Source organism: Paenibacillus ottowii (assembly GCF_006874425.1).
Lineage (GTDB): Bacteria > Bacillota > Bacilli > Paenibacillales > Paenibacillaceae > Paenibacillus > Paenibacillus ottowii.
In genome coordinates this window covers 57,672-115,342 of sequence record NZ_VIJZ01000011.1, presented here as the reverse complement: position 1 = coordinate 115,342, position 57,671 = coordinate 57,672, and the positions used below count along the sequence as shown (strand labels likewise).

The window sequence follows — 57,671 nt, the reverse complement described above, 5'->3', positions numbered from 1 at the left end:
AACGATGAGCGAAAAAGTATTTATTAGTCCGGGTAAATATGTGCAAGGGAAAAATGTGATTGATAAAACAGGTCAATATGTTAAGCCTTTAGGTCATACGGCCTTGGTTATTGCGGACAAACTGGTTTGGGAGATCGCAGCCGATCGGGTAGTCAAAAGTCTGGAACAGGCCGATATTACTACGATAAAGGTTGAATTTCAAGGGGAAGCATCCAAAAATGAAGTGAACCGTATTGCTGATGAGGGGCGAAGCAACAAGGTCGATATTGTCATTGGTGTAGGTGGTGGTAAAACGCTGGATACCGCCAAAGCCGTTAATGAATTACTGGGTTCCTCGGTTGTGATTGTTCCAACGACCGCTTCTACAGATGCACCCACCAGTGCCCTTTCTGTTTTGTACACCGATGAGGGTGCATTTGATACGTATTCCTTTTTCAGTAAAAATCCGAGCTTAATCTTGGTCGATACGAAAGTCATATCTCAAGCGCCGCCTTTGTTCCTCTCCTCAGGCATTGCGGATGCCATGGCAACGTGGGTTGAAGCTCGCGCAGTCATTGAAGCACGTGCTACAACTATGGCAGGCGGCTTGCCAACCCTGGCGGCAGAAGCCATTGCGTCCAAGTGCGAGGAAGTTCTTTTCGATTACGGACTACAAGCTTATGAATCTGTGAAACGCAAAGTCGTTACACCGGCGCTTGAAGCGGTGGTGGAAGCCAATACGCTACTAAGCGGTCTGGGCTTTGAAAGCGGGGGCTTGGCAGGCGCACATGCCATTCACAACGGTTTTACCGTGCTGGAGGGAGATATTCATCACCTGACACATGGGCAAAAAGTAGCCTTTGGCACCTTAGTACAGCTTGCGTTGGAAAAGAGACCTTTAACTGAAGTGGAGCGGTATATTGATTTTTACTTAAAACTGGATCTGCCTGTTACGCTGGAAGACATTAAGCTGAAGGAAGCCTCCCGAGAGGATTTGTACCGGGTAGCTCAGGCTGCTACCAAAGAAGGCGAAACAGCTCACAATTTACCATTTGCTGTTACAGCAGATGATGTGCTTGATGCAATCTTAGCGGCTGACCAGTATTCCGTTGCCTACAAGGCTAAAATTGGTCATAGAAACTAACCCCATACTAATAAAGTAGATTCAGAGGCCGCTAATAAGCGGCTTTTTTCCATTATTTAACTTGCAGCTTATGGTATGATTTTCATGGTACATAATTAGGAAATGCCGGGAGTATATTTACGCCTCCCCTAAAATTTGCGAGGAGTTTAGCGATGGCAAAATGGAACGTAGAAGATCAAGGTACTCAATATACGATTGAGTACAAGCGTGGCTTTAATGGTGGAAAAATTATTGTGAATGGTAGCGAGCAGAAGGTGAAAAGCCAGAACGTATTTTTAAACTTGATTGATTTTCCAATAAGATTGAAGGAGAAAGCTGTGAATGTTGTAGTCATTGGCAACAAAGCAGATTTAGCTGTGGACGGTATATATCTTGGGTCCAACCAACCTTATGTTCCAGTAAGTAAGACTCCGGGCTGGAGTTGGGCTTTTGTCGTGGTCAGCTTGGTTATAGGGTGGTTATTTGCAGGCGTCCTTGGTCTGTGTTTAGGGATATTAGGTAGTATGTTCTATGTGAAATCATCTTTATCCTTACATCAAACCATTAATCGAAGAGTTGTAAGCTGCTTTATTGTTTTTTTCATCATCAGCGTAGTCCAAATTGTATTTGGACTTGCAGCGAATTACTGGATTAGTACGTTGTAAAAATAGTTTTAATACATCCTAAAGAATCAAGCAAGAAGGCTCTCCCGCATGAAGCGGCGAGAGCCTTTTTGCCATGTTAAATCGCCCAATTTCCTTTGCGGAAGATCGGTTCCTCAGTATTGTCCTCAGTAACGCCGTTGATGTCCATTTCACCTGAACCAATCATAAAGTCGACGTGAGTCAGACTGGAGTTCAGACCATTGGCAGCCAACTGCTCTTGAGTCATATCCTTACCACCTTTAAGGTTAAATGCATAAGCATTACCGATAGCCAGATGGTTCGAGGCATTTTCATCAAACAATGTATTGTAGAATAAAATATTTTTATCAGAGATCGGTGACTTGTGAGGCACGAGAGCAACCTCGCCCAGGTAATGTGAACCTTCGTCCATCTCTACGAGATGCTGGAGAGTCTCCAAGCCGGTTTCAGCCTGTACATCGACAATACGTCCATTTTCAAAGGTCAGTGAAAAGTTGTCGATGATATTGCCACTGTAGCTGAGAGGCTTGGTGCTGCTGACTTTACCGTTTACCCCCGTTTTAAGTGGAGCTGTAAATACTTCCTCAGTAGGCATGTTAGCTACAAAAGTATGTCCCTGTTGGTTGACGCTTTCGGCTGCTACCCACAGATGGTCTTTTGCAAGTTCGATGGTGAGGTCTGTGCCTGGGGCCAGATAATGCAGCTTTTTATAGCGTTTGGAGTTTAAGATATCAGCTTTGCTGGAGAGGGTTTTCAGATGCTCATTCCATGCCTCCACAGGGTTGTCCAGATCCACACGTACAGTGCTAAAAATGGCTTCCCACAGCTTATCCATTTGTTCGGAAGCTGGCAGATCAGGGAATACTTTAGCTGCCCATTCTGCTGAAGGATAAGCAATCAGAGACCAGCTGAACTTGTCAGCCATTTGGTATTCACGGTATTGCCGCAACTCATGTGATCGCACGCGCTGGGCAGCCGTAATTCTGCTGGACGGAATCCCTTGAAGCAAATCCGGATTCTCTGCAAGAACATGAAGGATAGCAGCGCCATTTTCGACTTCTTCAGTCATTTCAGCTGCGTACCATTTGGGAGCAATATTAAATGTTTCATCAGGAGCTAGTTCATACTGTAATCGGGTAACCGTCTCATCACTCCATTTTACTTTAACCAGTTTGGCTCCGACAGTATACGCTGATTTAACGATTAGTCGCACGAGATCGACAGACAAGATTGGCGCATGAACGATAAGTGTCTGCCCAGGTTGGACATTAGCGCCCACACGAACAGCTAATTCCGCATATTTCTGCAATTTTTGTTGAAAATCTGACATGTAACTTTCCTCCATTTCACGAAAAAGCCTCAAATAAGAATAGGGTAACTTGCATAGTTTTTTTGCAAATTCCACACATAGCTTATATATTGTACAATGTAACGAAAAGGTTCACAAATTAGTTTTGGTACTTTTTAGTGAAAATGAAAGGGCGGATAAATAAATGACAGAGCAAAATTCTTCTGAGGAATTGATAGAAGTACATATTCAGCAGGCACAAATGACAAGAGATGAGAATGGTGTATATTTAGGCCAAGTAGTATTTGGAGTGGACGGACAGAGCTCTATTTATGAAATTACCTTCCACAGTAAAAAGGGAAAAGAGTGGGATTATAGTCTTCATTTTGCGGGAGAGCCACGCCTGGAGGAAGAGATGCTACAAATGGATAGCTGGATTGAAGAGAACGATGATCTTTTCGACTATTTGCTGGATGCCGCATGGAGTAAATTACCCGAGTAATGTAAACATGGTCTATTTTCGTGACAAGCGGATTATATTTAGCAGTGTCCGCATAATCTGCTGACATGGGGGAAGCCTAAAGGTCGAGTATAACAGGAAATTCCATGTGAATAGGAGGGTGAAGCTTTGGCAAATCATCTGTTCACCGAAGGAATGACGGCAAATGAAGAGGCTGCTCCCGATCTCCTGAGCTTACGGACGCTGTTTGTAAATGTGTGTTTTATCGGAGAACCGGGAAGCCGATCCTGGGTGCTGGTGGATACGGGGATGGCAGGATTCACAGACTCGATTATACGCCTGGCTGAGGAACGGTTTACGGGGCCTCCGGTTGCTATTGTGCTTACTCACGGTCATTTCGACCATGTAGGGTCGGTTATTGAGTTGGTACAGCATTGGGGTACACCTGTGTACGCACACCCTTTGGAATTACCTTATTTAACAGGAATGAAAGATTATCAAAAACCTGACCCCAGTGTGGGGGGAGGTTTGATGTCAGGCATTTCCTTTTTGTACCCCAATGATGCTATAGATCTCGATGATCGTATCACTTCGCTGCCCCAAGATGGCAGTGTCCCTGGCGCCCCTGGTTGGAAGTGGCTTCATACACCAGGACATACGCCTGGCCATGTATCGCTTTTTCATGAGCGGAGACGCTTAATGGTCGCCGGTGACGCTTTTATCACGGTAAAGCAGGAATCAGCACTGGCTGTGCTTTTACAGGAAAAAGAAATCCACGGGCCGCCTGCGTATTTTACAACAGATTGGCAAGCTGCACAGCGGTCAGTGAAGATGCTGGCCGGTTTAAATCCTGCAATTGCAGTTACAGGGCATGGACATTACATGCATGGCACTGAGCTGACAGATCAGTTGGAGCGACTAGCTAGAGATTTTGAACACATGGCAGTACCCAAGCAGGGACGCTATGTGTAGTCATGTGTGTGAAGGACGATGCCTTGCGGGGCATCGTTTTTTTGTATTGTCGTGGAATTTTTTTGCTGGACATGGTATAGTCAAGCCAAAAGCTAAACGCTTTCATTAAACATCGTCATTTCATCAAGGAGGACTTTTGATGACACAACAGCATACTGCAATTGGTGATCTTTATTATGGAATACCGGCGATTCGTCTTAAATTTGGGCGATATGAAGCGGTTGCCCTGCCAGGAAACGGTGCAAATCTGATTTCTTTTCGTGACAATGAGACGGGATATTCTTTTCTGCGTGAGCCGGATGCTGAGAGCATAGAGGCTTTTAAACAAAGCCCATCCGTCTACGGAATTCCGTTTTTGTTCCCTCCGAATCGTTATGAGGACGGAAAATTCCTGTGGAATGGGGTTACATATGAGCTGCCAATTAATGAAGAGGCGACCCATAACCATTTGCATGGATTTTTGCACACCGTTCGGTGGGAAGTTGAGGACTATGGTTCCGGGGAGCAAGGTAGTTATGTGGTAATGAATCAGCATGTAAGGGAAGGGCATCCTATGTTCCGTTATCTACCCTTCACCTTTACAATTAAGCTGACGTACAGTATTGACGAATTTGGCCTGCATCAGCGTTATGTGATTCATAACGAAGGAGATCAACCGATTCCCAACTTGTTTGCCTTTCACACAGCCATTCGGGTTCCGTTTGTACCCGACAGCTCGCCTGAGGATTACAAGATTAAGGTTACGATCGGTGAACGGCGCGAGCTAACAGATCGATTACTGGCCACGGGACAGTTCCAACCGTTATCACCAGAAGAGGAGCTGATGAAGACAACAGGAGTTAGTCCTTATTTTGCCTCTATGGATAATCATTATACGGCGGCTCCGCAAGATGGGCGTAACTACATGGAACTCACACACAGCAAGACAGGTGCTACCCTTGTATACGATGTAGGCACTGCTTATAAGCATTGGATGATCTGGAATAACAAAGCGAACAAGGAATTCATCTGTCCTGAACCGCAAATGAACATGATTAATGCACCAAATCGACCAGACTTGCCTGCGGAAGACATCGGGTTAATTGCATTGGCGCCGGGGCATATTTTCGAAACAACCAGCCGTCTGTATTGTGTTACTCCTAATAAAACGAAATCTTAATATTTCTTTATCCTACTAAGCTTGCATCGTGATGGACGGTGCAGGCTTTTTCGGATGGTATGGCCTCATTTTAAAAAATGATGGGGAAAGAAAGATAAAAAGGTTGCAGGAGAGCAATGCGACATAGTATGATACAAAACAGGAGATGATCAGATGAATTACGAAATGGTGCCTTTTCAAGCCATCAAACGCAAGCAAATTGCCGATGAAGTAGCTGAGCAGCTGCAACGAAAAATTGCTGCTGGTGAATGGAACGTGGGCACTAAGATTCCAACCGAGCCCGAGCTTATGAAGCTTTTTGGAGTCGGACGATCTACCGTTCGGGAGGCGGTTAGCGTGCTGGTGCATGCCGGTCTACTAGAGAAAAAGCAGGGACACGGAACCTTTGTCTGCCAACCGACGACTTCTCAAGAACCATTGGATTACCGACTAAGTCGTGCTGAAATTATTGAGGTGTATGAAGTGCGGAGCGTCCTGGAACTGGAGATTGCCAGATTAGCTGCGTTACGTCGTAATGACGAAGATTTACGCTTAATGCGGGAAGCGCTGGACCGCCGAGCTGCGACATTGGCCGCTGGAGATATGAAAGGGTACTTGGATGCGGATATCACTTTTCACTTGGCTGTTGCAGCAGCTACAGGCAATAAGGTGCTTACGGACGTCTATCGTAGCTTTGTCGAGGCTATTCGCAAGGCGCTGAACAATCTTATCACGGATCCGGCGATGCAAAATCATTTTACACTTCAGCATGAAAAAATTTATGAAGCGATCTTAGATCAGGATGGCAAGGCTGCTGAGCTATATAGTATTCAGCATTTGGATGGCACCAAGCTTGAATTGCAAAAGCAAATGGGAAGTTCTTAATTTTTTTTAATTCTAAACATCAGATGATCAGATGAATAAAATGATGTAAAAACCTTCTATCAACGAGCATCTCCTAAAATCAAACCAAAGGTGGTATCTGTATGCGCAAAATATGGGTGTTGGACACAACGTTAAGAGATGGAGAACAATCACCAGGGGTTAGCTTAACCAGCACAGAAAAGGTGGAAATCGCTCTTCAGCTTCAGAAATTAGGCGTAGATCGGATTGAGACTGGCTTTCCAGCAACCTCACCTGGTGAGATCATCAGCATGCAGGAAATTGCCAAACAGGTCACCCAAGCAACACTGGTTGGTTTTGCACGCTCGAAAGAGCAGGATATTGATGCAGTCAGAGAAGCTCTACGGGGAGCAGAGGACGCTTGTCTTCATTTGTTCCTGGCTACCTCGCCAATTCATCGCCAGCACAAGCTGCGAATGGATAAAGCGAAAGTATTAGAGACTGCTGCCGCTGCTATTCGTTATGGGCGCAAGTATTTTAGCAAGGTAGAATTTTCGGCAGAGGATGCCAGTCGTACCGAACTGGACTTCATTTGTGAAGTTGTAGATATGGCAATTCGTGCTGGGGCTACAGTCGTCAATTTACCCGACACCGTGGGATATGCCTCGCCAGATCAGTTTGGAGAAATGTTTAGAGTTGTAAAACAACAAGTACCTGGTATCGAAAAAATACAGCTGAGCACACACTGTCACGATGATCTCGGCATGGCAACAGCTAATACGCTGGCAGCTATACGTAATGGGGTGGATCAATTTGAGGGTACCATCAACGGCATCGGTGAGCGAGCTGGGAATACACCAATTGAAGAGGTTGCGCTGGCCCTTGACACGAGAACCGAGCTGTATGGTGCACAAACGAGTCTGGTTTTGGAGGAACTGTATGCCACCAGTCGATTGGTAAGCAAACGTACGGGAATGTCGGTACCTGGAAACAAGGCCATTGTTGGGGCCAATGCATTTGCACACGAGTCCGGTATACACCAGGACGGCATGCTAAAGGAGCGTACAACGTATGAGATTGTGTCCCCTGAGCGGATTGGTCTCAAGACAAGTAAACTGGTATTAGGCAAGCATTCAGGACGTCATGCGTTTAAGGAAAAGCTGGCGGACATGGGCTTTGACATGTTGTCAGAGGAACAGCTTCAGGAGGCATTCCGCAAATTTAAAGCCTTGGCGGATAAGAAAAAACAGGTGCTGGATGAAGATTTGCTCGTTCTGATGGATGAGAGCCGCAATGCCGCTCCTCAAATTTACACATTAAATTCTATTCAGGTGTCTTATGGTAATCAGTCGGTCCCGGTCGCCTCCATACGGTTGAATAAGCAAGATGGTACATCGATTGATGAAGTAGCGATGGGGAATGGTTCTGTTGATGCGATTTTCAATGCGATAGACAAGGCCAGTGGTGAAATGGTGGAGCTGGAGGATTACTCCATCCAGTCTGTGACCTATGGCAAAGATGCGTTGGGGGAGGTACACGCTATTTTGAGACAAGGTGAATATACAGCACTGGGAAGAGGCACAAGTACAGATATTTTGGAAGCTAGCGCGAAAGCTTATATCGATGCCCTAAACAAGCTGCTGGGCAGAAAAGAAGTTCATGCCAAAAGCAATATCACGATTAGCTAAGGTTAGTAATCAAGCTCATAGTTGAATTTTTGAATTTTCCTTCTGTCTCCTCTGGCCTTATCGTAAAAAAGCGCTTGCAAAATATATGATAACATTTGAAATTTAATGTATAATAGGCAAGGAAGATCACCATATTTTGTCTGAATTACATAGGCCAAGAGGAGGAAATGAGTTGAACTACCGCATTGAGAAGGATACGTTGGGCGAAATCAAAGTACCGGCAGACCGTTTGTGGGGAGCGCAAACACAGCGCAGTAAGGAAAATTTCCCGATTGGCTCGGAGAAAATGCCGTTAGAGGTCATTCAGGCGTTTGCGGTGCTCAAAAAGAGTGCGGCGATCAGCAACTATAAGTTGGGTAGGCTATCTCAGGAGAAGCAGGACGCCATTATTTATGCAGCGGACGAAATTCTAGCTGGACGCGTCGATGACCATTTCCCATTGGTTGTATGGCAGACAGGGAGCGGTACGCAGTCCAATATGAATGTCAATGAAGTGATTGCTCATCTGGGCAGCCAATGGTTACAAGAACAAGGAAAAGATGCGAAGCTGCATCCGAATGACGATGTGAATATGTCGCAAAGCTCCAATGATACGTTTCCTACAGCGCTTCATGTTGCGGGTGTTATTGCCGTTGAGGACCGTTTGTTGCCTGCCATTGATAAGCTGAAAGAAACTTTTCAACAGAAGTCAGAACAATTCAAGGATATCATCAAAATTGGCCGAACCCATTTACAGGATGCGACACCACTTACACTGGGTCAGGAAATCAGCGGCTGGTATGCCATGCTGGATAAAAGCAAGCGAATGATCGTCGATACGGTTCAATATATGAAGGAACTGGCGATTGGCGGAACAGCAGTAGGCACAGGAATTAATGCTCATCCAGAGTTTGGCTCACGAACCTCTGCAGAAATTTCCGGCTTCACTGGCAAAACGTTCACTTCCGCACCCAATAAATTCCATGCTCTGACCAGTCACGATGAAGTGGTGGCTGTACATGGAGCAATCAAAGCACTAGCTGCGGATTTGATGAAAATCGCCAATGATGTTCGCTGGTTGGCGAGTGGTCCGCGGAGCGGTTTGGGGGAAATCACGATTCCAGCTAACGAGCCGGGGAGCTCCATTATGCCTGGTAAGGTGAATCCAACCCAGAGTGAAGCACTGACGATGGTCGTTACGCAAGTCATGGGTAATGACGCGGCTATTGGTTTTGCAGCAAGTCAAGGCAATTTTGAATTGAATGTTTTCAAGCCAGTAATCATATACAATTTTTTGCAATCTGTTCATCTGCTGGCCGATTCCATCATTGCTTTTAATGACAACTGTGCTGTTGGCATCGAGCCCGATCTTGCTAAAATTGAGCACAATTTGAATAATTCACTGATGTTGGTGACAGCATTAAATCCACATATCGGATATGAAAATGCTGCTAAAATCGCCAAACTTGCACATGCAGAAGGACTGTCTCTAAAGGAAGCGGCACTTCGTAGTGGACTGCTGACGGAAGAGCAGTTTGACCAATATGTTGTACCTGCGCATATGATTCATCCTAAAGCATAAAGCATGACGATGGTCGTAGCTTAAGACCTACAAAATTTACAAACCAGCTTGTGGAGTGCCGATCCAGCACAGACCATGAGCTGGATTTTTTAATTTTCCCATAATTTTTTTGCTTAAGATTAGTATTCTGTGTGATTTGAGGGTATATAGTTAGAAGGCGAAAAAATGAACATTTATTTTCAAGATAGGAGAAGCCGTATGGAACAGACAACCGTGATTAATTTGATTGTGCTTTTGCTGTCCGGCTTGCTGCTGGTCGGTGTGCTGACTACCAAATTTTCCAGCCGTTTCGGCATGCCTGCGCTTGTTTTGTTTATTGCCGTAGGCATGGTGCTCAGTCAGTTTATTTATTTTGATAATGCCTTTATCACACAGCTGGTGGGCATTCTCGCGCTCATTGTCATTCTGTTTGAAGGTGGGATGCAGACAAAGTTTACTGATATTAAGCCAGTTATTCGACCTGCATTGTCATTATCAACGCTAGGGGTCATCATTACGACTGTAGTCATCGGCGTATGCGCCAAGTTTATTTTAGGCGTAGGCTGGATGGAATCGATGTTGTTCGGCGCTATCGTCGGATCAACGGATGCGGCAGCCGTATTTTCCGTTTTAGGCGGTAAAAATATCAAAAAACGGATTACCTCAACGCTCGAAGCGGAATCCGGCAGTAATGATCCGATGGCTGTATTTCTCACAGTAACATTGATTGAGCTAATACATCACCCTGAACAATCCATCTGGATACATATCTTGCTGTTTTTATGGGAAATGGGTTTTGGTTTAGTTGTTGGTTTTGTTCTTGGACGCCTGGGAGTATACGCGATTAATAAAATGAATTTTGATTCATCTGGTTTGTATCCTGTGATGGCATTAGCTTTTGCAGTCTTGACGTATGCGGCGGCATCGTTATTGGAAGCAAGTGGACTGCTGGCCGTGTATGTCATGGCTATTGTATTAGGAAATTCCGACTTGACCTACAAGCGATCCATTATTCATTTTAACAATGGTTTCGCCTGGATGGTGCAGATCATGATGTTTGTCCTGCTTGGGCTATTGGTTTTTCCCGATCAATTGCTGGGCATTGCGTGGCAAAGCTTGGCGCTCTCCTTCATCCTCATGCTCGTGGCTCGTCCAATAGGCGTGTTCCTAAGCTTGCTATTTTCCAGATACTCTGTCCGCGAGAAGACGTTGTTATCCTGGGCTGGACTGCGGGGAGCGGTACCCATTGTACTAGCAACCTATCCATTACTTGATGAAATGGATGTAGGCCCCGTGTTTTTTAATGTTGTATTTTTCGTAGTGCTCACTTCTGCGATTATTCAAGGTACCACGATTTCGTGGTTAGCAGTGAAGCTTGGCTTGATGGACCCTAACCAGACATCGTCGCCTTCACTGCTAGAATTAGTTTCTCTGGGAAAAACCACTTCGGAAATCAATCACATTCAGGTACAAAAGGGGATGTCGATAGCCGGCAAGGCGATCCAGGATATACAGCTGCCTGAGGACATTTTGTTCACAGCTATTATTCGGAATGAGCAAATTATTGCTCCGAGAGGCACGACTGTAATTGAACCTGGCGATACTTTGTACGTGCTTAGTCCCAAGCTCAAACGACAGCAGATGAAAGAACTGTTCATGCTGCTCGAACCAGAGGCGGCTCCGTAATTGAGTTTTGTTCTTATCTTTGCAGTCCTTCACATTTCATGTGAAGGGCTTTTTGTTATTTTATTTTTCAGAGTGGATGAATCTGTTAAAAAATTGACACTATCATTCTACAAAATTAGTTTATGATATTGTCGTTAGATGTCGCAGCCTATCATTACGGATCATTTGATGGGCAATAGTGATGAAATACGATAGAAGACACCATACAGGAGAGATGATGAATGAAACCGGAAGTCTTGCCACAGCGGGCAGCAACTCGCAGGCAGAAAAATAAGAAAAAGAAACGAAAAGGAAGATTTGGTCGCTTTATGCTGCGACTTTTTATTGTACTCCTTTTAGCCGGAGTTGGGGGTTGCGCATGGTTGTTTTTAACCCCATCTGGCAAGGATATGCGCTATTTGGCTGCGGACACACTAATTACGACTCAGCATCGTCACTGGGCGAAATATTTTATCGGGGAAGAAGAGGCGAAGAAACGCGTGGCTGAATATTCGGCCCGATTCGAGGAGATGGGGGAGGAGAAGGACAGACATACAATCAAGCTGCCTGATCTGGTTCCAACCAAGGTACAACAAACGCCGCTGGTAGAAGTGGAAGAGGTGTCGGGACGCAATTATCATGGCTATGTTATGACTGTGCATGACCCCACTAAAATTAGACTTGGCGTTCCTGCTAAAGTCGGCCGGGGAGAACGAGTATCTAGCATGGTCGAGCGTCTAGGGGCTGTTGCTGGCGTAAATGGCGGTGGATTCGCTGATCCCAACTGGAACGGGAATGGCTTTAAACCGATTGGTGTTGTCATCTCTCAGGGCCAGATATACTACAACGATATGGGTAAAGATGCCTCGGTTCAAATCGTAGGTATTGATAAACAGGGAAAAATGATAGCCGGTCATTATTCGTTGTCCGAGTTGTCCAAAATGAATGTGCAAGAAGCGGTTACTTTTCAACCACGGCTAATCGTAAATGGAAAAGGTCTGATTCGCAATGCGAGCGAGGGATGGGGAATTGCTCCCCGTACTGCAATGGGGCAGAGAGCAGACGGGGCAATTATTTTCGTAACCGTCGACGGTCGCCAGCCTGGGTACAGCATCGGTGCCAACTTGTATGATATGCAAAATATTTTACTTAAACATGGAGCGGTTATCGGTGCTAATCTGGATGGAGGTTCATCCACGGTACTCGTCAAGGACAACACCATTGTCAACAAGCCTTCCTCTGAATACGGAGAGCGATATTTGCCGACTGCGTTTCTCGTATTTGAGCATCCAGAGACCGTCAGTATCCCGAATATATGGGCAGGGATGAAACCCGAAAACATTGACGCAGCGAAAAAGAGATAAAGCCGGGAGGAACAAGTCTATTCAGTGAACGGAGACTAATAATGAAGCTAGATCGAACAGGATTTCAGCGATGGTTTGTCGCCTTGCTCATGTTATCATTATTGTTGACAACAACGCACCAAGGAGAAGCCGAAGCGGCTAAGCAGGCAACCCCGGCACCTCAAGCAACACAGATAACCGATATTGTTATAGCCGGTCAACCCTTAAACAACAAAATCAAACCGCTATTGATCGACGGTAAGCTGATGGTACCGCTCAAACCATACGCTGAAGCTGTGGGTGCAAGCTACCATTGGGACGCTAAACAAAAGCAGATTACGCTGCAAAAGTGGGCAGCACCCTTAATACTTAAAGAGCGATTACGTAAGAACCAGCAGCAACTGATCTTTAAGGTTGTAGGTAAAGATGTATATGTACCTCTTAGAGACGTGTCGCTTGAATTAGGTTATACGTTGGAGAAGACAAACACACAGATTCAGATCGAGCCACCGAGTCACGGTAAACTAAAAGAACAATTGTATGAGGGGGATCTCGTAGCAGCACGCGAAGCGTTCATTCGGCTAGAAAGACATTCTGTTCATCCTTATATAGAAGTTCACCGTCCTAACACTGAGCTTTTGTCTAGTGTCTACATGTTCCCTCAAGGTGAAGCATTACGGTATTTTACAGTGAACGGGGATGTGCTGAGTCTGGTTGAAGTGAAGGACGATTTTCCGATGGTCACCTATCAAGGGTATGTGGGAGCTCCTTTTGATAATACCTTTACGATGGAATACGATCCACTGGAGCTGTTTTTGGCCAATAAAGCCAAAGATCAGTGGGGAACTTATCCGAAACTTAATAAGCCGCTGATCTATGAGTATACTACAGGATGGGGAGACAGCAGCACTACTTTTTATGGGCGTATTACTATGGATAAAAAAGATGAGCTGCTGGGTACGACGGGCGATCCGATAAGTGGACTCCGAGCCGATGCCAAGCAGATCATGAAAACCTTCAAGCTTCCATGGGAATCGAGGACCGATGTTCGATCGACAATGAAATAAGTTGAACAACTACTACAAAAAAGCGTGTATCGTTGAAGTTAATTTAACTTCTCGGTACACGCTTTTTGCAATGAAATAAGTGTTTGACCTTGTAAACTGCTCAAACTTTTATTAGACGTCATGATCTGCTTCGAGAAATACGGCGATCAGAATACGCGCATTGTTTTCTCCTACGTTTTTGGCATAGTGGGGGATGGCTGCTCTCCAGCTAAAGGAATCTCCTGCTTCCAGCGTAGCTGAATCCTCGCCCTGCTCCACATATACCGTACCCTCCAAAATAAAATGAATCTCATCCCCGGCATGTGCATGCTCTTCTTCTGTAGATGAGCCTGGCGGCATGTCCACCAGCATCATTTTGACATTCCCCTGACCACCCAAATGATCGACCTGAAGGTTGTTTTTACCATACAACGTTTTACGGCGCTCATCCTTGCGAATTACTTGCATCCGTTCCTCTTCTTTAAGAAGCAGAAAAGCAAGAGGGACGTTCAGCGCATTAGCGATGCTGTCCAATGTAGCGATGGAAGGGGAGGTTTTATTATTTTCTACTTGACTCATAAACCCTTGAGATAGTCCGGTTCGTTCGCATATTTGCTGGATGGATAAATTTTTACGTTTACGAGCCGCGCGAATGTTGCACCCTATACCCATTGAGCATTCCTCCTTTTTAAAATTATAATCTATACTAATTTATTATTTATCATACCAAATAATTTGTTGACAGACTATACTTTCTTATGCTAAATTCACATTACAAAATAATTATTACTATTACTAATAATTCGAGTTTGATACACACATATGTGCTGCGGTATAGATTCAGACGAGTCTCTTTTTTTAACCAAATTATTAGTGATATAAATTATTTATTCATATACGCTTGTATGAGTGTAATTAAACAAACAGAATGGAGAGATAAACATGAGTTCAGCAAGCAGAAACGTTTCTACAATTATGCGGGTGGCGCTGGGGATTTTGTTCCTGGCACATGGAATAGCTAAATTCCAAATGGGGTTGGGTAATGTAGCAGGCTGGTTTTCCAGTATTGGCGTCCCAGGATTTTTAGGTTATGTGGTTGCGGTAATTGAGTTGGTCGGCGGGATTGCATTGATTCTTGGATTGCTTACTCGTTATGTATCTGGCCTTTTTGTTATTGTATTGATTGGTGCCATTTTCACAGCCAAATTGTCTGGTGGGTTGATGGGAAATGGTCAAGGTGCAGGCTATGAACTGGATATTGCTTTTATTCTGGTAGCTCTTCACCTCGTATTTGCGCCTACTACTCGCTTGTCTTTGGATTCTTTGTTCAGCCGTCGTAAGTCAACAGAGCAATAATTTTGATTTAACCTTAGTCCTCCAATCCATATAGAAAGAGGGAAATCTCATGACAGCACATCTTCATGACAAAACCAAAATCGGGCAGGTTTCATTAAAAGTGAGTAACTTGGAGCGTTCTATTCAATTTTACACTGAGGTCGTTGGTCTACAGCTTCTGCGTCAAGCGGCGGATACCGCTGAATTGACTGTCGACGGAAAACATCCGCTCCTGATCCTTAATTATGTTGAAAATGCAGTGATTCTGCCGCGCCAATCCGTAGCCGGATTATATCACTTTGCTATTCTTCTACCGAATCGTGTAGCTCTCGGCTTGTCTTTACGCAATCTGCTGGCCCATGAGATTGAAATTGGACAGGGAGACCATGATGTAAGTGAGGCACTATACATTCATGATCCCGATAATAACGGGATTGAAATCTATGCGGATCGTCCTCGTGATCAATGGAAGAAGGACGCAAATGGTTATTACATGATGGGAACAGATCCCGTGGATGCAGAAGGTCTGATTGCCATTTCTGAAAATCTACCTTGGCAGGGACTGCCGCAGGGAACGGCAATTGGTCACGTTCATTTCCATGTGTCTAATCTGCTCACAGCACAGCAATTTTATTGTGATGTGCTTGGCTTTGACATTACGTGCCGATATGGAGCTTCAGCCTTGTTCGTTTCTGCAGGTGGTTACCATCACCATATGGGCTTGAACATATGGGCAGGTGAAGGTGCTCCACCAGCTCCTGAGCAGGCGGCAGGATTAAATTATTTTGAATTGGTTGTTCCAGATCAACAAGAATTGGATGCCATTACTGCTCGTTTGGCTGCGGCAGGTTATGAATGGCAAGAACGTGATGGTGCCATATATGTGGCTGACCCGTTCCACATTCAGATCAAATTGGTTCATGATTAAACCATTTAGCAAAGTTTTGGAACGTAACAGAAAAGGGTATTCCTATAAGCCGTACAGGCTGGGAATACCCTTTTTGATATACTAAAACAAGCTCCAATCCATATCCCGAGACATCGTCTCCAGCAAGTGCACCCCCGCTGTACTGTTGCCCATACGATTCAATGAAGGCCCTACTAGCCCGATACCATATCGTCCGGGTACCATTGTCATTATACTTCCAGATACACCGCTTTTGGCAGGGAGTCCGACTTGAATGGCGAATTCACCAGAGGCGTCATACATACCGCATGTTGTCATAAATGTTTTGGCGATCTGTACATAGCGACGGGGAATCAGCGGTATACCTGTGATCGGATCACGGCCGTTGAAGGCTAGTACGAGTCCCATGCGTGCTAAATCTGTACAGTTCAATTTGACAGCGCAATGTCTAAAATAGACGTCAAGCACATCCTCCACATGACCTCTTAAAATTCCCTTTTCCATTAGAAAATAAGCAAGGGAACGATTCAAATGGCCTGTGGCTGATTCTGAATCGTAGACATCCTGATCATATTCCAGTTTGTCATTATGAGTAAGCAGGCGGAAAAATTGAAGAACACGGGCAAATCTCTCTTCTGGACTGTTTCCGCGAATCAAAGAAGAGACTGCAATTGCTCCGGCGTTAATCAGTGGGTTAAATGGAATCCCCGGCTCGACCAGTTCCAGCTTGAGCATGGAATTAAAACGATCCCCGGTAGGCTCCATCCCCACCTTAGAGAAGACAACATCCTCTCCATTATCCATCAAGGCCAGAATGAGCGTAAATACCTTGGAGATGCTTTGCATCGTAAATTGAATTTCCGTATCTCCGGCTACCACGGTCTCACCCGCACCATTCATTACCACAATACCCAGCGCATCGGCCGGGGCTTTGGACAGTTCGGGAATATATGCTGCTACCTTGCCATGGATATACTCATGACGGCTTTGTTCTACCCATTCCGGCAGTTTGGTCTGTAATCTCTGCCACTCCGATGTCATTTCTTTTCCTCCAGTCGAGTAACCAATCTGTGGTATTTTATTGTAGAGCAAGAAGTAGCTATATACTTATTTTAAAGAAATTTTCGGTCAAAAAACAAGCTCTCATGTCATTTCTTTTTCTCCTGTTAAATCCCCAACCTATTGTAATATCTGGATTATGGATGACAGGAGAAGGAGATGAAGTCAAGTATGTTACACGGTATGTTAGCGGATTACCCGTGGGAGAAAACGATTCATCAATTGTTTGAAGAGCAGGTTGAGCGCACACCGGATCACGTAGCGGTCGTATTTAGGGACAAGCACTTGACGTATGCTGATCTGAACACAAAGGCCAATCAATTTGCACATGTTTTGCGGAACAAAGGTGTAGATAAAGATAGGCCCGTCGGAATCATGGGCGATTGCTCATTAGAAATGATCATCGGGATATTCGGAATATTAAAAGCCGGGGGAGCCTATGTGCCGATTGATCCGCAATATCCAGAGGAACGTATACGCTATATGCTAACGGATTCTGGCGCAACTCTCCTGCTGACCCAGCTTCCAATCCCCAACTCAATGGAGCTCGACAATCTTGCACTGGATTTGACAGATAAACGAAACTACGGGAAAGAAACGGGGAATCTCACTACTAGTCAAAGTTCCGATGCGTTAGCATGTATTATGTATACGTCTGGTTCTACCGGCGAGCCTAAGGGAACCTTAACGATGCACTACAACATTACACGTGTTGTTAAAAAGACAGATTACATCCATTTCTCGACAAAAGATCGGATATTGCAAGTGTCCAGTTTTTCGTTTGATGGTTCTACATTTGGTATTTATGGGGCTCTGCTTAATGGGGGTACTCTTGTTTTGAGCACTCAAGATCAAACTGTGAATGCACGGGAGCTATCCAATATACTTCGTACACAACAGATTACAAAATGCTTTGTGACAACGGCTCTTTTTAATGCATTGGTGGATATTGATCCCAGCTGCTTTGCAACCATTGAAACGTTGCTATTCGGTGGTGAGAAGGCGTCGGTCAGCCATGTACGTAAAGCGTTTGCCTGTATGGGTCCGGGTCGTTTAATTCATGTCTACGGACCGACGGAGAGCACAGTATTTGCTACGTATTACCCGATTGATCATTTGGACGATAATGCAAATAGCGTGCCAATCGGCAAACCAATCAGCAACACGAAGGTTTATATCCTGGATCAAGAGCAGCATCCTTTGCCGCAGGGAGTTGAAGGTGAATTGTACATCGCTGGCGACGGATTAGTTAAAGGTTATTTGAATCAACCAGAGTTGACAGCGGAGCGGTTTATTCAGTCTTCATGGGTACCTGGAGGCAGGTTGTATCGTACCGGAGATTGGGTACAAGAGCAAGCAGATGGGAACTTCGAATTTATTAGACGGATCGACGGCCAGGTGAAAATACGAGGGTATCGAATTGAGCTGGGGGAAATAGAGTCGCATCTATTAAAATTAAATGATATACAAGAAGCGGCAGCTGTTGTTCGTGAAAATGAGGCCGGTCATAAGCAGTTGGAAGCGTATTTTACAGCGACCATCAATCTGACAGCAAGTGAAATTAAAACGGCTCTCTCTATCAAGCTGCCGAACTACATGATCCCCTCTTTTTTTATTCAATTAGAGCAAATGCCACTGACATTGAATGGTAAGCTGGATCGTAAAGCACTGTTAGCTCTTGGTGAAAATATACATGCTGGAGCAGAATATGTGTCTCCTGAGCCGGGACTGGAAACGAAGCTGATGGAAATCTGGCAGGATGTATTGGGACTACAGCAGCTTAGTGTTTTAGATAGCTTTGTCGACCTCGGTGGACATTCTATTCATGCGCTTACATTAATGTCAAGAATGGAGTGGGCGGGATATTCCGTCACTTTAACAGACATTTATCACTATAAAACGATTCGGGCCCTCGCTAATTACCTTCTTTCAACACAGAATAGTGCTATAGGGCCCCTAAAGCAGCAGGGCATTATTAAAACAGCACAACAGTTGATGTCTTGGCTTCACCAAGAAACGGGTGGTGTTTTTGAGTGGGTGAAATACCAAGTAAGGGATTTTATTCACGAAGTTAGAGATATTCAGGTACTTTACTCCGACATGGTGGCTGACGTTAACCATATCACGCGGATTATGGACGGAAAAGTAGCTCCAGAGCTACTGCCACATTACATTGTACCACTGGAACTTAAAGCGGAAATGGCTGATCAATACTGGACGATGGATGAAGAGGAATTTTTCCAGCGTTTGGGCTTAAAGAGCATGAATTCAGATCAAGTGGAAAGTTTACGCAAGCAACTGGAAAAGGATTATTTGAAAAAAGATCAGTTTCTTAATAGAGGGGAAGTGGTACAAAAATACCCGCTAAGTGGAATTCAACAAATGCAAATTTCGTTTCAAACACCACCAAGCTTAGGTATATTTAGGCTGGATGAATGTGTGAATTATGATTTTTTGGATCAGGCTTACAATCACTTTGTCCAAAATCAAGGATTACTGAGGAGCGTTGCGACCCAAAGAGATGGATGGACTTATTGGAGGGAATACGTACTGCCTGGTGATACTGTGTCAAAGCTTAACATTATTGACATGTCAGCTCACAATCCATGTGGCTCCTTTATGGAAATGGTAAATGATTATGTTGCAAATACCCGATTCGCCGAAGAGCATATGTTGTTCCACATGTTTGTGCTGAAACGAAACCTGCGTGAACATTATGTTATAACTATTTATCATCATGCGATATGCGACCGGGTGACCTCGGAAGTAGCCGAACGACAGTTGCTTGCCAGCTACAGGAGTCTACTTCAAAATCGCCCCCTTCCTATGGATGAAGTGAAGCCCTATGAGGCGTATGTCAGACAAATCCAAAGTGGACCAAAAGGAATTACGGAAGAAGAATTGATATCAGCTTTTAGTTTGGAAGCGTTCCAAAAAAGCAAACAAAACATCTTACAAACACCAAAGCTGCGAACGAGCACAGAAGCCTACCTGTTTAACGTATGTATCCCCGCTGAGAATCCTTCTTTAGAGCTGGCGCTTTCTGTCTATTCAAGGGGTCTGCAAACTTATTTAGGTATGGATAAGCTGCCATTGTTATTTTTATATGATGGAAGAAGATATGACGAGGAGGCTTATTATAACACGGCCGGTGAATTTATTGATTTTGTGCCTATGCTGTTGGAGCTGAAGCAAAAACCGGATGAAATGATGTTGTCTGTCAGAAGCAGACTGGATGTATTAAAACACCATACGATCAATTTTATGCATCTTCTTACAAGTCCTGATTACAAAGACAAGTGGGAACGAATCAGAACATTTGTACAGTTGGGGAAACAGTATGAGCAACTAGATTTATTCATGTTTAACTATTTAGGAAATAGCACAAAAGCAGGCTCAAAATACAGTGCTTATTATGATGATACTATTGTAAAGCAACCGAATCCGCTGCCGATCCATTCACTGTTCAATTGCATTGCTTCTTCTTACACGGACGGTCTTATTTTTTCTATACGATGCAGTTATGAGATAGAAGTAGAGGAGGTCAGGGCCGCTTTTTATCAAGCTGCCGGTATGGCATCCCGGATAGGGGAGGTACAATAAGTGATAGGGTCGTCCACTACACCTAGTCAGAGTGGGTCTGATAGGTCACAACGTTATTTGCCTTTATTTTCTCACCACAGTAGAAATATCGAAAAACCCACGGGGAATGATCAAGTGCTTTACTGCATTCGTTTGGAGACAAGACAGGTTCAAGCGATTTTAAAATTTGTACAGAATCACCAGATAGGTATGCCTTCCTTTATAACATCCATATGGTCCGTACTGCTATCCCATTACGCCAATCAATATGCTTTGCCTGTTATATATTCTGAGATATCCGACAAAGAAGCCACAGAAAGTTGTCTGGATTATCCGCTACTCATTCATATACAGAGGGAAGATGATCTTTTCTCTTTGATACAAAGGGTTGCAATGGAATGGAACAAACGACGTACCAGCAGCGATTGGAGAGAGGATTCTTCGCAGCAAACTAAAATCGATTCTCGATCAGGAGCAGAGAAGGATTTCTTCAATGTGGGTATCATGGAGATGTGTGATAATTTCTTATCTCCAAATTCCAATATGAAAGCACCGGCTCTCTTACACAGTATAGATCAGCTAGAAATCGCACTCTGCTACCATTATGATGCGGATGTATTGGAGTGCGCAATACAGTATGATGGAAATCGTTTTGGAGAAAGACAAATCGCTAGCTTCGCAGGCCATTTTCAAACATTGCTGGAAAATGTGCTCCTTCTTCCAAAGAAGAAGGTACTATTTCATCCCATGTTGACCACGAAAGAACGCAAACAGATGCAACAATGGAATAATACAGAACGAGCCTATCCTAAGGATAAAACGGTGGTTCAATTGATCGAGGTGCAGGCTGATCGAACACCCCATGCGATTGCCTTGGAGTTTGGTGAGCAGAGGCTGACTTATTATGAGTTAAATCACCGGGCAAATCAAATCAGCCACATGATTAGAGAGTCGTATTTGCTGCAAGGACATGGCTCTCTGTCGACTGGTACGCTGATTGCTATCATTATGGACAGAAGCGCAGATGTGGTCCCCTCAATGCTCGGAGTTATGAAAGCGGGAGCTGCTTATCTTCCGATTGATCCCCAATATCCTGGGGAGCGGCTGCGATTTATTTTAGAAGATGCACGGGCCGAAATGATTGTAACGCACAGTCAATTAGTAAGCAGGATACATCCATATATATCTCAACTGGGTATGAAACCGTATTCGCTGATTTGTGTGGATGAATGCTCGGTGCAGCAGGACTGCAATCCCAACGAAAATTTGCAGATCGGGCTGAAGCAGAATGATCTGGCTTATGTTATCTACACTTCCGGCTCTACCGGAAAACCGAAGGGAACTCTCATTGAACATGCTGGCTTGGTCGCATTGGTCCCTTATCTGGTTGAAAAGTTTGGTATTACCTCTGACTCAAGAGTCATGCAATTCGCCTCCATGAGTTTCGACGCTTCGGTCTACGAATGGATCGGCACGTTATCAGTAGGCGGGACATTGGTTGTTCTATCAGATGATGAACTACCACCTTATGTTGATATTTCAGATATTCTTGCAGAGAAGAACATCCACATTGCCATGCTGACACCATCAGTGCTTCGAACAATGAAACATAGAGAATTGCCGAAATTGCATACACTTATATCTGCTGGAGAACCCTGTACTCCTGACATTGTCGGTTATTGGGGAAGAGGAAGACAATTTGTGAACGCTTACGGACCGACCGAAGTAACGATAATCTGTGCTACTTCTGTCTGCCGGCCAGGAAAAGAAATTACGATCGGTCAACCCGTCTATAACAAACGGTTATTCGTCTTGAACTCATTCGGCAATCCTGTGCCTGTCGGCGTTCCTGGCGAATTATGGGTAGGGGGCATCGGGCTTGCCAGAGGATATTTGAATCGTGAGGAACTGACTCGAGAACGGTTCGTTCATAAAGAGATTGCAATCAGCAGTGAGTATCCGTCGCACAGTGAGCGGTTATATAAAACCGGGGATATTGTGAAATGGACGCCGGATGGAGAACTGGTATTTATACGACGCAGTGATGAACAGATTAAAATCAGAGGGTATCGTATCGAACTGGGTGAAATCGAATATCAGCTACGCCAGCATCCTGACGTCAGTCAATGTGTCGTTCAAGCCTGGAAGGACGGATCATACCATAAACTGGTTGCCTATTATACTGCTGGAGAAGAACTGAAAGAGGCGGAACTGGCGCAGCACTTAAATGCTATGTTACCAGCATATATGATTCCTTCGTATTTTTGTCATCTGGATTCATTTCCAGTAAATACAAACGGAAAAGTCGACCGTGGGGCTCTCCCCGATCCGAAGAGTACCTTATTTCTTCAAGCTGATCAAGCTGTGGAAGCAGACGAGGATGATCTCGAAAAGCGTTTGCTTTGGATTTGGCGACAGATTTTAAAAAGGGGAGATATCGGAGTTAACGACCATTTTTATGCTGTTGGAGGAGATTCAATTCTTGCCATTCAAGTCGTATCTATGGCCAGAGATCACGGTATGATACTTACTCCAAGACAAGTGGCAGAGCATCCAACCATTAAGAAATTAGCTACTGTAGTTGCTTGGACAGACAGTAGTCAAACAGAAGAGCTTATGGTTGATTGGTCAGGCGAATTTGGCTTGACACCAATCCAACACTGGTTTTTCGAGCAACAGTTTGTAGTTCCGCATTATTTCAACCAATCCCAGCTATTTGTGCTCCGTGATTTCGATCCTGTAAGGTTAGAAACTGCCATTAATCAATTGATTCGATTACATCCAGAGCTTTCGATGGAGATTGTGGTCAGGGAACATGTGTATTCGCAGCGCTACCAAACGGATGCCTCCATCCAACTGGCTAGCTATACCCTTCAACAAATTGAATATCCTGACTCCGAAATTTCAAGCATATGTGATGCATGGAGCAGACAATTGAATTATGAGACGGGAAACATGATGTATGCGGGAGTAATCCAAGGTCACCCTGATGGTAAAGCTCGTTTATTTATGACTATACATCATCTGGTCATTGATGGAGTGTCCTGGAGAATATTGGTTCAGGAATTGTATCAATTGTATCAGGGGATCGCGCTGTCTCCCGTTCTGAATCCATACAAAAAGTGGCATTCTGCATTGAAGAGTTATTCTGTACATGAGGATACTTTAAGTCATATTGAACATTGGAAAAAAGTACAGCATCAAGCTGCAGCTTTTGTGCTGCCAGTTGACCATGATCCGGCTCATAAAAAGAGTAGGGAATCTTCGGAATTGGTTACGATGCTTGCTTCAGACGATACGGAGCTGCTTTTGCACCATTGCTCCCAGGCTTACCATACTGAGATCAACGATCTGCTGCTTACAGCTTGGTCCCTAGCGCTCTCCGATTGGTCTGGACAGACAACGATTGCATTTCGCTTAGAAGGTCATGGACGTGAGCACTTTGTATCCGATATAGACCTGACAAGGACTATCGGTTGGTTTACCTCCATGTTTCCGGTTTGCATTCAGATTCCGGAGGGTTGCTCTTTGGGAACGACGATTAAATCTGTCAAAGAGCAATTACGCTATATTCCTCACCGCGGCATGTCATATGGTGCTTTGAGATACTGCCACCCGCGCGAAGAAGTTCGTTTCGAGTTAGCAGCTTCTGAACCTCAGGCTCTTTTCAATTACTTGGGCCAATTTGATCAGGGAATTATGAACGAGTCAAACGAGTGGCTAGAGTTTACACGTGACGCAGCACAGGATTATAGCTCACGGCTTAATCATGGAACAAGCCTATTGGAACTCAATTGTTCCATTGTTCATGGCAAGCTGCATCTGTTTATGAAATATAGCAAATGTCATTATGAAGAAGTAACTATAACTCAATTGCTAGATGCTTTTGTAACACGTCTGCTTGCTATTATCGAGCATTGCAGGCAGGTTGAACACGAAGAATTCACCCCTAGTGATTTTCCATCCGTGTCCCTGGAACAGCAACCGCTCGATCAGATCGTTAAGACATATCAATTGAAACATGGTCTAGATAAAATGCTCTATCTAAGTCCCTTACAGGAAGGACTACTGTTCCATTACTTGGACCATCCCGCCTCCGATCAATATTTCGTGCAGGTTCGTTGGAAATATCATGGCAGGCTAGAGGTGGGCCGTTACCGTGAAGCCTGGAGCAGCGTCATTGCCGAAAATGATAGCTTGCGGACTTGCTACATTTGGGAGGCGCTGGACAAGCCCATACAATGTATTGTCCAAAATGCAGAATGGGAATGGACCTTTTTGGATATTGAAGCGGAGCAACCGGTGCGGCAGCAGGAGTATATCGAACGCTGGATGGCAGCGGATCGTAATCGCCGTTTTGATCTAACTCAGCCTGCGTTTCGCCTAACCTTGATTCAGGTTGCTTCAAACGAATGGACGATGATTTGGAGTTACCATCATATTTTGCTGGACGGTTGGAGCCTGCCGTTGCTGCTGAATCGGGTACATGATCTCTATGCTTGTAGCCTGCAAAATCGGATGCCACAGCGCAGCTTGACCCGTTCTTTTGAATCTTATATTCATTGGTTAGACTCTAAAGATCGCACGGAGGCCGAGACATTCTGGAGGACGTATTTGGCCGAAGTAACGGAGCCAACACGACTGCCTATAGAGAAGGGTACACTTCCCGATGTACATCGACCGATCAAGAACCAGCAGATCGAAACTCTTATTATTGATTCAAGACGAACTAAGCAGATTGCTGATTTTGTACAGCAAGCACAAGTTTCACTAAATACGCTGGTACAGTTCGCATGGGGCAAAGTGCTACAAGTCTATCATGATGCCGATACAACCATTTTTGGCATGGTGGTGTCCGGGAGAGGATCAGATCTTGCAAAAGCGGATCGGATCACAGGTATGCTGATTAATACGCTGCCTTTAGTCATGCACTGGAATGTGGAGCAAACCATCATGGAGTATGTACAACAGCTGCACCAAACCATTCAGAAAATTAACGACCACAGTTATGTGAATCTGAACGAATTGAAGAGCTGGTCTGGTATTCAGGGACATGCCATGTTTTACAGCATTGTGGCATTCGAAAATTATTTGAACGATTATCGGCAGCCTGCGCATGAATTGAAGATGTCAGCTATGGAGGAACGAGAAAAAACGAATTATCTAATGACGATCACCGTGGCCCATGATGGGGAACAGATGATCATCAAGTTTATATATGATGCAGATCGACTGAAAAAAGAAACGGTTAGCCGATTGGCAGAGCATCTGCATAATGCGGTGCAATATGTATTGGAACATCCGGATCATACCCCTGCAGATGTTTGCTTTATGAATAGGGATGAATATGATCGAATCGTCTATGACTGGAACAATATGTATACAGCATATCCCAGAGATCGTTCGATTGTTGACTTATTTCTGGAGCAAGCCAAGCAGCGGTCTTCACAGCCGGCAATAATTGCGCACAATCAGGTTATGTCCTACCACAGCTTGGACCTCATTTCTCTGCATATTGCCAATAAATTAACGGATGATGCTAATGCCAATAGTCGTCATGGAAAGTTTATCGGAGTTTACTTGCCACGTTCTCTTGAATTCATTGTCTCCATCCTGGCGATTATGAAAGCGGGATATGCCTATGTTCCTATTGACCCTGATTTTCCGGCAGAAAGAACCCGTGAATTAATCAAGGACGCTGGACTGGATACCATCCTCACTTCACAGGAAGGAGCAGAACGTATCTCAGAAGTCAGTATAGGAATTCGTTTAATCTTGATTGATACAAAGCATTTTGACCCAGATGGAATTGTACAACAGGAAAAGAAGGGAAATAGGGTTGCTCCCAATGACCTTGCTTATCTGATGTATACGTCCGGATCGACGGGAAAACCGAAAGGCGTTATGGTGGAACATCGCAATGTCATTCGCTTGGTCAAAAACACTTGTTATTTCCCATTTTCCTCTGACATCAGATTACTTTATACGGGTTCGCCTGTTTTTGACGCTTCGACGTTTGAAATTTGGGGAACGTTGCTGAATGGCGGTCAGCTGTTTGTAGTTTCCAAAGATGATCTTCTGAATATCCGCCTGATTGAGCAGCGGATGAAGGAGTGGGGAATTAATACCCTATGGTTAAGTTCCGCACTGTGTAATCAGTGGATTGAAGAAAATGAAAAGCTATTTGCTGGACTTCAATGGTTGATCGTAGGTGGGGAAATTTTGTCGGTTAAGCATATCAATCGTATCCGGCTCGCCCATCCTGAACTTTCGATTCTCAATGTATATGGTCCTACGGAGAACACTACTTTTTCGACGAGTTACCGGATCGAAGAGCCATTTGAGCAGAATATTCCTATCGGTAAGCCCATAAGTAATTCAACTTGTTACATTTTGGACAAACGGGGCCGTGTTCAGCCTGTCGGAGCAGTCGGAGAATTATACGTGGGAGGAGACGGGGTGGCGAGGGGATATTGGCAGCAAAACCAATTGACAGAGCAGGCGTTTATTCCAAATCCACACTGCTCTGCCAAAGATCGTGAAAGAGGTACAAATCTAGTATTATACCGTACGGGTGATCGAGTAAGGTGGCTGCCAGACGGAAATATCGAGTACATCGGACGGGGTGACGATCAGATAAAACTCCGTGGTTATCGAATCGAACTCGGAGAAGTCGAGTTCCGTCTTGGCAGCTATCCTGCGGTAAAAGAATGCCTGGTCCTTGTCCGGGAGGTTCATGGTGATCTCCGGATGTTCGCTTACTATACAGCGGAAGAGGAAGAACGAGAGGAGCAGCTTCATACCTTTATGGCTAATGGCCTTCCATCATATATGCTGCCGTTTCGTTATATTTGGCTAAAATCGTTCCCGTTAACGGTTAACGGGAAAATCGATCGGAAAAGGCTCCCTTTACCTGAAATCCATAGCGAGAAAGAAGCAATTACCGGACCGAAGACTGAATTGGAACAAACCATAGAAGAAGTTTGGAGCACGGTTCTAAAGCTGGATTACATCGGCAAGAATGAAGACTTTCACACATTGGGAGGACATTCACTCCATGCGCTGCGCATAGCCAGCTTGTTGCAAAAAGGCGGATATCCAGTTACGGTCAACCAGATATTTCGTGAACGTACTATCGAACGTTTGGCTATTTCGTTGAGCAATGCATCGACGAATACAGCGCCTGCCCTCTGTCCGAATATGGATAACTCGTATATTCAGTCCATAAGAAAAGCATATCCGGATGACGGATTTCCACTGTCTGCTGTACAAAAACGTTTTTTCCAAAGAAATCTTGTGAATCGCAACATGTTTAATGTTCCTTACCTGGCCCGGCTCAAAAATTACATTCCTACTGAATTACTGAGCACGTCGATTGAACAACTATTGAGTAAACATGCGGCGTTGCGACTATCTTTTGCTCAACTGGAGGATGGAGAATGGTATCAGTTTGAGCAGCAAATAAGTGCAGAACAGGTAGTCTCTTACGTAGATCTTCACATGGTCCCGGGTTCACATGACACCTATATTTCGGATTACTGCTCGAAAATACAGTATGAATTCGATATCAAGGAAGGCCCTTTATGGAAAGTAGTGTGGTTTGACAGCTATTGCGGAAAGAGGGAACAGGTGATATTACTTCTGTTCCATCATTTGATTTTTGACGGAATCTCCATAAACATTTTTTTAGAGGATTTGAGACATCTTCTCTTGCTGGGACAAGGCAGTGAACTGCCGCTACATGCGGAGGAGGAAAGCAGTTATCGGGATTGGTGCATCGCGTTGACCCAATATGCGGCGAAAAACACTTTTTCTAAAGCATTCACTTTCTGGAACAGGGTTGTAGAAGGCGGGCAATCTTTGCAGGTTGACACGGAATCTGAGGTAGAACCTCTTCATCGCCACATGAGAACTATAACGCATGATTTACTTGAAGGAGAAGAGCATCTCCAGCGATTAAAGGCATTGGCTATAAAGCATCAAACGACACCACTGAGCATCCTACTAACGGCATTATCACAGGCTTGTTTTCAATTGAAAAACCAATCGGATTTGCTGCTGCATGTCATGTCCTATCAACGTGAGTCTTTTTTGCCGGGTATTGTGATTGATCGTACTATTGGTTTTTTTGCTGGAGCATATCCTCTTCATATTGAGATCCAGGAAGAAGACCAGTCGGACAATTGGGAAAAGGCACTTGGATCTGTCATACACATGTTGCAGCATCTTCCATCTGAAGGCATGGATTACTTTCTTTTACGATATATGATACAGGATATTTATCCAAATACGAAACCACTGAGAGACGGGACACACATGCTTTTCCATTACCAATCAGAGGAAATGAACGGAATTGCTAATGATTTGTACGAGCCTTTATCGATTTCTTACGGAAATACGAATGCAGCGGACAACCCCTCTGCTTACAAGCTAAATATGACGGCAGATCTTAGACGCGATAGATTAAGTTTAACTTGCTATTATAGTTCACTGCATTATAAGGATCAGACGATCGCTAAGCTAATACGCTGTATATCCGAATATCTGTATCGAAGCATCGGTGTTCGACCCTATACCATGATAATGGAGGGAATCTCAGATTATGAAAATATATGAATTTTGCCCCTTTTTCAATGAAAATCGCATTGCAGAGATAAAAATAAAAGAAAATGCCAGTTGGATCGACGAACTGCATGTGATCGAAGCTAACAAGACATTCAGCTATTTGGATAAGCCACGCAACTTCAATCCAGATTATGTAAGCTACAAGGTCATTCATCATCCATTTCATGCGGATCAAATGTTTCGTGAACCTGAGCAGCATTCGTTGTACTTTGATGTGGATCGCTGCGGCGCGGATCACTTTGACCACTGGTACTGGCGTCTGCTCAGTCATAACAGTGCGTTTTATAATGAGGCTTGCCAAAGAAACAGAAGCACCTCTATTTTGCAGGATAAGGTTGAGGATGATGATGTGATCATCTTAGCTGATTTCGATGAGATCATTGACAGCCGGATGGCGGATCGTATTGTTGCGGAAGTGAAGAAGCATCATATTATTACAATAAAAATGCACTATTCTGTATTTTTTCTGAATCTTTTCTGCCAATCTAATCATGGCGCTCCTCATTGGAGCTATCGCGTGTTCGCTATGACCGGACGTTACTTCAAAAGCATGCCTTTCTCACCTGATTATCTCAGGAAAAAGGGGATTGCAGAAGCTTTATATGATGATATTTATTGTCTGGAGGAGCCAGCCGGATTCCATCATTCGTGGCTTGAATATCAGAAAACCGCACTTCCCAAACTGCAAGCATTTGCCGCCAATGTGGAAGATAAAAGTATTTTGAATGCAGAGTATATTGATCAATGCTTACATGATAAAAAGCTGTACTATATCGACACTGAACTTTATGTTGATAACTCAAAATCGTTTTTGAGCAGTCTACAGGAGCTTGAAACCGATGATCTTTGGTACAAGTAAAGCTTAAAGTAAAGTGAAATGAAAAAAACTGCCGACAGGGTCGGCAGTTTAGTTTAAAAACCTTCTGATGGTTCAGAATGATCCATCGGAAGGTTATTTTGCTATGTAGTTGAAATCAATAGTAGCTGCTTGAATTCAATGAGCTTATGATAGCAGGCAATAGAGCAACACCAATAATGATATAGACTACAATTACAATAGCGGCCCAAAGCAGGCCTGCTTTAGCGTAGTTCGCTTTGCTCGGATTCGTCGAGCCGCTAAAAGCCCACACAAACAGCATGACAAGTCCCACTACTGGTATAGCCATTAGAAGTAAACTGATCATCCACTCCTTGAATGAAACAGGTGGTGGGTAAACAGGCGCTGGTCTGGATGGTGCTCCTTGTTGGTTGTATTGCGGATTTAACGAGTTAGACAATTGGATCTTCTCCTTACGTGTTTAGTATGTTGTGTTTCCTATATTGTCCAGAACATCATACATGATATGACAATAAGCAACAAGTAAAATTCACTAAACAGTCTAATAGTACTATCAATTGACCTGAAATAGGTCTATTCACCCTATTGACGAAGCATTGATTATGTATTAATGTATTGATATTATCATTTTGTTTTTATCAATTGAATAAAAATAAAAATTATATAAAGCATTCGTTGCTTTTGAACCAAAAGCGATAATGCCCCAAATAGAAGCAGGTAGGTGACACAAGTGACAGATGGGATGAAACACAATCACAGTGGCTTGACGGAAGAACAATTTTTGGCCCTTTATGATGCGAATCAATATGAGCGTCCGTCCGTAACGGTAGATATGCTGCTATTTACTGTAATGGATCAGATCCAGCAGAATTACCGCAAGCTGCCGGAGAAAACACTTCAACTCCTATTGATCCAAAGAGGAGAGCACCCTTTTATAGGGCAATGGGCGTTGCCTGGCGGTTTTGTGGGTATGAATGAAAGCCTGGAAGAAGCTGCGCGACGCGAGCTTAAAACCGAAACCAATGTGGATCAGATTTATATGGAGCAGCTGTATACTTGGGGAGATGTGGCACGTGATCCGCGTATGCGGGTAATCAGCTGTGCTTACATGGCGCTAGTCGATCATGAATCCTTGGAGGTACAGGCAGGGGATGATGCAGCAGATGCTCAATGGTTTGAACTGGATTACACTGTGGCTCAGGAGACGCGGACGAATCAACCGGGAGGTTACACATGGGAGCAGAACATTAACATTACATTGAAGCATGCGGACATTCTTCTGTCAGCCAAAGTGAAAATAACTGAAATTCTTAAGGGAAAAACCATAGAAATGAAGCGAGAAGTGCTGGAGTCACAGGGAATTGCTTTTGATCATGCCAAAATTATCGCGTACGGTATTGAGCGTCTACGCAGCAAAATTGAATATACAGATATCGCGTTTCACCTGATGCCGGCTCTATTTACACTGAGTGAGCTTCAGCAGGTGTATGAAATTATTTTAGGTAAGGAGCTGTTAGCCGCAGCTTTTCGTCGTAAAATAGCAGATCTCGTGGAAGAAACCAATGAGTATAGGAAGGCAGCCGGACATCGTCCGTCCAAGTTATACCGATTTAAACCACGGTCACGTTTTATATAGTATTAAAGGAAGAAGAAATGGGGATTTTTTATGGAAAAGTATACATTTTTTTATCGCAGTCATTCGCCCTTTTCGCAATGGTACCCTTGTGAATTTGTTGTGGATGGATTGGAGTTTAACTGTGCCGAGCAATATATGATGCTAAAAAAAGCACAGCTTTTTGGGGATGAAGAGGCTGCCCTGAAAATTATGCAAGCCTCTACCCCAAGGGAGCAAAAGGCCCGTGGCCGCAGTGTGCGCGGCTTTAACCAATCCTTGTGGGAAGCAAATTGCCGGCAATTCGTGTATGACGGAAATTATGCCAAGTTCACCCAAAATGTGAATTTGCTCAAGCACCTGCTTAAAACGAAAGGAACTACCCTGGTTGAGGCTAGTCCGACGGACACCATTTGGGGGGTAGGCTTAGCAGAAAATGATGCACGTATACAGCATCGTAAGCTATGGCGTGGTACGAACTGGCTGGGGGAAATATTAACGAATTTACGTGAGGATTTATTGCAAAAGGAGGACTCTTCGTCATGAAAAATACAATGACTTCCCGAAGTAATCGGGATACCAGGTCGCATATGGCGCATGAAACACTGTCCATTTTGGAATATGGGCATTATACGAATACCAAACAGGTACAAGTAAATATAGCAAAAGAGGTAGAGAATGCGGTCACAGGCTCGAAATTATATAAGCCTGCTCAACTGGTGGCTATAAAGCAAGAGGCAGAGCAAAAAATAAAAAGTATATGGGGTGCTTCCTCCCATGTAGGCGAACGGGCGATCATTGGAAAGATGGAAGTTACGGGAGAAAGCACGTTGCAGGCCGCACATAGACTCCAGGTTGAGGAGAAGCGGGGATATGTAGCATGTTTAAATTTTGCATCAGCTAAAAACCCAGGGGGCGGATTCCTTGGAGGCAGTCAGGCTCAAGAGGAAAGCTTGGCTCGTTCATCAGCGCTATATCCGTGTATTTCACAAATGGAGGAAATGTACCAACATAATCGGAAGCTGCGCAGCTGTTTTTATTCAGATTATATGGTTTATTCTCCGCAGGTTCCTGTTTTTCGTGATGATCAGGGAGCATTGCTGGAAAATCCGTACCTAGTCGATTTCCTGACCGCGCCAGCTGTGAACGCTGGAATTGTGCGTGAGCGTGAGCCAGAGCAAGTGCACCGGATTGGAGAAGTCATGTTGGAACGCATTCGTTACATATTGGGAATGGCCATGCAAAACGGTGTACAACATCTTGTGCTTGGTGCTTATGGCTGCGGGGTATTTCGTAATAAGCCGGAAGAGGTTGCAGATTGGTTTAAGCAAGTGCTTGTAGCTGAAGGATATGGACTGCTGTTTGAGCGGATTGTCTTTGCCGTATTAGACCATAAAGCAGAGCAGCGTACTTTAAACAGTTTTAAAAATGTTTTATCCTGATACTAGAGACCAATTAAAATAAAATAGGAGAGTGCTGAATGAAGCCATCTTCCAATATTACTTGGCATGTATCAGAAGTTGATAAGCAAGCTCGGCAGCTTCTGAACGGACATAAAAGCCCGGTGCTTTGGTTTACAGGGCTGTCTGGCTCGGGAAAGTCAACGGTATCCTCCACTCTCGAAAAAGCGTTATATGCACGAGGTATACGTACATTTATTTTAGATGGGGATAATATTCGGCATGGTTTAAATCGCAATTTGGGTTTCCTGCCTGCTGACCGCAAAGAAAATATTCGTCGCATTGCGGAAGTGTCCAAGCTGATGTCACATGCGGGTGTTCTAACGATTTGCGCTACCATTTCGCCATATCGTGAGGATCGTGAAATGGTAAAGGATATTTTACAACAGGAAGGCTGCTACGAGATTTATATACAGTGCAGTCTGGAGGAATGTGAGCGACGTGATCCAAAAGGAATGTACAAAAAAGCACGAGCCGGGGAAATTCAACATTTCACGGGGATTGATGCTCCATATGAAGCGCCACTGGAACCTGATTTAATCGTATCGACTGAAGACCGGGAGGTGAATCAGTCGGTACAGGATATTCTGGATTTTCTCGATAGAAAGCAGCTGCTATTATGATTTTATGATGAAATCCAGATGAATATTATCTGAAAGTCTTTATAGCCAAACCTGAAGAAGTGATCAATAAAATCATTATAGAACGTAAAAATTGAAGTGATTTTATTTGTAAATAATTACAGCACTGTTACTACGGCAAGCCATATTGGGCTTGCTTTTTTTGTTTTTCGATTTAAACTAATTCTAAATCCTAAATTATAATAATTATAAAAAGGTATTGATTTTTGTTTGTGTGCAATTTATAGTGAAAGGCATATGGTCTACCAATTCAATCAAGAGGTGATTTCAATTATGAGTAACCAACCAACGAACCTGACTACAAGCTGGGGCGCTCCTGTTGGAGATAATCAGAATTCGATTACAGCTGGCTCACGGGGGCCTGTACTAATTCAGGATGTGCATCTGCTAGAAAAATTGGCGCATTTTAACCGGGAGCGTGTGCCTGAACGCGTTGTTCATGCCAAAGGTGCGGGGGCACACGGATATTTTGAAGTCACTAATGATTTGTCTTCATATACAAAAGCAAGTTTTTTGTCTGAAGTAGGCAAGCGTACTCCGATGTTTATCCGTTTTTCTACTGTAGCCGGTGAGCTAGGTTCATCTGATACTGTACGTGATCCACGTGGTTTTGCGGTGAAATTTTATACAGAAGAAGGGAACTATGATCTCGTGGGCAATAATACGCCTGTATTCTTTATTCGGGATGCCATTAAATTTCCTGACTTTATTCATACGCAAAAACGTCATCCCCAAACACATCTGAAAAACCCGAATGCGGTCTGGGATTTCTGGTCCTTGTCTCCTGAATCACTTCATCAGGTAAGTATCCTGATGTCTGACCGCGGTATTCCCGCTACACTGAGACATATGCATGGTTTCGGCAGCCACACGTTCAAGTGGGTAAATGCTGAGGGGCAGGCTGTATGGGTGAAATATCATTTTAAAACAGAGCAAGGCATACAAAATCTCGATGTAGATTTAGCTGCGAAAATTGCCGGTGAAAACCCGGATTATCATATAGAAGATTTGTTTAATGCGATTAAAAAGGGTGATTTCCCGGCATGGAAACTTTATGTGCAGATTATGCCCATAGAAGACGCAAATACGCACCGTTTTGATCCGTTCGATGTGACCAAAGTATGGTCTCAAAAGGATTACCCGCTGATTGAGGTAGGGCGTATGGTGCTGAATCGCAATCCTGAAAACTACTTTGCTGAGGTAGAGCAGGCGACATTCTCGCCAGGTTCATTTGTTCCTGGTATTGAAGCATCCCCAGATAAGATGCTGCAAGGACGCCTGTTTGCCTACGGCGACGCGCATCGCTACCGTGTAGGTGCAAATCATAATTCGTTGCCGATCAACCGTCCGCATGCAGAAGTACACAACTATCAACGCGACGGCGCATTGCGCAGTGACGGTAATGGTGGGGGATCTGTCTATTACGAGCCGAATAGTCTCGGTGGACCGAAAGAAGCACCAGCTCACAAAATCGCTCCATTTGAGGTGGCTGGCGAGGCACAAAGTGTAGCTTACGATCATAACGATCACTATACACAGCCAGGTGATCTGTACCGCTTGCTCAGTGAAGAAGAGCGCTCACGTCTGGTTCGTAACATCGTAAATGCGATGAAGCCCGTAGAAAGTGATGAAATCAAACTGCGTCAGATCGGTCATTTCTATAAAGCGGATCCTGAATACGGACGCCGTGTAGCTGAAGGTCTGGGCTTGACAGTTCCGCAAGGCGAATAGATTTATTTGCCAGCTTAAACCAAAAGGCTGCTTAACCATTAATAAAATGGTTAGCAGCCTTTTGGTTTTGTTCAGATATTTGTAATTTGGGATGACATATCTTTATGAATTAATGCATCGGTGCTTTGGCAGTGCCGTGTTCAACATGAACTCTGCGGATGAAAAATGCAAGGATCAGACCGACTACGCTGATGATCATCGCAAAGAAAAATGAATGCTGAGATCCGATTACCATGGCATTGGCCATTTCATTTACGGACTGAGGCATGCTGGATTGGCTCAAATAGCTGTCCATGCCTTTGGAGAGAATACTTACCGCTACGGCAGTACCGATTGCACCGGCCACTTGCTGGAGCGTACTCATAATAGCCGTTCCATCTGGGTATAAATCCATAGGAAGCTGGTTGAGACCGTTCGTTTGAGCTGGCATCATAATCATGGAAATACCGATCATCAAGCAGCTATGCAGCACAATAATCAGTATAAGCGTGGATGTCGTTGTAATGCCGGACAGGAAAAACAACACAGCCGCCACGATCACAAGTCCTGGAATCACAAGCCATTTGGGACCGAATTTATCGAATAAGGTACCCATAACAGGCGACAAGAGACCGTTGATAATCCCACCTGGCAGAAGCACCAAACCTGCTGTTAGAGCGGACAAGGCCAGCCCTTTTTGCAAAAAGAGTGGAAGAATCAGCATGGTAGAAAGGATCGTCATCATACATAAGAACACCATGATAACGCCGATCACAAACATTGGATATTTAAACACACGCAAATTCAGCATAGGTGCTTTCATTTTCAACTGTCGTACAGAGAACAGAATGAGCGATACCACACCGACGATTACAGGAAGCAAAACAATCAGGCTGGTCCAGCCTTCGCCACCTTCACCAGATTTACTGAAACCAAACACGACACCGCCAAAGCCAATGGAAGACAGAACAATAGATAAAAGATCAATCTTGGGCTTGGTCGGTTCTGAGACATTCTGCATAAATAAAATACCACAGATCAGAGAGAGAACCAGGAACGGCAGGGAGATCCAGAAGATCCAGTGCCAAGATAAATTTTGCAGTACCAGTCCAGCAATGGTAGGCCCTACCGCAGGTGCAAACATAATAACCAGTCCGATGATTCCCATAGCCGCGCCTCTCTTTTCAGCTGGGAAGATGATTAAAATCGTGTTAAACATCAATGGCAATAACAGCGCTGTACCCATAGCCTGCAAAATGCGTGCAATCAATAACACCGAAAAGGTAGGGGCAAGGGCCGCAACGAGACAACCAGCTATTGAGAACAGCAACGATGTCACAAACAACTGTCTTGTTGTAAAGGTTTGAAGCAGCAATCCCGATACAGGTACTAAAATACCGAGTGTCAGCAGATAAGCGGTGGTCAGCCATTGAGCTGTTGCTGTGGTAATGTGCAAAATCTGCATTAAATCATTCAACGCAATGTTAAGTGCTGTTTCACTGAACATTCCAATAAAGCCACTAAGAAGCAGGGCGATCATAATAGGTAGCACCTTGAACGTTTTGGGTTCAGAGGGTGAACTTGTTTGACTCATTGTACTCATGTTGTTTTTGTTCCTCCAATAAATTAATGGGTATTGAATTATAGCGATCGGTCTATATATAATAAACATGCTATTATTTTTTTGTCAAAGTAAATGTTTAAATATTATATAATGAAGGATGCTGTATATGGCTGCTAAACCCGAATCATATGAGAATATCGTACAAACGGCGTCGAGACTCTTTTTTCACCAGGGGTATCATGCGACCGGACTGAATCAGATTCTTGCGGAGAGTGGATCACCGAAGGGATCACTTTATTATTATTTTCCACAGGGTAAAGAAGAGCTGGCTTTGGAGTGCATAAAAAGAGGGAATGAGTTTATTAAGCAAAAATTGAAGCAGACATTGAACGGAAACGAAAATCCTGTACTAGCCATTCAGAATTTTATTCGTCATACAGCTGAAGAGGCAGACCGTCTTGGCTTTGACAGCTTCATGCCGATTAGCTTCTGGGCTGCTGCGGAAACTTCCTGTATTAGTGAATCACTACGTCATGCCTGTGTGAATACGTTTACAGATTGGCAGCACATCTATATGGAGCGTCTTCAGGAATCGGGCTTGGACGAGGAGAAGGCGCACAGTCTAGCGGTACTAATCATTTCGATGCTCGAAGGGGCTTTAATTTTAGCCGTTACACAACAGAGCAGCGCTCCTATTTACAATATCGTGGATTACATTCCACAGTTGGTCAAATCATTTTAGCTTCCTGTTTTCAAGCACCCTAATGAGCCACCAGCAAGTGACTTTAGAAAGTCGATGTTTTCATTTTTGAAAACTCGGCTTTTTGGTGCATCTTGGGACATAATTTTACTCACATTACCAGTACCAAATGATGAAAAGTATGGTAAAATGGAATGAATTTGATTTTGCACGAAAGGAAGAGTGATAGCAAGTGGCAAAAGCGAAGGTACCCAAACGGCCTACTCGGGATGAATTTGTACTGGAGGAAATCGGGAATCAGCTTGTAGAAGCACAACAAGAGCAATCCGAAGTTGTATTGACTGTATGGGGACGCGAAGAAACAACCCGCGGACAAATCGTTAAAATGGACCCGAGAACAGGCAAGGTTCATGTAGAGAGTAATGGAGAAACGGATAAAGTTCCTTTTATGGATATCATGAGTGTAAATTACCCGAGAGATTAGTTGTGATTACATAAATATAGCAGAAAGGGATAGAATGAATGTCAAAGTTTGACGTCTCCCTTACAATCGGTATTTTTACGGACTTTTTGCTTATTTAGCTATAGCAGGATATCTCAAACGTAATAACCAGGATGATCCGTCTAATGACTATTATGAGTGTCTGGAAAAATGTTAATAACTAAAAATTATTTATTTGTGCATAAAAAAACAACCGATGGCTGTGAACCACTCGGTTGTTTTCTTATATTGTGCAGTATATGTGGTGAAAGAGCGTCGCATTGATGCGTCTGTCTGGGCCTCGTATCTGTTTATGTAGCCTTGATCGGGCTGGTATGACTGGCACGTGCTTCGGCTTTCTTAAGCACCTTACGATCAAAAATGAAGGGGCCGAACGGCAACAGCGAGGCAATCAAGGCTGTAAGGCCTTGCAGCAGCGTAATTTTACGTAAAATCAGCATGACTACAATTGCAACTACATAAGCCACAAACAGCACCCCATGGATCATTCCCACCCAGCTTACCATCTGCGGCATTCCAGCTGCGTACTTAAGTGGCATGGCAATACATACAAGTAGCAGATAAGAAATCGCTTCAACATTGCCAATGAACCCAAACGTCTTAAAAGCATTTTTGAACATAGGTACATCTCCTTTTTTCATTACTTAAAATTTAATATATCCTATGATGTAATACTATTGAACGGTAGAAAGTTACGATATATCGAATATTTACAGCTAGCTTTTAATATTTCCTCTAATACTAGGGTAACAACGTTTGGTTTGTATGGTTTAGTGTAAGAAAAATGTTTAGTTAGCCAAGCTTAAAAGACTCTGTGTATATGGCCGTTTAGATGTTAGCATGTACCCGATTAGTAAAGAATGCTGGTGTTAGGTCTAAACATTTTGTATAGAAATTCCGATAACAGTTAAATGAACGTCTGTACGTTATGGTATTTATTTTAAAAGCTGGATTACAGCAGAAGGGTTTGTGAGTTTACTTATTTATTTTGACAACATAAAATTTCAATACTGGTATCAAGGAGAGCATAAAACATGAATAAAAAACGTTTGCGTCAATGGATGGCTCCGTTCGCAACGGCTACGCTGATTTTGAATACGGGGTATGGCATTTTGGGACCCGATGCAGTGGCTAGCGCGTTGCCGACTGAAAGGCATAACTCAAATCTGACAGGTTTGAACATACCACAATCACATACCAAATTAGCGACCATTCAAGGACGCCAAATACCGATCACTTCTAGTACGAAATTGACTACATTAACCGGTCATAAGCCTAATATTAACCAAGTGATGAAATTAATGTCGACCCAATTGGTTACTTCGAATATTGCGCCAGCAGATGTAAGCAATCTGACAGCGATTCCTACAGAAACAACAAAAGTAAATTTGTCCTGGACTAATCCATCGGACATCAATTTTGACCACGTAAAAGTGGTTAATGTCACTAACGATGTATATGTTGATAACATTCGAAGTAACTCTTATATGATGAGTGGTTTACAGCCGAATACGACTTATACCTTTCGAGTAAAGACAGTGAATAAGAGCGGGAACGAATCTCTAGGTACGACAGTACAGGTTAAAACAGCTTCCACTGATGCCCCTGTGGATAAGACACCCCCAGGAGAAGTAAGCGGGCTGACAGCGACAAATATAGGATATAATGGATTTACCATCAATTACATATTGCCTAAAGATGCTGACTTAAGCCAAGCGATTATTTATTTAAATGGTACAGAAATTCAGAAAACGACAGGGACGTCTTACACGTTTAATGTCTTAAATGCTGCTACAGCCTACACTGTAATGGTCAAAACGATAGACAAATCCGGAAACATATCTCAAGGAGTTAGTATTCCGGTTACAACGTCTTCAGTCTCTACCGATATTGTGCCCGAGGTGACAGGTGCTTCAGTGACATCAGTAAACAACTATAGCGTTACTGTTTCCTGGACAAAACCTAGCGGAATTAGTACGGTCAGTCTATATAAGGATGGGCAGCTGGTAACTGATTCAACAGGATCATCCTATACATTTAATAATCTTTCGGCAAGCCAGACATACACGTTCACGATAAAATCCAAGCGAAGCACAGGTGCGTTGTCCTCCGGTGTGAAGTTGACCGCCACAACGAATAGTACATCCTCCAATTCGTCAGAAGTATCTAATCTTGAAGTCGATAGCAAAAGCGGCACCTGGATCAAAATTACCTATGATATGCCAAGTCGAGCAGAGAGGGTAAAAATCTATGTTGATGGTGATTATAAAGGAACTACAACCTCAGAATCCTATAAAATAACGGATTTACGAGAAGGACGCTGGTATGAGATTAAGGTCATAACCGTAAATAGTAGTGGAAGGGAATCTAGTGGTGTAAAGATATCTGAGCGAACGAATTCGGATGGTTCCTACTCTTCGTCCTCTAGTTCCTCAAACTATGAGAAAGCGAGAGATTTAATGCGGATTGCAGAAAATAGTCTAAATGCGTCCGACTGGCGTTCTGCCAGAGATGCGATTAGTGATCTGCCAACTGGTACACGTAAAAGCGATCTGCTGGACCGACTGGAGGCTATTCGCAATAGAGCATTAGGCACCGGCAGTTCATCGTCCGGAACAAACTCTACTACCACTACTTCCGGTACTACGACGAGTTACACGAACAATGCAGTTGCTTCATATTCAACGTCCTTCACCCTGACACCAGGAGCTAAAACAGCTTATGTAGACGGTCGGGCTACAACGATAGCTCAGGCGCCGAAAGTCATAAATGGAGTGACGATGGTTCCGTTACGTTTTATTAGTGAACGAGTGGGTTACGATGTAAACTATGAAAAAGGAACCAAAAAGATCATTCTGAATCGCCCTACAGATGGCAAACAAGTGGTACTTCAAGTCAAGAATTCAACCCTTGCTGTATATGAGTTGAACAACTCCCGGAATTATTCGACGAGCATCACTGCTCCGGTTATTGTTAATGGCTATACGCTGGTTCCATTACGAGTCATCAGCGAGCTTTCGGGTTATCAGGTGAACTATAATGCAGCATCCAAACAGATTACGATTACCAAGTAAATACTTCTGTAAAAAAGAGTTCTAAAGTACATAACTTTAGAACTCTTTTTGTTAGGAATTTATCATGATGTCGGTGATACACTGATTGGTATCTCAATGCATACCTGTCCGCCGCTTGTCTCGGTGGAGTTGGTGATGATCAGCTTTCCGCCGTGCAGGTTCACAATGGATTTTGTTATGTACAAGCCCATACCGTAATGTCCAGTTAATCTTCTGGACGAGTCGCCCATATAAAATTGCTCGGCTGCTTGTTTGAGGCCTTCCGCAGAGAAACCCGGGCCCTCATCCACGATGCTGAAATGAATACAGTCTCCCGCAGACTCCACAGTCAGCCGGATCTCGCTATATTCTGGCGCTTGATCCACTGCATTAGAAGCAACATTCATGATGGCCCGCTCAAGCAGAATTGGGTCTATATACAGGGTCCTAGGAAGGTTAAATGCAGCAAATACGACAGAAATTTTTTTGACAGCAGCCAGAGCCATTACCTGATCTTTTATCTTCGTTAAATAGAAGTCAGTATTTATTGTTTCCGTCTGCAGAGTGGCCACTGTTTCCGCTTTTGACATTTCAATAAGCGTCTTGATATACTGCTCCATTTGCCTGATGCTCTCCGCTATATAATCAGTATAGTTCTTTTGCTCCTCAGATTGCTCGGTTTCGGTCAGAAGCTCTACGTTTCCGCGAATGATAGTAAGCGGTGTTTTGATATCGTGTGCTAGGGCGGATATTTGCTCACGACGTGATCTTTCGAGATTCCATTGTTTCTGAAGCGAAGTCTTTAATGTTTCTTTCATTGTATCCATGGAATGGAGGACCTGATCGATCTCCATCACGCCACTGAGCTGAATTGAAAAGTCCAGATCCTGCGCTTGAATTTGCTTTGTAGCCTGCTGCAATCCACTCATTTTGTGTGTCAGCTTTCGTCCGAAGTTGGAAGCCAGTAAGACACCCCCTCCCAGAAAGGCGATGCAGAACACGGCAAAAAAGGACAATTCCGCGTTCGGCAGATATTGACGCAGGATAGGAGGTTCAAACTGAGCCGAGACCGAATAGCGCATCACGGTAACTTTATCATGATGAGAGACTTTTACATAGTTATAGGGAAAGTGATAAGTAGTATCCTTCTGCTGCGTCACATTCCAAGCGGCTTGAGCCTGTTTATCAGAAAGATTTCCCTCAATGAGGCGGCCTTTTGAAGTAAATAATGCGTATTTATATAGTTTCTGCCGAGAATCCGGCTGCAGGGTTTTGCCAGCTTCAATGATTGTCTTGTCCTCATGCACCTGATTTTCAGCATAGTTTGCGGGGAGAATGATCCCACAAGACATCAGGACATAGAAGATGAGGACCAGGATAAGTGCGAGTGCAATCGTGCCAGTACAAAACATAACTAAATAACCCAGGAAAATGGTTCGCATTTTGGTTGTTTTGCGTGCTTGCTGTACTTTGGTTACTTCCATCGGTACCCGATCCCCCAAACGGTCTCCACTGGGGAAACCTCTACTTTGCCAAGCTTGGCCCGGATATTTTTGATATGCTCCACGATGGTAGCGGAATCGCTGTCCCCATCAAAGCCAAAGACGGCTTCGTAAATTTGTTCTTTAGAGAATACCTGGCCCCAGTTCAAAGCTAGAAACTTACATATCTCATATTCACTTTTGGTAAATGGGACTACTACATTTTGAACAGTGATTTCCTTGCCGGACAGGTTGAAATGTACTTCCCCAATGCAGAATACATTACGCCGTTCGCGATTCTCCCGTCTAAGATGGGCATTGATTCTTGCGCGCAGCTCTCCAGCCCCAAACGGCTTGACAATATAATCGTCTGCTCCTTCCCCAAGACCCAACATCACATCGTTTTCCATGGATTTTGCTGTGAGGAACAGAATGGGACAGTCTACCTTGCTGCGAATTTCCCGACAGAGTACGTATCCATCCATGGTAGGCATCATCACGTCAAGCAGTATGAGGTCAAAGGCTCCAAGCTGCATGGTGAGAACCTTTGAGGAGTTGGAGACCACCGTGACAACATGGCCATCTTTCTGCAAAATATTTTGAAGGAGTGCCAAAACGGCGGGTTCATCATCAACGGCTAACAAGTTTGCCATGTTTAGTTCACTTCCCTTGCTTTCTTTACTCTAATCTTTATTCCGACGAATTTTGTCCTTCCCAACGACAAATCCATAACCCTAATAATACCATGATGACTAAGGTCCCTACTACGCAATATCTGATTCCCCAATCAAGCTGTATAGCTTCAGGAATAAATTCTGTTGAGCTTACAGCGTATTGCACCCAAATCGTAATGAAGCGGGCCGCCCAAGCAGGGGGGATGAATATCCAATTATGATCACCCAGCCCTGTAAGAAGCAAAGCGGACAATAGACTCTCCATGATGCCCAGACCGATTGAAGCTCCCTTGCCGAACCGCAAACTAATAAAAAAATGCAGAATATAGAGGAATACACTGGACAAAAACAGAATGCAGGCAGCCAACACATAAAATTTCAAGCCATACGGCGACTCTCTCATCAGATATATATAGCCAGCCCCAAAGCCGCCGGAGGCAAGCAGCACACTGCCAAATCCCAAGATCAGGAGCAGGATAAGCTTACTCAAAAAAGGTAACAGCTTCACTGGCGAGGTCAAGAGCTGCTGGAAGTTCCCAGCGACTGATTCCTGCTCAACAGCAATGGAGCAGACAATACCGATCATGGTAGGAAGAGCCACTGCCAGGATTTGCAAATAGCCGTCCACCTTCGAAATCGGTGAGTACGGAGTAAAGGAATAGTAGGCTAGAAAGATTGCTATGCCCAAAAGCGGCACAAGCAGCTGTACCAGCAATAGGGGTTGTCTTCTAAGTTTAAGCACATCAGATTTTAGATAGCGTAAGAAAGATATCATCTTATTTAGCCTCCCGTTTGCGGAAAGACATGGCCGTCAGTACGGACAAAATCATGAATAGACAAACTGTGATCACTAGTCCGGGCGCAATTACGCCTTGATCCAAAAGTAGATCTCCTGAAGGCACAGCAAGCCCATTAGGCAGCACTTGAATGACGGCGCACATCAATCGCGCCGGAATAGCATAGGGCACGGCCCACCATATAGAAGATGTTGCGAACAAGATCGTGCAAGCTACGTTACCCAGCATATTGATGATAAGAGTGGCAAACATGCCTATTCGGTCCGTTAGAAACAGGCAAAGTGGAATTTGCCACAAAAAGGTGATGAAGAGTATCAGCGTTGCAGCGACGCTTCGTGCTAGTGTCACGGAAGTTGAAAATACGAATCCGCCGAGAGTTATGCCTATAAATAGGATAATAAAAGAAAACATTAAGAGTCTTACACAAACTCCGATTTTACCGTACCATACCTGAGCCGAATCCACAGACATTCCGAGGATAGCATGGTATTTCAGCTTCTTGCCGTCCTTTTGAATTACTCCTGAACACATTAAGGTCAGGGTACCTGGTAGTAGCATGATATACCACCAATTGTAGCTGGCGCTTTGGAACATATGTCCTCCCATGAGTCCGGTACATAGAAGAAGAGTAACGATGGGGGCTAGCCAGACCAGCTTTTTCGTGAAGGTACGCTTTAATTTTAGATGTTCAGCGGCTATGTATTGCTGCATCCTACTCATCTCCTTTTCGATATTCTTGTGCAATCCGCATGAACAACGATTCCAGGTCCTGCCCAGGAGTGACCGCCTCTTGATAAGCTAATACGCCGCCGGCAATGATACCGACATGGTCAACAATTTGTTCGACTTCGGATAGGATATGACTGGAAAGGATTACGGTAATTCCTTGCTTCGGGAAGGAGCGAATCAGCTCGCGTTGCTCCTGAATGCCGATAGGGTCTAGTCCGTTGGTTGGCTCATCTAGGATCAATAGCTTGGGATGATTGAGGAGCGCAATGGCAATGCCTAGTCGCTGTTTCATCCCCATCGAGAACTGACCAGAAAGCTTTTTTCCGGTATGGGTCAAATCGACAATACTCAATACTTCATCAATCCGTGAATCAGGCAATCCCAGCAACGTTGTACGAACCTTAAGGTTCTCTCTTGCTGTCAAATTCTCATAGAGTGGAGGGGATTCGATCAGCGCGCCGATCTGAACGAGATCTTTCCGCGACCAAGGTTTTCCCTGAAATAAAATCTCACCAGCTGTCGGGCGCAGCATGCCGGTTAGCATTTTTAAGGTGGTTGATTTTCCTGCCCCATTTGGACCGAGCAGTCCATACACTGAATTCTCTTGAATAGACAACGCGACGTTGTTCACTGCCTGCTGTTGTCCAAAGGTTTTGCAGAGATTTTTTGTCTGTAAAATAATGTTATCCATATCATTTCATCCTTTTCATTCGTTCTGACAACTACTTTACAGATCAAATCTAAGAACTTTATAAGGATTAAAATATTAATGTTTCAAACTTTATGCATTCAAGCAGTATTCGCTATAATGGATACAGTGATGTAGGAAAGGAATGTAATCATGAAGAAGGTTATCGTAATCGGAGCAGGAATTCTAGGGGCATCGACAGCATATCAGTTAGCAAAAATGGGGACTAATGTCGTTCTGGTAGACCGCAAAGATAAAGGACAAGCTACGGATGCAGCTGCTGGCATTATCTGTCCCTGGCTATCACAGCGACGCAATCAAGCTTGGTACCAGCTAGCCAAAGCGGGCGCACGTTTTTACCCCGAGCTGATTGAAGAACTCAAAAGCGAGGGAGAAACAGAAACTGGCTACGCTCAAGTTGGAGCTCTCAGTATTCATGATGATGTAAATAAAATCCAAAAAATGCAGGAACGGGCACATTTACGTCATACAGATGCACCGGAAATCGGTGAAATTATGCAGCTTAATGAAAAGGAAACCCATGAACGTTTTCCTTTGTTAGTAGATCGCTATCGCTCCGTTCATATTAGCGGTGCCGCACGTATAGATGGTCGTGCGCTGCGTGATGCGTTGATCCGATCAGCACAAAGAAATGGGGCAACCCTTATCTATGGGGATGCTGTGCTTCAATATGATTCCGATCATGTAACCGGAGTAACGGTTGGTGGAAACAGCTTTTCGTCTGACGTAGTCATTGTTTGTGCTGGTGCATGGGCAAATCAACTGATGCTGCCTTTGGGCATTCGCTTTAAGGTTAGCTTTCAAAAAGCACAAATCATGCATTTACAGATCCCTGCTGGGCAAGATACAGGTACCTGGCCTGTAATCATGCCGCCTTCTGATCAATATTTGTTAGCGTTTGATCAACAGAAGATCATCATAGGGGCGACTCACGAAAATGAAATCGAAGGATACGATACAAGAGTAACAGCAGGCGGGATGCAGGAAATCCTAAATAAAGGTTTAGAATTAGCACCTGATTTAGCAAATAGTACTTTTCAGGAGGTAAGAGTTGGTTTCCGTCCTTTTACACCTGGTTTTCTACCGGTGCTTGGAGCTGTTCCTGGCTGGAACGGTCTTATAGCTGCCAATGGGCTTGGAGCATCCGGACTGACCATGGGGCCCTTTATTGGAAGTCAGCTGGCAAAGTTAGCACTTGGAATGGCTTTGGATATCAACATCGATAATTATGATATTCGAAATGCTATTGATGAAAATTGATTCTTCAAGGTAGACAACACTAGATAGCATAAGAAGCCGCCATACTGGCGGCTTTTCTAATAATATAAGTTCTTTTTCTGGCCCAAAGATAGAGTTTATGTCGAATTTTATGGTTATTCGTTTCTATTTTAATCTTAGACCTAGTAAAACTCCGCTACGTAGGAACAAGATTAGTGACACACCGAAACAAATCACAGAAAACAGGCTAACGGAAATAAAACCACCACTGTGCGCGTATAGCATTCCTGCTGTGAAAGAGCCAACCATCGTTCCAAAATACATAGAAGAATTGGCAAGTGATGAAACTGTTCCGCGTGCTGTGGCAGACAAGGTTTGAAGCATACTCATCATAAGCGGAAAAATCATTCCAAGGATAAGGAAGATCAGAAAATATGTAATTTCGACATAGGTCACACTAGGTAAATAGGGCAGAAGCAAATAAAGCAGGCCGATAAAAATTACGCCATAGATCAAAGAATGCTTAGGACCCACTTTGTTAACTAGGCTGCTCCCAAATAAGCTGCTGATCGTATTTCCTAAACCAAGGAATAATATCACCATACCAATAACTGCAACATTGAGGCTGAATTTGTCGGACAGCCATGTGCCAATAAAAGAGAAGGCAGCAAAATTTCCGAGTTGGAACAGGAAGTAGGCCAGAAAAGCGACCTTAGGTGTTGAGCCCTGCAGCAATGAACGATATCTGTTCCTAATCGAGGGAGCCTTTTGCTTCTGCATAGAAGGAGGTAAGGCGGGCAAGAGAACAGCAGTCCAAATAACGATCAGGAAGGTGCAGCAACCAATCACAATAAAGGGTATTTGCCACCCGGCGGTAGCGAGATAGCTGCCAATGGGAACGCCTAGCATTTGGGAAAAGGCTAATCCTGCGGTGGCAACTCCCATGGCTTTTAACACTTTATGTGGTTGAACTAATTGAGGAATGGCTGCCCAAACTTGAGGTGAGGCAAAAGCAGCACTAATGCCAGCCAATAAGCGAAAAGCAAACATGGTCCAAAAATCAACGGCAAAGCCGCAAAGTAGAGTGAAGATACCGAAACCAAGCAAACCGAACAGCAGTACTTTTTTTCGATTCCATGCATCTGACAACGGTCCTGCTATTAAGGCAAACAGAGCATACCCTAAAGCATAGGCTGAAACGATCCAGCCCGATTGTTCGATAGAAATGCCAAAGCTTTCACGAAGAAGAGGCAGAAGAGGCGACACAATGAACGTATCCGTACCAATGAAAAACATAATCAAGAAAAACAAGGTGATAATTTTACTCAAAACGAAACCCTCCATTTGTTCTAATGTTCGAATATTTTCGAATAATAGAAATATAGCATTCCAATATGCTATAATGCAACTATAATTCTTTATTAGGCAGGTGAACGGATCTTGAGAACGCTGTATCATCCTAACGTAATAGAAATTACTTTACCTACAGTTTTATATGCACTCAGTGACCCCATTCGGCTTAATATCATCCAGATTTTAGACGAAAAAGGGGAGCAATCCTGTAGCTCGATAGATATTTCAGCCCCAAAGTCAACCTTGTCTCATCATTTCAAGGTTCTTCGGGAATCAGGGGTTATTCATACGAGAATAGAGGGAACCCAACGCTTTATCTCTATCCGTTACGATGATTTGAATGAACGCTTTCCTAGCTTGCTGTCCGCTGTACTGACGGGCTTGAAGAGATAAAAGACAAAGGTCTAGTTAGCATAATACTAACTAGACCTTATTTGTTGAAGGACAACCCTATATACTTATAAGTTGCCGCTTATTTTGCAGCTAGAGGGAAGCTAGTCCTTCTAAACGTCATTCATCATGTCGTTGAGATGCGAATTCTCCAACGATTGTGTTAGGGTTTGCATATTTTTCAAGTAGTCGATTTTATAGATACAGGAGTATATCACATTTAATACATAGTCAAAGGCAATTTGTGACGAAAACGTACCAATCTTGGCATGCTTTACTTCGTCATTAGGCACCTGGATACAGATATGGCTTAGTCTGGCCAATTCACTTTGATTGGTAGCTGTAATTGTGATAAATGGAATATTTTCTCGCGCAAAATGTCGTGCCGCTTTTAAAAAAATCGGTGACTTGCCATGATAAGTTAAAAAAATAGCGCAATCCTGCGACGTTAGATTAGCCGTATGGTAAGCCCATTCAGACAGCTCCGTGGCTATAACCACGTATTTGTTGATTTTTATTAATTTATTCTGAAAACTTTTCGCTCGGATTTGTGAATCGCCTAACGCATATATAAAGATCCTATCCGCTTGATTCAGCAACTGGGCCGTTTGTGACAGCAAGTTATCACCCAAGAAGGTAAAGTTTTTTTCAATCGTTTCCTTCATTAGCTCTGCAATTTCTTTCGCCACTTGTAGTGGGGTTTCATCAAATCCGAATGGATAGTTGGGGTCTACATTGGAAATATTCTGGGTATCCTGCTGAAATTCCAGAGCAAGTTTAATGGTAAACTCCTTGAAGCCGGATAGCCCAAGTTTATGAATTAATCGATTAATGGCTGAGTGTGAAGTATACGTAGCTTTGGCAAGCTCCTGAATATTTAAATGTAGAATCTTTTCCTTATGGGCCAAAATATAGGAAGCAATGCTTTTTTCGTTTGGTGTAAAGTTTTTCATTTCAGACAATTGCATCAGTATTTTCAACAGGTTCCCCCCGGTTCAATAGAAATAGCATTTTACAAAAGATGTAAAGTGAACATTTTGTTTAAAAACAAACCGTCTTGCTTACAATTATTCGGTTGAATGTACCATTTTGATGGTAAATTCTTTACGATCGACGTTCTTTTACTATAATAAATGAAAAAGAGTCTAGGGGGAATTAATATGCTTACCATCGGTTACATTGGGAATGGCAAAAGCACCAATCGGTATCATCTTCCTTTTTCATTGAGCAGAGATTATTTGAAGGTAAAGACGATCTACGCCCGTAATCCAGATAAAGGGGAGTGGGAGAAAACCCCGGGCGTGCAGTATACAGATCATCTTGAATCTCTAATGAACGATAAGGAAATTCAGTTGATTGTTATCTGTACACCTGTAGAATCGCACTACACGTATGCGAAAATGGCACTCGACCAGGGAAAAAATGTACTTGTTGAGAAGCCCTTTATGTTGACGAAAGAAGAAGCTGTGTCCATCTTCCAATATGCCAAAGAGAAAAATCTGATCATACAGTGCTATCAAAATAGACGTTATGATTCGGATTTCCTCACTACAAAAAAGGTTATTGAATCAGGAAAACTCGGTGATTTGTTGGAGGTAGAGATGCATTTCGATTATTATCGCCCTGAGACTCCTAACTCCACCTCTCATTTTTCCAAACATAACAGTTACCTGTATGGACACGGCGCTCATACCATTGACCAGGTTCTTTCCTATTTTGGGAAACCTGACACGATCCACTACGATGTTCGCCAATTGCTCGGTTCCGGAAGAATGAATGACTATTTTGATCTGGATTTTTATTATTCCCCACTCAAGGTATCCATCAAATCCAGCTTTTTTCGTTTAAAAGAGCGGCCGAGTTTTGTGGTATACGGCAAAAAAGGTGTTTTTATAAAGCAGACAAAGGATCGTCAGGAAGAGCATCTTAAATTATTCTATCTGCCTACGGGACACCTTGATTTCGGCCTTGACCAGCCTGAGCATTATGGCATCTTAACATACCTGGATGATGATGGTCAGTACCATGAAGAAAAAGTTGTTTCTGAAAAAGGAGATTATGCCCGGGTGTATGATGATCTCTATCAATCGATCATACATGGCAAGGAAAAAGTGATTAAAGATGAAGAAACCATAACTTCAATGGAAATACTTGAGAAGGGCATAGAGGAGTGTAATTAGAATGAAATTGGGAATTGTCGGAGCAGGAATAATCGTAGGGGATCTATTGAGCTTTATTCAGGAAATCCCGACTATTTTATTAAAGGCCATTTGTTCTAGACCTAATCATGAAGAGAAGTTATTGGATTGGCAACATAGATATGGAATCTCTCAGATTTATTCGGATTACAGCAAAATGCTAATGAATAATGACGTGGACACTGTTTACATTGGGTTGCCTAATCATCTTCATTATTCATACGCCAAAGAAGCTTTATTGAGTGGTAAACATGTCATATGTGAGAAGCCATTTACATCCAATGTGCATGAATTTCTAGAGCTAAAAGAAATTGCTCAGCAAAGAAAATTGATATTGGTGGAAGCCATTACGAATCAATATTTGAAAAATTATTTGTCCATGAAGGAGTATCTACCTAAACTTGGCGAGATTAAAATCGTGGAATGCAACTATTCTCAATATTCTTCCCGGTATGAGGCTTTCAAAGAGGGGATAATCCAGCCTGCATTTAATCCGGAAATGTCTGGGGGAGCCTTGATGGATATCAATTTATACAACATTCATTTTGTTGTTGGTTTCTTTGGGAGCCCTAAGAAGGTGGAGTATTGGGCGAACATGGAGCGTGGCATTGACACCTCAGGTATATTGCTGCTGGATTACGGCGATTTCAAGTGTATTTGCATAGGTTCAAAAGATAGTACGGCACCTAATGCTGTGAACATTCAAGGCAATAAGGGCTATATCCATATGGCGAGTTCAGCTAATGTATGCGACAATTTTGAATACACGCCTACTAAGGAAACACCCATCCGGGTGGACCTGAAAGATCATCCGCACCGTATGTATGACGAATTTGTTGAATTCGACCGCATCATCCGAGAAAATGATTTAGAAAAAGTCTCGGATATGCTTGAGCACAGCGAAAAGGTTATGAAGGTCATTGAGGAGGCCAAAAAGTCGGCGAATCTCGTATTTGGTCCTGATAGACACGACCTTTAATACTTTTAGCTGAAATTGAGGAAGCAACCCGCTTAAGCTGCTTTTGACTCATGAATGTGAGAGTAGCAGATAGATAAGTCTGCTACTCTATTTTGGAGCGCCGGAATCACCATTTCCGGTCCAAAAGCATGCTGATTTGCTCAGCCATCTCGACCGGTGGGAGAGGTTTTTCGTTCATACTATGATATTTTTCTCAAAATATTCGCGCCAAATCCACTGCTTTGGTATGTTTTGACGAGATCACCAAGTCGTATAGAAAAGCCCAAGATACCGCTGTCCCTGTTCGTTCCACGGGGTACATCATACCATTGTCCGCTGACTTCCACCGCCCCGGTCGGATCGTAAGTTACTTCCCCATCCAACACATTGGTCCAATTATGACCACTGCCGTTGTCGCTAAATCCTGCCCACCAGACATGGGGGTCATCATGCGAATGTAGTACACGCTTGAACCTAGGCAAATGCGATTTGAGATTAGAGATCTCAATGGTCTGATTCGAATAGTTGGGCGAGAGAAAATGGATGAATGGAATATGATGATTGATATGAACAGCAGAGGGATTTTGTATGGAATTTCGGCTGATTTGCCTGTGATGCGAGAACAGAAATCGGGACACATCATTAAGTTGTCTTCTATTACTGGACATAATGTCTACCCAGACAGCACTGTATATTGCGCGATTAGGCATGCAGTCAGCAGAGGAGTTGGAGAGAAGAACAGGCCTATGATCTAATTCTTTCTTAGCTGTGGAGATTGAATTGATGGGATACTTTATTTTCAGAGAGTCATACCAGGTAAAATCATCGAATTTATACGAAAATGATTTTACCCAGTATGACGTATTTAAGATCAATAACACCAATCATAGCGTTCTAACTAAAGTCTATCCCCTATTGAAACTTATATCTCAATCATGAGGAAGTCTCCTTGGTTAAAGTAAATAATTGAGATGAGAAATCGTATTTCTCCGCAATATTAAAATCCAGGTCGGCCTTACAAGGGGGAGTGAGTATAAGTCCGATGTTCATTAACTCGCTGCCTGTAAAACGTTGACCCAGTTCTTCCACGAAATATACTGCCATTTCGTCCAGTCCGATAAGCTTTAACCGTTCATAAGCCGCATTGGGACGCGACAGCACCTGGTACCAGCCGACGAGAGCATGCTCACGCTCTGCATCAATGGTCATCCAAGCTGTCTCATTTTTTTCAAAAGGACTCTGCAGACGGTAAAACGTTCCCTGGGTAATTAATCGACGGTGGCGTTTATATACTTGTATCTGCTTTTTGATAATACCGCATTCTTCCTCGGTCAAAGCCAATGGGTCAAGTTCATAACCGAATACACCGAAGTAGGCGACATTTGATCTGGTTTGCAGCGGTGCGGTTCTGCCTACCTGGTGGTTCGGAATGGTTGACACATGAGCACCCATACTGCTAAGCGGATAGGCCATGGAAGTGCCATACTGAATCTTGAGACGTTCAATAGCTTCGCTATCGTCGCTCGTCCATGTTTGCGGAGCATAATAAAGCATTCCTGGGTCAAACCGTCCCCCACCGGAAGCACAGGACTCAAACAAAATATCAGGGTGTTTGGTAATCAGCTTCTCATACAAAGCATACACGCCTAAGACATAACGGTGGAAAAACTCGCCCTGTCTGTCCTTACCTAAAGATAATGAATAAGCTTCTGAAATGCAGCGATTCATATCCCATTTTACGTATTCGATTCGAGCAGAGGAGAGCACGTCATCCATTAGCTTGAACAGGTAATCCACAACAGGTGGCTGGGAATAATCAAGAACAAACTGATGTCGTCCATGCTTGCGCTTGCGACCGGGTGTTCCCACAACCCAGTCCGGATGTTGTTTCATAATATGAGAATCGGAGTTAACCATTTCCGGTTCGAACCAAAGGCCGAATTTCATACCGAGCTCATTGATTTTCTTTGCCAAATTCGAGATTCCGTTCGGTAGCTTTTCGCGGTTTTCAAACCAGTCACCGAGCGAGGTGGTATCATTATTTCTTTGGCCGAACCAACCGTCATCTAAGACAAAGAGTTCAATCCCTAGTTCACTTGCTTTTTTAGCCATATCCACTATTTTCTGCTCGGTAAAATCAAAGTAGGTTCCCTCCCAGTTATTGATCAATACAGGTCTTTCTCGGTCGGCCCAGCTACTACGAATTAAGTGTTTATTGTACAGGCGATGGAATGCCTGGCTCATGCCGTTCAAACCGCTCTGTGAATAGACCATAACTGCTTCAGGCGAATAAAAACATTCTCCAGGCTTCAGAGTCCAGCAAAATTTTTCAGGATGAATACCGAGGCACAGTCGAGTCGTTGAATAGCTGTCCACTTCTGCCTGGGCAAGAAAGTTCCCACTGTAGACGAGATTAACTGCATAAACTTCTCCATGGTGTTCCTGAGACCCTCGTTTGGCAAGCGCAAGGAATGGATTATGAATATGGCTACTAATTCCCCGTGTGCTCCCAATGGACTGAACGCCTGGTCTGAGTGGTGTACGTTCTACATGTCGTTCCCTGCCCCATGCCCCAGACAAATGAATAATCTCATATTCAGAGTCTGGAAGATCAAGGCTCATGCTCATGAGACGGTTGACTTTCAGAATACTATTTCCGGAATTCGTGATGGATACGGATCTCGTGATTACAGGAAGTTCGCTAAAGATGATGTAAGCAAGCACGGCAACCGCTCCTGTAAGGGAATCGGTCAGCGTGATCAGGAGTGTCTCTGCTTCATCTGCTTCCTTACAAAACGTAGCAGGGAGATGGGGGATTTTAGGTTTCCCTGTGATGACTTCATAACGGTCAAAGATGAACTCCATTACATGAGAACCGTCCTCCTGTATGATCTCAACGGCTGGTTCTCTAAAATCTCCACTTCCTGAAGAAGGAAACTCCTGCTTAATGCTTTCCAATGATGTGACCAAGTCGCCGTCAAACTCACCGACAGACACGGAGCGGTAGCTTCGTTCAATAAAACGGTCATATTGACCAAGGTACTCTATTTTTTTGCCATAATATAAATGCTCCAATTGTCCGTTCTCCATGACACGGAAAAGATAACTGCAATATTTGTTCGTTAAGTGAAATGTACGTTCTTTTGGGTTAACTTGTATACTAGCCATGTACATAGCCCCTTTCAAAATATAAAACCCTGTTGAAAGCGTTATTATTGAACTCAGCATAACAAAGCCAGTGATAGAAAATACATTACTTTTTTTAAGTGAAATATGGGGAAAACAAAGAAACCTTTTAAAAAAGTTTTAGTTAGATTCTATCTTTTTTCTAGATATTTATCATTCTTGACTTATACTATACTGATCAATTAACAAACATAGATTTTATATTGGGGAAAGTACGGGAAGGTTGTGATTGGAAGAAAGCTCTTCTTTTTAACGAAGCTTTAAAAATATGATGTGTACATCTCCCAGCGGATATAGGGGTCATTTTCTTTGATTTTACTATATTAATCTGTGTTAATCTCAGTATATGAAAGCGTTTTTTTTGCTATTGTAAAATTGTTGTTTTTTTCCTGCATGGTATTTTTAACGAATGTAAAAAGACTACCTTTACGGGAGGAGAAACCGTGCGTGGATTTTATAATTGCTTTTATTCCAGCCATCGGTTGGGGAGTCATGCCGATTTTGGCGCATATGACTAAAGCCAGTCCCTGGGAACAACTGACAGGTACCGTTATTGGTGCTGTTTTGATTTCCCTGGGCTTGTATATCATTCACCCAGCCTCAATAGCACTGGTTCCTTTTGTGGTAAGTTTTATATTCGGTATTTTCTGGACCACTGGACAATTGCTCCATTTTTATTATTTTCAAAAAGTGGACGTATCCATCACCATTCCTGTCATTTGCAGTCTACAGTTGATAGGGACGACGCTATTTGCCACACTGATCTTGGGTGAATGGATAACAGGATATCAATATGTGAAGGGTGTTGGTTCTCTTCTATGTATATTGGCGGGAGTTCTATTAACCAGCTATCAGGCCAAGTCTGCTGGGCTATCTAAGCCCATTTCAGTACCCATTATCTTGATGCTGGTTTGCTCTGGGTTAGCGTTAAGTAGTTATGTATTCATTAATCAGTACTTTCATACCACTGGACTGTCCGTCATTCTACCGCAATCGCTCGGGATGATATGCACGGCACTGGTTATAAATGTGAAAGGCAAGCATCGGCAGCGAATCTCTCCAGTGCTTCGCAATTTGTCTACAGGATTGGTCTGGAGCATTGCCAATCTAGCACTGCTTATTTCCAACGGTCTGATCAGCACGGCGGCTAGTTTTCCGATCTCTCAAGCAAGTATTGCGATTGCTTGTATCGGTAGCATTTTAATAGTTAAGGAAAAGAAAAGTCCTCAGGGGTGGATAGCTATACTTGTGGGAATTACAGTGCTGATGATAGGAGTAGGAATAATCAGCTTGCTCAGGCCTTAGAGGAGAATTCGAAAACGGTGGCAGTTATGGACGATAAAATAATGTCTTAAGACTGTCGCTGTTTTATTGAAGTGTTATAGCTTTAGCGTAATACCTAGAAAAAAAGAGCTTAAACTTCAATGTAACACGCTTTTCCGGGATTGACAGAGGTAGGGTTGCATGAGAAAATGTACGCGCGTACATAAAATGATTGGAGGTGAGCGATATCGTTTCGCGCAAGGAAGTAGCAGAACTCGCTGGCGTGTCCGAAGCGACGGTGTCTCGGGTATTGAACGCGACCGGTCCGATCAAGGAAGATACGCGAAAAAGGGTCCTGGACGTTGCCAATCAACTTGGATATGTTCCCAGTGCATTGGCCCGCAACTTTGCCCGAAGCAAAAGCGGCCATCTTGGTGTGGTTATGCCTTATGTCCCGAAGGCGCACCTGTTCTCTGCCTATTTTTTCTCCGAGATGCTGAGCGGCATCGGCAACAAGGCCAGAGACAGCGGGCTTGATCTGCTATTATTGTTCCGAAAGCCAGGGGAACGGATAGACTACAGCAGTCTTTTCCGCCAGCAAAGGGTCGACAGTTGTATCATTCTTGGAGCAAAAGATGACCACGATGAGGTGGAGGCTCTGAGGAAACTTCAGGAAGAGGGGCGGCCGTTCTGTGTCATGAATCACCATTTTGAAGGACAGTCGTTCTGTGAAGTGGATGCAGACCATGTAGAAGGAAGCCGGGTGGCTGTAAGTCACCTCATTGAGCAGGGATGCAAGCGGATAGCCTTTCTCAACGGTCCGGATATCTATTCCAACAGTACTGAGCGATTGAAGGGTTATCTCATCGCGCTTCAGGAGGCTGATATTGAATATGACCACGAGTTGGTTCTGGAAGGGAACTACAGTCGCCGAAGCGGGCTCGAAGCGTCGGCTACAATTCTAGATAAATTAGATAATATTGATGCCGTATTTGCAGCGAACGACCGGATGGCCCTCGGTGTAATGCAAGGTCTCCGTGAACGCGGGCTGGCAGTTGAGCAATTCCCAGCGTTTGTGGGCTATGACGATTCGGATGCAGCTGAGATGGCTGTTCCGCCGCTAAGCAGTGTCCGCGTACCTTTTTATGAGATGGGGGAGCTTGCAGCCTCGAAGCTTATACCAGGTTCTCAGGATCTTATTCCGGCATTGGAACTGACGGGGAGCGATCCGATCAGAGAACTCCTGTCCACAGCGCTAATTGTTAGGGCGTCATCCATTCGTCAATAACAGCATACATCAATAAATTCGTTGAAACTCATACCCATAAGGAGGATCACGACATGTCTAAGCGTCTTCGTATTGGAATGGTTGGCTACAAATTTATGGGCAAGGCTCAC

Annotated in this window: 47 protein-coding genes (1 of these 47 only partly in view); 32 read left to right on the top strand and 15 right to left on the bottom strand. The window is 43.8% G+C overall.

Features of this window, described 5'->3' with window-relative positions; translation table 11 throughout:
* The first annotated feature begins 4 nt into the window (after nucleotides 1-4).
* Together FKV70_RS21980 and FKV70_RS21975 are read left to right on the top strand one after the other, a co-directional pair.
* Nucleotides 5-1,123, top strand: coding sequence for a glycerol dehydrogenase (locus FKV70_RS21980; protein ID WP_142614463.1), 1,119 nt, complete (start codon nucleotides 5-7; stop codon nucleotides 1,121-1,123).
* 152 nt (nucleotides 1,124-1,275) lie between these two features.
* A complete protein-coding gene (locus FKV70_RS21975; protein WP_142614461.1) occupies nucleotides 1,276-1,767 on the top strand; it encodes a hypothetical protein in 492 nt (163 codons plus the stop codon).
* 76 nt (nucleotides 1,768-1,843) lie between these two features.
* Here FKV70_RS21975 and FKV70_RS21970 read toward each other — a convergent pair whose 3' ends face one another.
* Nucleotides 1,844-3,076, bottom strand: coding sequence for an aminopeptidase (locus tag FKV70_RS21970; RefSeq protein WP_142614459.1), 1,233 nt, complete (start codon nucleotides 3,074-3,076; stop codon nucleotides 1,844-1,846).
* 163 nt (nucleotides 3,077-3,239) lie between these two features.
* On the opposite strand from FKV70_RS21970, the gene FKV70_RS21965 reads away from it, so the two are divergent.
* From FKV70_RS21965 to FKV70_RS21925, 9 genes are all read left to right on the top strand, one after another.
* Entirely contained in the window at nucleotides 3,240-3,536 is a 297-nt protein-coding gene (locus FKV70_RS21965) for a hypothetical protein (RefSeq protein ID WP_142614457.1), read from the top strand.
* Between the two features lie 126 nt (nucleotides 3,537-3,662).
* Entirely contained in the window at nucleotides 3,663-4,466 is an 804-nt protein-coding gene (locus FKV70_RS21960; RefSeq protein ID WP_142614455.1) for an MBL fold metallo-hydrolase, read from the top strand.
* Between the two features lie 139 nt (nucleotides 4,467-4,605).
* Nucleotides 4,606-5,625 carry an aldose 1-epimerase gene (locus tag FKV70_RS21955; protein ID WP_142614453.1) on the top strand — a complete coding sequence of 340 codons (1,020 nt, stop codon included), beginning with the start codon at nucleotides 4,606-4,608 and terminating at the stop codon, nucleotides 5,623-5,625.
* 153 nt (nucleotides 5,626-5,778) lie between these two features.
* The gene (locus FKV70_RS21950) at nucleotides 5,779-6,489 is read left to right on the top strand and encodes a FadR/GntR family transcriptional regulator (RefSeq protein WP_142614451.1); all 711 of its coding nucleotides are present in this window, start codon (nucleotides 5,779-5,781) and stop codon (nucleotides 6,487-6,489) included.
* A gap of 101 nt (nucleotides 6,490-6,590) precedes the next feature.
* Nucleotides 6,591-8,135, top strand: coding sequence for a 2-isopropylmalate synthase (locus tag FKV70_RS21945; protein ID WP_142614449.1), 1,545 nt, complete (start codon nucleotides 6,591-6,593; stop codon nucleotides 8,133-8,135).
* Nucleotides 8,136-8,307: 172 nt separating this feature from the next.
* Nucleotides 8,308-9,696, top strand: a complete 1,389-nt coding sequence (gene fumC / locus FKV70_RS21940) for a class II fumarate hydratase (RefSeq protein WP_142614447.1) — start codon at nucleotides 8,308-8,310, stop codon at nucleotides 9,694-9,696.
* A 198-nt stretch (nucleotides 9,697-9,894) separates the two neighbouring features.
* The gene (locus FKV70_RS21935; RefSeq protein WP_142614445.1) at nucleotides 9,895-11,361 is read left to right on the top strand and encodes a potassium/proton antiporter; all 1,467 of its coding nucleotides are present in this window, start codon (nucleotides 9,895-9,897) and stop codon (nucleotides 11,359-11,361) included.
* Between the two features lie 221 nt (nucleotides 11,362-11,582).
* The gene (locus FKV70_RS21930; protein WP_142614443.1) at nucleotides 11,583-12,704 is read left to right on the top strand and encodes a phosphodiester glycosidase family protein; all 1,122 of its coding nucleotides are present in this window, start codon (nucleotides 11,583-11,585) and stop codon (nucleotides 12,702-12,704) included.
* A 41-nt stretch (nucleotides 12,705-12,745) separates the two neighbouring features.
* Nucleotides 12,746-13,750, top strand: coding sequence for a stalk domain-containing protein (locus FKV70_RS21925; protein WP_142614441.1), 1,005 nt, complete (start codon nucleotides 12,746-12,748; stop codon nucleotides 13,748-13,750).
* Between the two features lie 111 nt (nucleotides 13,751-13,861).
* Here the strand turns inward: FKV70_RS21925 and FKV70_RS21920 are convergent, their stop codons facing one another.
* Entirely contained in the window at nucleotides 13,862-14,401 is a 540-nt protein-coding gene (locus FKV70_RS21920; protein ID WP_063210505.1) for a helix-turn-helix domain-containing protein, read from the bottom strand.
* Nucleotides 14,402-14,671: 270 nt separating this feature from the next.
* Between FKV70_RS21920 and FKV70_RS21915 the strand changes: the two genes are divergently transcribed.
* Nucleotides 14,672-15,085: a DoxX family protein gene (locus FKV70_RS21915; RefSeq protein WP_063210503.1), complete on the top strand. Its 414-nt coding sequence runs from the start codon at nucleotides 14,672-14,674 to the stop codon at nucleotides 15,083-15,085.
* Between the two features lie 49 nt (nucleotides 15,086-15,134).
* Entirely contained in the window at nucleotides 15,135-15,992 is an 858-nt protein-coding gene (locus tag FKV70_RS21910; protein ID WP_142614439.1) for a VOC family protein, read from the top strand.
* 81 nt (nucleotides 15,993-16,073) lie between these two features.
* Here FKV70_RS21910 and glsA read toward each other — a convergent pair whose 3' ends face one another.
* Nucleotides 16,074-17,012, bottom strand: a complete 939-nt coding sequence (gene glsA / locus FKV70_RS21905) for a glutaminase A (protein ID WP_063210499.1) — start codon at nucleotides 17,010-17,012, stop codon at nucleotides 16,074-16,076.
* Between the two features lie 177 nt (nucleotides 17,013-17,189).
* Between glsA and FKV70_RS21900 the strand changes: the two genes are divergently transcribed.
* The 3 genes from FKV70_RS21900 to FKV70_RS21890 all read left to right on the top strand — a co-directional run bounded on the left by FKV70_RS21900 (nucleotide 17,190) and on the right by FKV70_RS21890 (nucleotide 30,096).
* A complete protein-coding gene (locus tag FKV70_RS21900) occupies nucleotides 17,190-20,633 on the top strand; it encodes an amino acid adenylation domain-containing protein (protein WP_244310808.1) in 3,444 nt (1,147 codons plus the stop codon).
* 372 nt (nucleotides 20,634-21,005) lie between these two features.
* The gene (locus FKV70_RS21895) at nucleotides 21,006-29,228 is read left to right on the top strand and encodes a non-ribosomal peptide synthetase (RefSeq protein ID WP_244310807.1); all 8,223 of its coding nucleotides are present in this window, start codon (nucleotides 21,006-21,008) and stop codon (nucleotides 29,226-29,228) included.
* Entirely contained in the window at nucleotides 29,215-30,096 is an 882-nt protein-coding gene (locus tag FKV70_RS21890) for a glycosyltransferase family 17 protein (RefSeq protein WP_142614435.1), read from the top strand. Before FKV70_RS21895 ends, FKV70_RS21890 begins: the two co-directional genes overlap by 14 nt.
* Nucleotides 30,097-30,211: 115 nt before the next feature.
* On the opposite strand, the gene FKV70_RS21885 is transcribed toward FKV70_RS21890, so the two are convergent.
* The gene (locus FKV70_RS21885; protein WP_064797114.1) at nucleotides 30,212-30,514 is read right to left on the bottom strand and encodes a hypothetical protein; all 303 of its coding nucleotides are present in this window, start codon (nucleotides 30,512-30,514) and stop codon (nucleotides 30,212-30,214) included.
* 291 nt (nucleotides 30,515-30,805) lie between these two features.
* On the opposite strand from FKV70_RS21885, the gene FKV70_RS21880 reads away from it, so the two are divergent.
* The 5 genes from FKV70_RS21880 to katA all read left to right on the top strand — a co-directional run bounded on the left by FKV70_RS21880 (nucleotide 30,806) and on the right by katA (nucleotide 35,519).
* The gene (locus FKV70_RS21880; RefSeq protein ID WP_142614558.1) at nucleotides 30,806-31,711 is read left to right on the top strand and encodes an NUDIX hydrolase; all 906 of its coding nucleotides are present in this window, start codon (nucleotides 30,806-30,808) and stop codon (nucleotides 31,709-31,711) included.
* 30 nt (nucleotides 31,712-31,741) lie between these two features.
* Complete coding sequence (locus FKV70_RS21875) at nucleotides 31,742-32,233, top strand: NADAR family protein (RefSeq protein ID WP_142614433.1); 492 nt, start codon at nucleotides 31,742-31,744, stop codon at nucleotides 32,231-32,233.
* Nucleotides 32,230-33,129, top strand: a complete 900-nt coding sequence (locus FKV70_RS21870; RefSeq protein WP_142614431.1) for a TIGR02452 family protein — start codon at nucleotides 32,230-32,232, stop codon at nucleotides 33,127-33,129. Before FKV70_RS21875 ends, FKV70_RS21870 begins: the two co-directional genes overlap by 4 nt.
* A 38-nt stretch (nucleotides 33,130-33,167) precedes the next feature.
* Nucleotides 33,168-33,770 (top strand): adenylyl-sulfate kinase, encoded by a 603-nt coding sequence (gene cysC / locus FKV70_RS21865; RefSeq protein WP_142614429.1) that lies wholly within the window; start codon nucleotides 33,168-33,170, stop codon nucleotides 33,768-33,770.
* A gap of 291 nt (nucleotides 33,771-34,061) precedes the next feature.
* A complete protein-coding gene (gene katA / locus FKV70_RS21860; RefSeq protein ID WP_142614427.1) occupies nucleotides 34,062-35,519 on the top strand; it encodes a catalase KatA in 1,458 nt (485 codons plus the stop codon).
* A gap of 109 nt (nucleotides 35,520-35,628) precedes the next feature.
* Here katA and FKV70_RS21855 read toward each other — a convergent pair whose 3' ends face one another.
* Complete coding sequence (locus FKV70_RS21855) at nucleotides 35,629-37,092, bottom strand: DHA2 family efflux MFS transporter permease subunit (protein WP_208738438.1); 1,464 nt, start codon at nucleotides 37,090-37,092, stop codon at nucleotides 35,629-35,631.
* Between the two features lie 136 nt (nucleotides 37,093-37,228).
* Between FKV70_RS21855 and FKV70_RS21850 the strand changes: the two genes are divergently transcribed.
* Together FKV70_RS21850 and FKV70_RS21845 are read left to right on the top strand one after the other, a co-directional pair.
* The gene (locus FKV70_RS21850) at nucleotides 37,229-37,804 is read left to right on the top strand and encodes a TetR/AcrR family transcriptional regulator (RefSeq protein WP_063210482.1); all 576 of its coding nucleotides are present in this window, start codon (nucleotides 37,229-37,231) and stop codon (nucleotides 37,802-37,804) included.
* Between the two features lie 190 nt (nucleotides 37,805-37,994).
* Nucleotides 37,995-38,246 (top strand): YolD-like family protein, encoded by a 252-nt coding sequence (locus tag FKV70_RS21845; protein ID WP_063210480.1) that lies wholly within the window; start codon nucleotides 37,995-37,997, stop codon nucleotides 38,244-38,246.
* Nucleotides 38,247-38,554: 308 nt separating this feature from the next.
* On the opposite strand, the gene FKV70_RS21840 is transcribed toward FKV70_RS21845, so the two are convergent.
* Complete coding sequence (locus FKV70_RS21840) at nucleotides 38,555-38,884, bottom strand: DUF3817 domain-containing protein (protein WP_063210478.1); 330 nt, start codon at nucleotides 38,882-38,884, stop codon at nucleotides 38,555-38,557.
* A gap of 414 nt (nucleotides 38,885-39,298) precedes the next feature.
* On the opposite strand from FKV70_RS21840, the gene FKV70_RS21835 reads away from it, so the two are divergent.
* A complete protein-coding gene (locus tag FKV70_RS21835) occupies nucleotides 39,299-41,338 on the top strand; it encodes a fibronectin type III domain-containing protein (RefSeq protein WP_142614423.1) in 2,040 nt (679 codons plus the stop codon).
* 62 nt (nucleotides 41,339-41,400) lie between these two features.
* Here the strand turns inward: FKV70_RS21835 and FKV70_RS21830 are convergent, their stop codons facing one another.
* From FKV70_RS21830 to FKV70_RS21810, 5 genes are read right to left on the bottom strand one after another with little or no spacing between them, the layout of a single operon-like run.
* Complete coding sequence (locus FKV70_RS21830) at nucleotides 41,401-42,801, bottom strand: HAMP domain-containing sensor histidine kinase (protein WP_142614421.1); 1,401 nt, start codon at nucleotides 42,799-42,801, stop codon at nucleotides 41,401-41,403.
* Nucleotides 42,792-43,451, bottom strand: coding sequence for a response regulator transcription factor (locus FKV70_RS21825; protein WP_142614419.1), 660 nt, complete (start codon nucleotides 43,449-43,451; stop codon nucleotides 42,792-42,794). The genes FKV70_RS21830 and FKV70_RS21825 overlap by 10 nt, the downstream gene beginning before the upstream one ends.
* 37 nt (nucleotides 43,452-43,488) lie before the next feature.
* Nucleotides 43,489-44,247, bottom strand: a complete 759-nt coding sequence (locus FKV70_RS21820; RefSeq protein WP_142614417.1) for a lantibiotic immunity ABC transporter MutG family permease subunit — start codon at nucleotides 44,245-44,247, stop codon at nucleotides 43,489-43,491.
* 1 nt (nucleotide 44,248) lies between these two features.
* Nucleotides 44,249-44,980, bottom strand: a complete 732-nt coding sequence (locus tag FKV70_RS21815; RefSeq protein WP_142614415.1) for a lantibiotic immunity ABC transporter MutE/EpiE family permease subunit — start codon at nucleotides 44,978-44,980, stop codon at nucleotides 44,249-44,251.
* Between the two features lies 1 nt (nucleotide 44,981).
* Nucleotides 44,982-45,689, bottom strand: a complete 708-nt coding sequence (locus FKV70_RS21810; RefSeq protein ID WP_142614413.1) for a lantibiotic protection ABC transporter ATP-binding protein — start codon at nucleotides 45,687-45,689, stop codon at nucleotides 44,982-44,984.
* A gap of 150 nt (nucleotides 45,690-45,839) precedes the next feature.
* Between FKV70_RS21810 and FKV70_RS21805 the strand changes: the two genes are divergently transcribed.
* On the top strand, nucleotides 45,840-46,967 hold the full coding sequence (locus FKV70_RS21805) for an NAD(P)/FAD-dependent oxidoreductase (RefSeq protein ID WP_142614411.1): 1,128 nt from the start codon (nucleotides 45,840-45,842) through the stop codon (nucleotides 46,965-46,967).
* Between the two features lie 123 nt (nucleotides 46,968-47,090).
* Here FKV70_RS21805 and FKV70_RS21800 read toward each other — a convergent pair whose 3' ends face one another.
* Nucleotides 47,091-48,254 carry an MFS transporter gene (locus FKV70_RS21800; RefSeq protein WP_142614409.1) on the bottom strand — a complete coding sequence of 388 codons (1,164 nt, stop codon included), beginning with the start codon at nucleotides 48,252-48,254 and terminating at the stop codon, nucleotides 47,091-47,093.
* Nucleotides 48,255-48,365: 111 nt separating this feature from the next.
* Between FKV70_RS21800 and FKV70_RS21795 the strand changes: the two genes are divergently transcribed.
* Entirely contained in the window at nucleotides 48,366-48,671 is a 306-nt protein-coding gene (locus tag FKV70_RS21795; protein WP_063210458.1) for an ArsR/SmtB family transcription factor, read from the top strand.
* 110 nt (nucleotides 48,672-48,781) lie between these two features.
* Here FKV70_RS21795 and FKV70_RS21790 read toward each other — a convergent pair whose 3' ends face one another.
* Nucleotides 48,782-49,648, bottom strand: a complete 867-nt coding sequence (locus FKV70_RS21790; RefSeq protein WP_142614407.1) for a MurR/RpiR family transcriptional regulator — start codon at nucleotides 49,646-49,648, stop codon at nucleotides 48,782-48,784.
* A 180-nt stretch (nucleotides 49,649-49,828) separates the two neighbouring features.
* Here FKV70_RS21790 and FKV70_RS21785 point away from each other — a divergent pair, with 180 nt between their 5' ends.
* The gene (locus FKV70_RS21785; protein WP_142614405.1) at nucleotides 49,829-50,848 is read left to right on the top strand and encodes a Gfo/Idh/MocA family oxidoreductase; all 1,020 of its coding nucleotides are present in this window, start codon (nucleotides 49,829-49,831) and stop codon (nucleotides 50,846-50,848) included.
* 1 nt (nucleotide 50,849) lies between these two features.
* The gene (locus tag FKV70_RS21780; RefSeq protein WP_142614403.1) at nucleotides 50,850-51,845 is read left to right on the top strand and encodes a Gfo/Idh/MocA family protein; all 996 of its coding nucleotides are present in this window, start codon (nucleotides 50,850-50,852) and stop codon (nucleotides 51,843-51,845) included.
* Nucleotides 51,846-52,024: 179 nt separating this feature from the next.
* Here FKV70_RS21780 and FKV70_RS26755 read toward each other — a convergent pair whose 3' ends face one another.
* A complete protein-coding gene (locus FKV70_RS26755) occupies nucleotides 52,025-52,492 on the bottom strand; it encodes a hypothetical protein (RefSeq protein WP_244310812.1) in 468 nt (155 codons plus the stop codon).
* On the opposite strand from FKV70_RS26755, the gene FKV70_RS26750 reads away from it, so the two are divergent.
* Complete coding sequence (locus tag FKV70_RS26750) at nucleotides 52,418-52,579, top strand: SDR family NAD(P)-dependent oxidoreductase (RefSeq protein ID WP_244310811.1); 162 nt, start codon at nucleotides 52,418-52,420, stop codon at nucleotides 52,577-52,579. The two genes, FKV70_RS26755 and FKV70_RS26750, sit on opposite strands and share 75 nt — an antisense overlap.
* Nucleotides 52,580-52,757: 178 nt before the next feature.
* Here FKV70_RS26750 and FKV70_RS21765 read toward each other — a convergent pair whose 3' ends face one another.
* Entirely contained in the window at nucleotides 52,758-54,992 is a 2,235-nt protein-coding gene (locus tag FKV70_RS21765; RefSeq protein WP_142614397.1) for an alpha-galactosidase, read from the bottom strand.
* 465 nt (nucleotides 54,993-55,457) lie between these two features.
* Between FKV70_RS21765 and FKV70_RS21760 the strand changes: the two genes are divergently transcribed.
* The 3 genes from FKV70_RS21760 to FKV70_RS21750 form a co-directional block, all read left to right on the top strand.
* The gene (locus tag FKV70_RS21760) at nucleotides 55,458-56,315 is read left to right on the top strand and encodes a GRP family sugar transporter (RefSeq protein ID WP_142614395.1); all 858 of its coding nucleotides are present in this window, start codon (nucleotides 55,458-55,460) and stop codon (nucleotides 56,313-56,315) included.
* A gap of 190 nt (nucleotides 56,316-56,505) precedes the next feature.
* Nucleotides 56,506-57,561, top strand: coding sequence for a LacI family DNA-binding transcriptional regulator (locus tag FKV70_RS21755; RefSeq protein ID WP_142614393.1), 1,056 nt, complete (start codon nucleotides 56,506-56,508; stop codon nucleotides 57,559-57,561).
* A gap of 53 nt (nucleotides 57,562-57,614) precedes the next feature.
* Nucleotides 57,615-57,671 carry the 5' portion of a Gfo/Idh/MocA family protein gene (locus FKV70_RS21750; RefSeq protein ID WP_142614391.1) on the top strand. The gene runs 1,116 nt beyond the window's last position, so the window shows 57 of its 1,173 coding nt (coding positions 1-57); the start codon lies at nucleotides 57,615-57,617; its stop codon lies off the right edge, out of view.

Bases quoted from the DNA above. Each gene is read 5' to 3' on its own strand.
- FKV70_RS21980 (WP_142614463.1), top strand. From the start codon at position 5: ATGAGCGAAAAAGTATTTATTAGTCCGGGTAAATATGTGCAAGGGAAA.
- FKV70_RS21975 (WP_142614461.1), top strand. From the start codon at position 1,276: ATGGCAAAATGGAACGTAGAAGATCAAGGTACTCAATATACGATTGAG.
- FKV70_RS21970 (WP_142614459.1), bottom strand. From the start codon at position 3,076: ATGTCAGATTTTCAACAAAAATTGCAGAAATATGCGGAATTAGCTGTT.
- FKV70_RS21965 (WP_142614457.1), top strand. From the start codon at position 3,240: ATGACAGAGCAAAATTCTTCTGAGGAATTGATAGAAGTACATATTCAG.
- FKV70_RS21955 (WP_142614453.1), top strand. From the start codon at position 4,606: ATGACACAACAGCATACTGCAATTGGTGATCTTTATTATGGAATACCG.
- FKV70_RS21950 (WP_142614451.1), top strand. From the start codon at position 5,779: ATGAATTACGAAATGGTGCCTTTTCAAGCCATCAAACGCAAGCAAATT.
- FKV70_RS21945 (WP_142614449.1), top strand. From the start codon at position 6,591: ATGCGCAAAATATGGGTGTTGGACACAACGTTAAGAGATGGAGAACAA.
- FKV70_RS21935 (WP_142614445.1), top strand. From the start codon at position 9,895: ATGGAACAGACAACCGTGATTAATTTGATTGTGCTTTTGCTGTCCGGC.
- FKV70_RS21930 (WP_142614443.1), top strand. From the start codon at position 11,583: ATGAAACCGGAAGTCTTGCCACAGCGGGCAGCAACTCGCAGGCAGAAA.
- FKV70_RS21925 (WP_142614441.1), top strand. From the start codon at position 12,746: ATGAAGCTAGATCGAACAGGATTTCAGCGATGGTTTGTCGCCTTGCTC.
- FKV70_RS21920 (WP_063210505.1), bottom strand. From the start codon at position 14,401: ATGGGTATAGGGTGCAACATTCGCGCGGCTCGTAAACGTAAAAATTTA.
- FKV70_RS21915 (WP_063210503.1), top strand. From the start codon at position 14,672: ATGAGTTCAGCAAGCAGAAACGTTTCTACAATTATGCGGGTGGCGCTG.
- FKV70_RS21910 (WP_142614439.1), top strand. From the start codon at position 15,135: ATGACAGCACATCTTCATGACAAAACCAAAATCGGGCAGGTTTCATTA.
- glsA (WP_063210499.1), bottom strand. From the start codon at position 17,012: ATGACATCGGAGTGGCAGAGATTACAGACCAAACTGCCGGAATGGGTA.
- FKV70_RS21900 (WP_244310808.1), top strand. From the start codon at position 17,190: ATGAAGTCAAGTATGTTACACGGTATGTTAGCGGATTACCCGTGGGAG.
- FKV70_RS21895 (WP_244310807.1), top strand. From the start codon at position 21,006: ATGGAATGGAACAAACGACGTACCAGCAGCGATTGGAGAGAGGATTCT.
- FKV70_RS21890 (WP_142614435.1), top strand. From the start codon at position 29,215: ATGAAAATATATGAATTTTGCCCCTTTTTCAATGAAAATCGCATTGCA.
- FKV70_RS21875 (WP_142614433.1), top strand. From the start codon at position 31,742: ATGGAAAAGTATACATTTTTTTATCGCAGTCATTCGCCCTTTTCGCAA.
- FKV70_RS21870 (WP_142614431.1), top strand. From the start codon at position 32,230: ATGAAAAATACAATGACTTCCCGAAGTAATCGGGATACCAGGTCGCAT.
- cysC (WP_142614429.1), top strand. From the start codon at position 33,168: ATGAAGCCATCTTCCAATATTACTTGGCATGTATCAGAAGTTGATAAG.
- katA (WP_142614427.1), top strand. From the start codon at position 34,062: ATGAGTAACCAACCAACGAACCTGACTACAAGCTGGGGCGCTCCTGTT.
- FKV70_RS21855 (WP_208738438.1), bottom strand. From the start codon at position 37,092: ATGAGTCAAACAAGTTCACCCTCTGAACCCAAAACGTTCAAGGTGCTA.
- FKV70_RS21850 (WP_063210482.1), top strand. From the start codon at position 37,229: ATGGCTGCTAAACCCGAATCATATGAGAATATCGTACAAACGGCGTCG.
- FKV70_RS21840 (WP_063210478.1), bottom strand. From the start codon at position 38,884: ATGTTCAAAAATGCTTTTAAGACGTTTGGGTTCATTGGCAATGTTGAA.
- FKV70_RS21835 (WP_142614423.1), top strand. From the start codon at position 39,299: ATGAATAAAAAACGTTTGCGTCAATGGATGGCTCCGTTCGCAACGGCT.
- FKV70_RS21830 (WP_142614421.1), bottom strand. From the start codon at position 42,801: ATGGAAGTAACCAAAGTACAGCAAGCACGCAAAACAACCAAAATGCGA.
- FKV70_RS21825 (WP_142614419.1), bottom strand. From the start codon at position 43,451: ATGGCAAACTTGTTAGCCGTTGATGATGAACCCGCCGTTTTGGCACTC.
- FKV70_RS21820 (WP_142614417.1), bottom strand. From the start codon at position 44,247: ATGATATCTTTCTTACGCTATCTAAAATCTGATGTGCTTAAACTTAGA.
- FKV70_RS21815 (WP_142614415.1), bottom strand. From the start codon at position 44,980: ATGCAGCAATACATAGCCGCTGAACATCTAAAATTAAAGCGTACCTTC.
- FKV70_RS21810 (WP_142614413.1), bottom strand. From the start codon at position 45,689: ATGGATAACATTATTTTACAGACAAAAAATCTCTGCAAAACCTTTGGA.
- FKV70_RS21805 (WP_142614411.1), top strand. From the start codon at position 45,840: ATGAAGAAGGTTATCGTAATCGGAGCAGGAATTCTAGGGGCATCGACA.
- FKV70_RS21785 (WP_142614405.1), top strand. From the start codon at position 49,829: ATGCTTACCATCGGTTACATTGGGAATGGCAAAAGCACCAATCGGTAT.
- FKV70_RS21780 (WP_142614403.1), top strand. From the start codon at position 50,850: ATGAAATTGGGAATTGTCGGAGCAGGAATAATCGTAGGGGATCTATTG.
- FKV70_RS26755 (WP_244310812.1), bottom strand. From the start codon at position 52,492: ATGTCCAGTAATAGAAGACAACTTAATGATGTGTCCCGATTTCTGTTC.
- FKV70_RS21765 (WP_142614397.1), bottom strand. From the start codon at position 54,992: ATGGCTAGTATACAAGTTAACCCAAAAGAACGTACATTTCACTTAACG.